The sequence below is a fragment of the Streptomyces sp. NPDC057854 genome (genome assembly GCF_042797055.1).
Lineage (GTDB): Bacteria > Actinomycetota > Actinomycetes > Streptomycetales > Streptomycetaceae > Streptomyces.
Genome location: NZ_JBHVMF010000008.1, coordinates 227503 through 284010, shown reverse-complemented (window position 1 = coordinate 284010; position 56508 = coordinate 227503). Strand labels below are relative to the sequence as shown.

Sequence of the window (56508 nt, the reverse complement as noted above, 5' to 3'; positions counted from 1 at the left end):
GTGCTGCTGGCCGGCATCCCGCTGCTGCTGTCCGGCGGCGTCGCCCTGGGCGGCGCCGAGCGGGCGCGGCTGCGGCTCGTCGACGGACGGCCCGCCCCCGACCCGCACCGGACGCCCGGCGCGCCCGGACTGGGGGCGTGGGTGCGGACGCGGGCGGGGGAGCGGGCGACATGGCGGGAGCTGGCGTACGGGCTGCTGTTCGCGACCGTCCTGTGGCCGCTCGACGCCCTCGTGCTCGCCGTCGCCGTCGCCGCGCCCGGCACCCTGCTGGCCGCGCCGCTGCTGCTGGCCGCCGACGGGGAGGAGGTGAAGCTGCTGAAGAGCGTGCTGGTGACCTCGTACCCCGGCGCCTTCGCCGGCGCCGCCGCCGGCGCGCTGCTCCTCGTCGCGCTGGCCTACCCCCTCGGCCTGTACGCCGCCGGGCGCGCCGCGCTGGCCCGGGCGCTGCTCACGGGCGAGCCGGACGGGCTCGGCGAGGTGATCGCGTCGCGGGCGCGGCTGGTGGACGCCTTCGAGGCCGAGCGGCGCCGGATCGAGCGGGACCTGCACGACGGCGCCCAGCACCGGCTCGTCGCGCTCACCATGACGCTGGGCCTGGCGCGGCTCGACGCCCCGCCGGACGGGCCGCTGGCCGCGAGGCTCGCGCAGGCGCAGGAGGAGGCGGGGCAGGTGCTGGCGGAGCTGCGGGAGCTGATCCACGGCATCCATCCGCAGGTCCTCGCCGACTACGGCCTCGGCCCGGCGCTCGCCGACGCCGCCGACCGCACCGCCGTCCTGGTCGACACCGACCTGGACGGGCTGCCGCGGCTGCCGGCCGCCGTCGAGAGCGCCGCGTACTTCACCGGCCGGGAGGCGCTGGCCAACGTGGACCGGCACAGCGGTGCCTCGCGCGCCCGCCTCACCGCCCGGCACGACGGCCGGACGCTGCTCCTCGCCGTCGAGGACGACGGGCGCGGTGGCGCGGACCCGGCCGGGGGTTCCGGACTGACCGGACTGGCCGACCGGCTGGCGGTCCTCGGTGGCACACTGACGATCACCAGCCCGCCGGGCGGTCCGACGGTCCTACGAGTGGAGATCCCGTGCCGCGTTCGCTCCGAGTCGTCCTCGCCGAGGACGGCGTCCTCCTCCGCGAGGGACTGATCGGGCTGCTGGCCCGTTTCGGCCACGAGGTGGTGGCCGCCGTCGGCGACGCGGAGGCGCTGCGGGCGGCGGTCGCCGCCCACGGCCCGGACGTCGTCGTCACCGACGTGCGGATGCCGCCCGGTTTCCAGGACGAGGGGCTGCGGGCCGCCGTCGCGCTGCGCGCCGAGCGGCCCGGCCTGCCGGTCCTCGTCCTCAGCCAGTATGTGCAGCGGGACTACGCCTCCGACCTGCTGGACTCGGGCGACGGCTCCGGCGTCGGCTATCTGCTGAAGGACCGGGTGGGGCAGGTGGAGGAGTTCGTGGAGGCCCTGGACCGGGTCGCCTCGGGCGGCACGGTCGTCGACCCGGAGGTCGTCCGGCAGCTGCTGCGGCGCCGCCGGGACCCGCTGGCGGCGCTGACCCCGCGCGAGCGGGAGGTGCTGGCGCTGGTCGCGGAGGGGCACTCGAACGGCGCGGTGGCCCGCCGGCTCGTCGTCACCGAGGCCGCCGTCGGCAAGCACATCGGCAACATCCTCGCCAAGCTGGACCTGCCGCCGGCCGAGGACACCCACCGGCGGGTCCTCGCCGTCCTCGCCTACCTCCAGGCGTGACGGCCCCGGCCCGTCCGGGTGCACGAAAGAGGCCCCTCGCTTCCGCGAGGGGCCTCTTTCCGTCGGTGCGCCGCCAGGGACTCGAACCCCGGACCCGCTGATTAAGAGTCAGCTGCTCTAACCAACTGAGCTAGCGGCGCCTGCTGACAGAGAAAATACTACCTGGTCCCGACGGGTGCTCGTGACCACCCCGCCGGGGCCACCCCGCCGGGACCTGCGGTGCGGGTCTCCGGGCGCCTCAGATCGCCAGCGACAGCACCACCGGGGCCGCCCGGCGGTTCAGCGTGTCGGCGGCCGACCGCAGCCGGTGCGCGTGCTCGATCGGGAGGGAGAGCGCCAGGCAGCCGACGGAGGCGCCGGCGGTCAGCGGGACCGCGGCGCAGACCGTGCCGACGGCGTACTCCTGGAGGTCGAGGACCGGGACGGTGGGCGGCTGGCTGTCCAGCTTGGAGAAGAGCACCTTCTCGTTGGTGATCGTCCGGGAGGTGAGCCGGGCGATCTTGTGCCGGGCGAGGTGGTCGCGCCGCCCGTCGAGGTCGAGCTGGGTGAGCAGGCACTTGCCGACGGCGCTGGCGTGGGCCGCCGAGCGGAAGTCGACCCACTCGTGCACCTTCGGGGTGCGCGGGCCGTCGGCGAACTGGGTGATCTTCACCTCGCCGTCGATGTACCGGCTGATGTAGACCGCGGCGCCGACGGAGTCGCGCAGCTCGGTGAGGGTCTCCTGGAGCTTGGCCTCCAGGGCCTCCCGGCGGGTGGAGCCGGAGCCGAGGAGGACGAGCGAGTCGCCGATGACGTACGCGCCGTCGGAGACCTGCTCGACGTACCCCTCGCGGCGCAGCATGAGGAGCAGCGGCGACAGGTGGGCGACGGGCAGTCCGGCCTCCCGCGCGATCTGGGCGTCCGACACCCCGCCGCCGTGGCGCGAGACCGTCTCGAGGACGCGCAGGGCGTACTGCACCGAGTGGAACGGCGCGGTGGGCTCGGGCTTCAGCGCCACGGTTTCCCCCTACCCGGTTGTGACCGCAAGCTTCCGTACCACGATAGCCGCCAAGGGCCGTCCACGGGGCGGCTGTTGGCGAGAATCATGCGGGGGATCCGGGCCCTGTACTGGGACGCACCACTCTGGCATATGCCAGAGGCAGCGCCCACCGTAAGACCCTCAGGTCAGGCGCGTGCGGACAGGTGCTCGCGCGCGCGTTCGGCGCGCACGGAGTCGCGGATTCCCCGCGCCGGAACGGACCCGGAACCAGGCGGTCCGCTGGCCGGAATGTGACCCCGGTCACCCGGATCGCCCCGAACGCCCCGGAATAAGGACCCAGGCGGCCCTGTTGGGCACCCCTTGGACGTACCCGCGGAGGAAGGAACCGGACGGTGAGCGAGACCGGCCCCCAGGAAGAAGCCGCCACGGCGGACCACGGCATCCGCGGAGAGGCCCTGGGCACCGCCCCTGTGCCGCTCTCCGTGCTCGACCTGGTGACCGTCGGCAGCGGCTCCACCGCGAGCGGGGCGCTCGCCACCAGCGTGGAGCTGAGCCGGCTCGCCGAGCGGCGCGGCTACCACCGGCACTGGGTCGCCGAGCACCACTCGATGCCCGGCGTCGCCTCGTCCTCCCCGGCCGTGATCCTCGCCCACCTCGCCGCCCACACCCGCCGCATCCGCCTCGGCTCCGGCGGCGTGATGCTCCCCAACCACGCCCCGCTGGTGATCGCCGAGCAGTTCGGCACCCTGGAGGCGCTCGCCCCCGGCCGGATCGACCTCGGCCTCGGCCGCGCCCCCGGCACCGACGGCGCCACCGCCGCCGCCCTGCGCCGCACCGACACCCTGAACGAGGGCGCCGACGACTTCCCGGAGCAGCTGTCGGAGCTGACCCGGTTCCTGGACGACGACTTCCCGGACGCCCACCCGTACTCCCGGATCCACGCCGTGCCCGGGCCGGTGCAGGGCCCGAAGGGCCGGCCGCCGGTCTGGCTGCTCGGCTCCTCCGGCTTCAGCGCCCGGCTCGCCGGCCTCCTCGGCCTGCCCTTCGCCTTCGCCCACCACTTCTCGGCCCGCAACACGATCCCCGCGCTCGACCTCTACCGGGACTCCTTCCGCCCCTCCGCGGTGCTGGACGCGCCCTACGCCCTGATCGGCGTGGCCGCGCTCGCCGCCGACGACGAGAAGGAGGCGCACCGCCAGGTCCTCACCGGCGCGCTGTCGATGCTGCGGCTGCGCACCGGCCGGCCCGGGCTCATCCCGTCGCCGGAGGAGGCGGAGGCGTACGGATTCGCCCCGGCGGAGCGGGAGTTCGTGGACGGCTGGCTGGCGAACGTCGTGTACGGCACCCCGGACGCGGTCCGGTCGGGCCTGGACGAGCTGCGGAAGCGGACCGGCGCGGACGAGCTGATGCTGACGGCCAACGTGCACGGCGGGGCGGCGCGGCTGCGGAGCTACGAACTGATCGCGGACGCCTACGGGTTGCCCGACCTCGGCTGAATCCCGGATTCCGGTGGAGGAGTGGTTTCTTCCGCAACCACTCCGCCGGCTTCCCTAAGCGAACCTTAAACCGCTCGTCACGCGTGGTGGCGGGCGGTCGTGTTTTGTGCTGCACGCCTCTGACAAGGGCTTTCATCGGTGAATTGGTCTAGTCCTCATTTTGGTTCAGACCATTGACGCGCTGTTCACGGCGGGGCTATCACTGCTCCAACTCCTGTACGGCACCACCAGTACCCCCCATCGGAGGACGCTCGTGCACCCCCGTAAGTCCTTGATCGCCGCGCTGCTCAGCTCGGCCCTCGCGGCCGGCGCCCTCGCCGCCACCGCGGGCCTCGGCTCCGCCCAGGCCGCCGACGCCTCGACGACCGCCTCCGCCGGCGGCGTCCGCATCGCGTACTACGACCAGTGGAGCGTGTACGGCAACGCGTTCTACCCGAAGCACCTCGACACGCGGGGCATCGCGAGCCAGCTCGACGTCATCAACTACTCGTTCGGCAACATCCACCCGACGAACCTCACGTGTTTCATGGCCAACAAGGCCGCGGGTGACGACAACAACCCGAACGCGGGCGACGGCGCGGGCGACTCCTACGCCGACTACCAGAAGTCCTTCTCCGCGGCCGACTCCGTCGACGGCGTCGCCGACAAGTGGGACCAGCCGATCGTGGGCGTCTTCAACCAGTTCAAGGAGCTGAAGGCGAAGTACCCCCACCTGAAGATCAACATCTCGCTGGGCGGCTGGACCTACTCCAAGTACTTCCACGACGCGGCCAAGACGGACGCGAGCCGCAAGAAGCTCGTCTCCTCCTGCATCGACCAGTACCTCAAGGGCAACCTCCCGGTCGAGGGCGGCTTCGGCGGCCCCGGCACCGCGGCCGGCATCTTCGACGGCATCGACATCGACTGGGAGTACCCGGGCTCCTCCGGCGGCCACCTGGGCAACCACTACGGCCCCGAGGACAAGCAGAACTTCACCCTGCTCCTCGCCGAGTTCCGCAAGCAGCTCGACGCGTACGGCGCGGCCAACGGCGGCAAGAAGTACCTGCTGACCGCGGCCCTCCCGGCCGGCCAGGACAAGATCAAGCACATCGAGACGGACAAGATCGGCGCGTACCTCGACTACGCGAACATCATGACGTACGACATGCACGGCGCCTGGGACGGCGACGGGCCGACGTACCACCAGTCCCCGCTGTACTCCGGCTCCAACGACCCGACCGACGTCATCGCGCCGGGCCAGGAGAAGTACTCGATCGACGCGGCCATCGACTCCTGGATCGACGGCAACCCCGCCTACGGCATCGCCGGCGGCTTCCCCGCGAACAAGCTGACGCTGGGCTACGAGTTCTACTACCGCGGCTGGAAGGGCGTGCCCGCCGGCACCACCAACGGCCTCGCGCAGACCGCCACCGGCGGCTCCAACGCCCGCCCGCTCTCCCAGCAGGCCGGCATCGCGCACTACAAGGAGCTCGGCGGCGTCGTCGACAACGCGGCGACCACCTTCTGGGACGACCAGGCCAAGTCCTCGTACTTCTACAAGGACGGCGAGTTCTTCACCGGCCTGAACCAGAAGTCCATCCAGGAGCGCGTGAACTACGGCAAGCAGCGCGGCCTGGCCGGCGCGATGATGTACTCGCTCCTCGGCCTGGACGAGAACGCCACCCTGCTGAAGCAGATCAACACCGCGCTCGGCGGCACCACCGTCCCGCCGACCACCCCGCCCACCACGCCTCCGACGACCCCGCCCACGACCCCGCCGACCACTCCGCCGACGACGCCTCCGGCCGGCTGCGGCTCGCTCCCGGCGTACGTCGCCGGCACGGTCTACAACGCGGGCAACGAGGTCTCCCACAACGGCCGCAAGTGGAAGGCCAAGTGGTGGACCCAGAACGAGGCCCCCGGCACCACCGGCGAGTGGGGCGTGTGGCAGGACCTCGGCGCCTGCTGAGGCCCGTCCGCACCGCCTGACCCCCGCATGAACCACTGCCCCCGCCCGGAATGTCCCTCCGGCCGGGGGCAGTCCCATGCCGGGAGGCCCCCGGGATCAGACCCGCGGCCGGGCGGTGCCCTCCAGCATCGCGGCGATCCGGTCCGGGGCCACGGCCCGCGAGTACAGCCAGCCCTGCCCGGTGTCGCAGCCGATCCGCCGCAGCCGCGCCGCCTGCCCGGCCGTCTCCACGCACTCGGCGGTGACGGTGAGACCGAGCCGGTGGGCCAGCTGCACCAGCGCCTCCACGATCAGCTCGTCCGCCGGGTTGGCGTGCTCCTCGTCCTGGAAACCGCGCACGAAGGAGCCGTCCAGCTTGAGGACGGAGACCGGCAGCCGGCTCAGATAGGCGAGGTTCGAGTAGCCGGTGCCGAAGTCGTCGATGGCGATCCGCACCCCCATGTCGCTGAGCGCCTGGAGCGCCTGGAGCGGCCGGCCGGCCGAACCCATCACCGCGGACTCGGTCAGCTCCAGCTGGAGCAGGTGCGGGGCGAGCCCCGTCTCGGCGAGGATCCCCGCCACGTCCGCCACCAGGTCGGAGTCCCACACCTGACGGACCGCCACGTTCACGCTGACGAACAGCGGGCGCTCCCGCGGATGGTCCTTCTGCCACCGCCGGGCCTGCTCGCAGGCGGTCCGCAGCACCCACCGGCCGAGCTCGACGATCGAACCGTCCTCCTCGGCGATCCCGACGAACCGATTCGGCGGCAGCGTGCCGAACTGCGGATGGTTCCAGCGCACCAGCGCCTCCACCCCGCGCACCGCACCGCCCGCCAGGTCGACCAGCGGCTGGTACTCCAGCGCGAACTCGCCGCGCTCGACCGCCGGCCGCAGCGTCGAGGAGAGCGCCTGCCGGGTCATCCGGTGGGCGTTGCGCTCCGGGTCGAAGAGCGTCCACCGGGCCTTGCCGTCGGCCTTCGCCCAGTACAGCGTGGTGTCGGCGGCCTGCATCAGACAGGTCGCGGTGGCACCGGCGGCGGCCCGCTCGACCACCCCGATCGACGCGGACACCGACAGCCGCTGCCCGCCGAGGTCGAAGGGCCGCTCCAGCGCCCGCAGCACCGAGCCGGCCAGATCGGCGAGCTGCTCCGTGCCGGTGGAGTCCTCGACCAGGACGGCGAACTCGTCGCCGCCGAGCCGGGCCACCAGATGGCCCCCGCCGCGGGTGTAGCCGGCGCTGTCCGCGCACTCGGTCAGCCGCCCGGCGACGGCGGCGAGCAGCCGGTCGCCGACCCGGTGCCCGAGCGTGTCGTTGACCGCCTTGAAGCCGTCCAGGTCCAGGTAGCAGAGACCGATCCGCCCCGTCCCGCCCTGCCCGCGCGACGGGTACGGCCGGGCGGGGCCGTGGGCGCGGTACGGCTCCGGTGCGGCGGCCGGTCCGAGCGGTCCGCCCGCCCCGCCGGACGGGTCGGCGCCCTCGGCCGCCGCCGTCTCCAGCGCGGCGGAGAGGCGCTCGAAGAAGAGCGCCCGGTTGGGCAGCCGGGTCACCGGGTCGTGCATCTGGAGGTGGCGCAGCCGGGCCTGGAGCTCGCGCCGGTCGGTGATGTCCGCGACGGAGAGCAGCACCCGGCCGGTGTCCGGGACCGGGGCGACGGTCACCTCGGCCCACAGCCTGCGCCCGTCCGGGTGCTTGAGCCGGCGGGTGCAGCGGAAGCGGGAGCGCCGGCCGCGCAGCACCTCGCGGTAGGCGTGCCAGGTGCGTCCGTCGGCGGCGAGGTCGACGAGGTCGGCGGCGGCCTGCTCGCGCAGAGCGGCGCTCTCGGTCCCGAGGAGCGCGCCGAGCGAGTCGTTGGCGGCGACCACCAGGCCGTCGCGGTCCACGAGGGCCATGGCGAGCCGGGAGGCGCGGAAGGCGGCCCGGTAGTCGCGGAGTTCACGCTCCGTGAGTGCCGGGCGGGCCGGCGGGATGCCGGGCGGCTCTGGGTGGACCGGTCCTTCGGGGGTTCCGCTCACCGCTCGCTCCCGTGGTGCAGGGGGGCCGTTCACATGTGGTCGGGATGGTCGGCCTGGGACAAGTGTGCCGATCATAGAGCCAGCTCCGGGGGCCGTACCAGCGACGGAGCGGCCCGGCGGGGCCCCGGCCGGTGTGAGGCCGGCCACCGGACGCCGGCCCGCGACCGTTCCCGTACGAGTCTGTCGGGCGACGACATCAGGATGACCGAAGGTGACTGTCCGTGAGTCGTAGTCCGCCCGTCTCGCGTCCACTCCGGACCCGCCCCCTCACCCGACCGGGGCAGCGGAAACATGCGAAACGCCGCGAACCATCACAAGGTGGTGGAGGTGTCCCGCACTCGCGAACCGGAGGTCCACGTGGAGGGTCAGCAGCCACCCGGGGGAGTGGAGCGCTCCCGGCTGCGCGCCGGAGCCGCCTCGTTCACCGCGCTCGCCGCGCTGGCGGCCACCGGCCTGGTCGCCGGGCCCGCGGCGGCCGCGCCCTCGCCCGGACCCTGCGCCCTGCCCCGTACCGCCGCGCACCACTCGCTCGGCCTGTCCAGCTGGAACGGCTCCTATCCGCGCCCCGAGCGCTCCCTCGACGCGGTGATGATCTTCCTGTCGTTCCCGGACGCGACCCCGCTGACCACCCCGGAGGAGCTGACCGCCGACCACTTCCCGGCCACCACCGAGTTCTTCCAGCGGGCCTCCTACGGGCGGTTCACGCTGCGCCCGCACCCCCGGACGACGTGGACGGAGATGCCCCGCCCGTCCACCGGCTACGACATACGGCGTGACTGGGACGCCGGGAACCGGGCCGCGTACCTGCGGGACGCGATCGCCGCCGTCGACGACTCCGTCGACTTCTCCCGGTACGACATCGTCTACCTGGTCGCCGACCCGGACGCGCCCGGCGTCGACTCGGACGCCACCAAGGTCGTCAACCTGGAGCGCCCGCTGGAGGCCGACGGCACGCGGATCCGGCGGGTCGTCACGGTCTTCGAGCGGCACCCGCCGGACCGGAACGTCCTCGCCCACGAGACCGGCCACGTCTTCGACCTGCCCGACCTCTACCGGCGGCCCGCCGACGGCAAGGGCGACTGGGACACCCACGTGGGGGACTGGGACGTCATGGGCAGCCAGTTCGGCCTCGCCCCCGACCCCTTCGGCTGGCACAAGTGGAAGCTGGGGTGGCTCGACCGCTCCCAGGTGACCTGCGTCCAGGGCGGCGAGCCGCGCGTGGTCGGCCTGGAGCCGGTCTCCGCCGCGCCCGCGACCCCCACCACGCGCTCCACCCGGCTGGCCGTCGTCCGCACCGGCCGGGACAGCGTCCTCGCGATCGAGGCCCGCGCCGCCACCGGCAACGACGCCGACACCTGCACGGAGGGCGTCCTCGTCTACCGGGTGCGGGCCGGCGCGTCCTCCGGCGACGGCCCGGTCGAGGTCGTCGACGCCCACCCGGAGACGGAGGCCTGCTGGGAGCGCTCGGTGTACCCGCCGCTCGCGGACGCGCCGCTGGAGGTCGGGGAGACGCTGACCGTGCCCGGCACGGACGTGCGCGTCGAGGTCGCCGACCGCAGCGAGGCCGGCGTGTGGACGGTGAAGATCACCCCGCCGCTCACCGAGTGAGCCGTCCGGAGACGCAAGAAGGCCCCGGGACACAAGAAGGCCCCTCGCTTGCGCGAGGGGCCTTCTCCGTCGGTGCGCCGCCAGGGACTCGAACCCCGGACCCGCTGATTAAGAGTCAGCTGCTCTAACCAACTGAGCTAGCGGCGCCTGCTGACGTCGTAGACATTAGCACCCTGAGCGGCGGGAGCAAAAATCGATACCCGCACGTCGGCCGCCGAAACCGTCCGGGCCGCCCGCACACAGGCCCACAGCACCACCTCGGGCCCCGGCAGCCACGGGCTGCGGGTGTCCGGGGCGACCAGCCAGCGCGGCCCGGACCCCGTCCCGGCCGGCACCAGCGGCGGCACGGTCACCGCGTCGCCGGTGCCGTGGCAGAGCGGCCGGGGCACCGCGTCGCCCCACTCCTCCCAGTCCAGCAGCGCGGGCAGCCGCTGGGCCGTGCCGGGCGCGGCGAAGAGCAGCGTCCGGCCCCGGTGCGCGGCCACCGGCCCCGAACCCGGCCCCTCCTCCCACAGCCGGTCCAGCATCCGCCGCCCGAAGACCGGGTCCACGCTGACCACGTCGAAGGCGGTCCCGCAGGGCAGCACCGCCGGCGACTCCGGCCGCGCCCGCCACCGCGCGAGCGACGCCTGGGGGTCCCCGCCGGCCGCCGAGGCCAGCCAGGCGGCGCCGTCCGCCGTCACCCGGGCGGTCTGGTGCCGGTCCTCGTCCCCGGTCCGCAGGAAGCGGTAGACGTCGGAGGGGGACGGGGTCTCGTCGCGCAGCCAGGTCGTCGTCGTCATGCGCACAGGTCTACCGCCGGTGACGGAACGGTCGCCGAAAGTTCCGCGAAACCCTGCGGGGGCCGTCGCCGGGGGAGTATCGTGCGCCCCGCATATGCCGAACGCGTGTTCCGGCCCGCGGGGACACCGCCCGCGTCAGTCCTCGGCGGGCCGCCCGTTCGTACGGATCAGGTCCCGCCCGAACTCGATCATCTTCCGCGCGTAGTCCTCGGTCCACGCGGCCCGCTCGGCCACGTCCGCCGCCGACAGCCGGTCGAACCGCTTCGGGTCGGCGAGCTGCGCCGCCGCCACCGCCTGGAACTCGATCGCCCGGTCCGTCGCCGCCCGGAACGCCAGCGTCAGCTCGGTCGCCCGGGACAGCAGCTCCTTCGGGTCCTCGATGGACTCCAGGTCGAAGAAGTGCTCCGGATCGGCGGTCGCCTCGGCAGGCTCGAAGACCAGGGGCGCCGGCCGCAGCCGCCGCTGTCCGCTCCGCTCGGCGGGTTCCGCCATCGTTCCGTTCCTCCTCGCACGCGCACGGCCCGGACCTCCGGGCCACCCCCCATTGTCCCGCCCCGCGCAAGACCGCCCCGGCAGGCCGGTCCCCGCCCCGGTCACGGCGTCCACGCCACCCGGTGCTCGGCCAGGTGGGAGAGGACCGCGTGGTTGGCCTCCCAGCCGTCCGGGAACTTCACGGTGACGCCCAGCTGGACCGGTTCCGTGGAGGGGTGCTCGTCGAGGAGGTCGGTGACGCCGGCCCGGCAGACGACGACGCACGCGTGCCGGTGCCGGGACGCGAGGACGCAGAGGCGGCCGGTCTCCAGGTGGAAGGCGGTCGCGTCGGGACGGCCCGACAGCGGGTGCAGGACGACCGTGACGTCGTACTCGCGGCCCTGGAGCCGGTTGGCCGTGTCGACCGTCACGCCCGACATGCCGAGCCCCGCCAGGGCCGCGCGGACCGCCGCCGCCTGGTCGCGGTGGGCGGTGCCGACCGCGATCCGGTCGGCGGTCAGCGGCACCGGCGCGTCGGAGCGCTCACTGACCGCCGCGCCGCCCCGGTCCAGCAGCCGGCGGACCACCAGGGCGACCGCGTGCACGGCCTCCGGGTCGGTGCGCGGCGTGTGCCGGGCGGGCAGTTCGAGCAGGCCCCAGCCGGACTCGGCCGCCTCGTCCAGCACCCGGTCGGCGGCCGAGCCGTCCGAGGCCACGCCGAAGGCGAGCCGGCGGTCCCCGGGACCGGTGCCCGCCCGGAAGGGCGTGTACGGGTAGAAGGCGGCCGACACCAGCGGCGCCGCCGACGCCGGCAGCCGCCACGACACCGGCAGCCGGTGCTGCGGCAGCTCCGGGTTGTGCGCGAGCAGCGTCGACACGGCGCTCGCCGACGGGTCGTAGGACAGCCCCGCCCACTGGTCGGCCCCCACCACCGAGAACGGGTCCAGCTGCCCCGGATCGCCCACGAACAGGGCCCGCTCGAAGAGCCCCGCCACGGCCAGCAGCGCGTCCGAGCGCATCTGGTACGCCTCGTCGACGATCGCGTGCGCCCACGGCTCCACGTTCTTCACGTGCGCCCACTTGGCCGCCGTCGAGATCACCACCGGCAGCCCCGCCAGGTCCCCGGCCTTCGCCGACTTCCGCACCTGGTCCAGCGCGTCGAGCGCCTTGTCGTACGGGTCGCCGTCGCTGGAGTGCAGCCGGCCCACCTCCAGGTCCGGCTCCTTCTCGGCGAGCCGCAGCACCAGGTCGTCCACCTGCGCGTTGGTCTGCGCGACCACCATCAGCGGGCGGCCCGCGGCGGCCAGTTCCAGCGCGGCCCGCACCACCAGGGTGGACTTGCCGGCGCCGGGCGGGGAGTCGACGACGACGCCGCGGGCGGCGCCGTGCAGGGTGTCGGCCAGGATCGCGGCCGTCGCCTCACCGGCGGCGGCGGACGGGTCGAACGGGGTCACAGCAGGTCCTCGGGGGTCACGGCGTCGGGAAGCTCGGCGTCGGCGGAGCGCGGCGGGCCGCCGTGGGTCCACGGCGTCTCCTCCGGGTCGGGCAGTCTCGGCCCCACCCGCTGGTCGTGCTCGAAGAGCGTCCAGGCGATCCGCTCGCCCTTCTCCGGCACCGTGCCCTCCGCGGGCTCCTTCGACCGGCCCATCTTGTCCAGCAGCCGCAGCACCAGGGAGCCGTCCTCCTCGCGGCGCACGAACTCCGCCGACTGCGGCTTGCCGCCCAGCGAGCGCCACACCTTCACGCCCTCGTCCAGATGCGGCCGGTCGTCCGTGCGGACCGCCAGCAGCGGGCGCGGCGCGGGCCGCTTCGTCTCGGTCCACGCCATGGTCACCTCGGTGACCTCGCCGGTGAACGCCTCCCCGGACAGCCGCCGTCCGGCCATCACCAGCGGATCGTCCAGCGCCTCCTGGGCGTCGAGCTGCCCCTGCGCCTGCTCACGCGCGGCGAGCTTGGCGGCGGCGGTCACGGCGTCGTCGCGGCGCGGCTGCGGCGGCTCCCCGGCGGCGATCCGGTCCCGGTGCGCGGTGAACGACCAGCGGTCCCGGGTCCACCGGTCGGCGACCCGCGCCCCCTCGGGCAGCGCCCGCAGCAGGCCGAGCGCCCGCCAGGTCGCGTCCCACGTCGGCCGCAACTGCGAGGCCACCAGCCGCCGGACCTCCCGCTCGGCGCGGTGCAGCCCGGCGAGGGCAGCCTCGGCCGTCTCGCCGTCCTCGGCGGCACCGACCGCCTGCCGGGCCCGGTCGTACGCCTCGATCGCCGGCGCCAGCAGCCGGTTGTCGAAGGCCGGGTCGGTCGCGGGCCCGGCCGGCGGGCACAGCAGCTGCCCGTCGGCGTCCCGCCCCAGCTCCGCCCGGTACGCCGCCACGGCGCCCGGCTCGTCGCCCTCCGGGTCGATCCAGGCGAGCAGCGCCCCCAGGTGCTGGTCCTCCAGCGACGACTGCCCGGTCGCCCAGTGCCGGTTGAGCAGGTCGGTCGCCGCGAGCAGCAGCGAGGACCCCGGCACCCGCGCCCGCTCCCCGTAGTGCGTCAGCCAGCGCCCGAGCAGCGGGACGCGCGGCGGCGCGGGGTACGGCGTGTCCGGGTCCTGCTCGGCGGTGCGCCGGAACCGCGTGGACCGCCCCAGGAGCCGTACGTACTCGATCCCGGCGCGGCTGGGCACGATCAGCTGCGGCGCGTCGGCGCACAGCTCGACCTCGACCCTCGTCCGCTTCCCGGTCTCCGCGTCCGTCTCGTTGCGCTCCACCAGCTCCACGGCGTCCGCGAACCCGTCGACGTACGGCAGCACCTCCTCCGCCAACTCGGCGAGGAACGCGAACCGCAGCTCCCGGTCCCGCGGCTGCGGCACCACCAGCAGCCGGGGCTCCTCCGGGTCGGTGCCGACCAGCGCGCCCAGCGGGGCACCGGCCTCGCCGGCGGTGGTCAGCGGCACGAAAACCAGCGGCCGCTCGCCGAGGTGCCGGTGCCGGACGGTCGCCAGGGGCTGCGCCCGGCCCGCCTCCACGGCCTCCATCCGGGCCAGGTGCGCGATCAGCGACATGCGGCGGCCTCCGTCAGCGCTTCCTGCCGCAGCGCCCGCGCCCGGCGCAGCGCCGCCACCGCAGGGTCGTCCGGGTCGCCGGCCTCCCCGCGCGCGGCGGCCAGCACCGCGCCGACCGTCGTCAGCCCGCCCAGCTCGCCGCGCACCGCCCGCCCCAGGGTCTGCACCGCGTCCGCCGCCCGGGCCCGCGACCGGCAGTGGAAGCCCAGCTCGCAGGCGGCCAGGCACTCCGGCGCGTACGCGTGCGGGACCGCCTCCACGGCGGCGGCCAGCTCCTCGGCCGAACAGCCCCGCACGTCGAAGCTCAGCCCCTCCGGCAGCGCGTCGGCGATCTCCTCGATCCGGGTCAGCCGCTCCAGCTGCCGCCGGGTGACCGCCCGCTGCCTGCGCACGTCCACCACGGACGCCGTCGGCAGGTTCGAGAAGTCCTTCGGGCAGACCAGCAGCACCGCGTGCCCGACCTCGGCGCCCTCGGTGAGCGCGGCGACCCGCTCCAGCGCCAGCACGTACACCGCCGCCTGCCGGGCCGCGGCCCCCACCTTCGCCGCGTCCGCGGCGCCGTCCACCATCGGGAACGACTTGATCTCCACGACCGTCCACCGCCCGGCCGGGTCCACCACCACCGCGTCCGGCTCCAGGTGCACGGGCGAGCCCGCCACCTCCAGCGTCAGCAGCGGATGGTCGAGCAGCGTCCACCCGCCGGCCGCGGTCGCCTCGCGCAGCGCGAGCGCCGTCCGCGCGGTCCGCCCCTCGGGCCCGGACGCCGACAGGTCGGGTACGGCGACGGTCCCCGGGTCCTCGACGCCGAAGAGCCGCAGCAGCTCCCGGCCGCCGTCCGCCTTCACCTTCGCCTCGAAGCTGTTGCCGCGCACGATCGCGAACTGCGACTGGCCGAACGGCGCCGGCGACCCCAGCCGGGACGCGAGCGCCCCCTTGTCCACCCCGGCGCCGTCGAGCAGCGCCCGCCGCCGGCACCCCGGATTCGCGGCCAGCGCGGCCAGCGCCCGCGCGTCCAGCGGGCGCGGCGGAACCGCCGGCCCGCGCAGCTCGGCCAGTCTCTCCCGCGTCCTGCGCCGGCTCGCCGGGGTCGGCACGGGGTCCGTCGTCTGCGGCGGCCGTGACCCGCCGTCGTCCAGGGATGCGCTCACCCGCGGAAGTCTCGCATCCGCCACTGACAACGCGGGCGCGTTCCGGCCCAGGACACCGGGAGTTCGCGCCCGGGCCGCCTGCGCGATGATGAGAGGACCCGCCGAATCCGCGTATCCGCGCCGCACCCCACTGGAGAGCACCACCCATGGCACCGCGCATCCTGCTCGCCCGTCACGGCCAGACCGAGTGGTCGCTCCTCGGACGCCACACCGGCAGGACCGACATCCCGCTGCTCGACGAGGGCCGGCGCGGCGCCAAGCTGCTCGGCGAGCGGCTGCACCGGGGCCCCTGGCAGGGGCTGCCCGGCGTCGAGGTGCGCACCAGCCCGCTGGTCCGCGCCCGCGAGACCTGCGACCTGGCCGGCTTCGGCGACCGCGCGGAGCCCTGGGACGCCCTGATGGAGTGGGACTACGGCGCCTACGAGGGCCTGACCCCCGCCCAGATCCAGGAGCGGCGCCCGGGCTGGCTGATCTGGCGCGACGCCGTCCCGGACGGCGAGTCGCTGGCCGAGCTGTCCGCCCGCGCCGACCAGGTCGTCGAGTGGGCCCGCTCGGCCGACCGGGACGTCCTGGTCTTCGCCCACGGGCACATCCTCCGGTCCATCGGCGCCCGCTGGCTCGGCGAGGACGTCTCCTTCGCCGCCCGGATCCGCCTCGACCCGACGAGCCTGTCGGTGCTGGGCTGGGCGTACGGCGCGCCGGCGGTCGAGCGCTGGAACGACACGGGCCACCTGGAGGGCTGACCCGGGCGGTCCTCAGCCGCCGCTGAGGAGGAGCCGGGTCTCGGCCAGCAGCCCGCGGATCCGCGCCGACGCGATCCCGTCCAGCGACCGCGCCACCCGGCGCGCCTCCGCCTCGGCCTCGTCGCGGCGGCCGGCGCGGACGAGGTGGCCGGCGAGCTGGGCGCGGTAGAGCGCGAGGTTGCGGGCGAAGCGGGGGTGCTGGAGGACGGTGGCCCGGTGGGAGTGGCGGGCGGCGCGGCTCCAGTCGCCGAGGGCGGCCCAGGTGTGGGCCTCCAGGGCCTCCAGTTCGGGTTCGCCGAAGAAGGACATCCACTCGGGGTCCTGGTCGGCGTGGCCGCGGCCGAAGTGGTCGTGGGCGCGGCCGAGGCACGCCTCGGCCGCGGAGCGGTCGCCGAGTCCGGCCCAGGCGGCGGCCTCGCGCAGCGAGAGCAGGGCGAGCAGCCGGGGCGAGTCGAGCGGCGCGGCGGCCCGGAGCCCGGCCTGGGCGGCGCGGACGGCCTCGCGGTAGCGGCCGGTGTCGCGGGCGAGGAAGGACGTGTTGCAGAAGGCGTGCGCCTCCAGGGCCGCGTTGCCGGAGACCCGGGCGGTGGCCAGGGCCTCGGCGTAGTGGGACCGGGCGTCCTCGTGGCGGCCGGAGTCGTGGGCCAGCCAGCCCACCGAGAGGGACAGTTCGCCGGCGCCGGCGAGCAGCCGGTCCTCGGTGGAGCGGCGGGCCGCGGTCCCCTGGTCGAGCAGCGCGTAGGCGGTGCGGAGCGGCTGGGCGGCGGACGCGTACAGGCCGTCGGCGCCGTGCCGGTCGTCGAGCAGGCGGATGCGGCGGACGGCCTCCTCGACGGCGAGGACCTCGGCCTCGCCGACGCGGTGGGTGCCGCGGGGGCTGGGGATCGCGGCGGCGGTGGAGCCGAGTCCCCAGGCGGCGGCCGCCACGGTGGCGGTGCCGCTGGTCATGAATGCGCGACGCAGCACGTCGCTCTCCTCATCGTTCCGGGTCGGGAGGGCGGGGGGCCCGGAGGCCCCGGCCGGTGCGGCCTGCCGTCGGCCGCGTACCGCCTCCCGGGCAGAGAAGCCCAGGTCGGCGAGGGTCAGCCCAGGGAACATGTGCAGGAAGACCCGCTCGTACGCGTAGTTCGGGCAGCGGATCTCGCCCGCCTCCACGCGCCCGATGTAGCGGGCGTCGCACGCGACCTGTTCGCCGATCTCCCGTGCCGCCCGGCGGACCGAGGCGGCGAACTCCGCCGGCGACTGCTGACCGCGGAGCCGTCGGAAGGCGAGATTGGGAACTGCCCGTGACATGGCCATGGCCGAGCCCTCTCCTGGTGCTGCCGGTGTTCCGGCGGCATGAACGTACCTGCTGTGACCGGATGGCTACGCTGAGTTTGGCTACAAATCGGATATCTCGCCTGCGATCTGCCATGAACTGCCATCCTTTGCGGCGGCGTGCCGCCGTAGCCGTTGACGCGCACGGGCGTTGAACCGTATGGGAGAGACGGAACGTGTCTCCTCTGGGAAAGCGAGGAGGGGTCCATGTCAGAGAACGCCGCGCCTTTCGAGCCCTGCGACCTGGTGACCGTGCCCGCCCGGCAGGGCCTGGAGGCCGTCGACATCCTGCGCCGCAGCGGCGCCCCCGCCGTCGGGCCCGTCCTCCACGACGGCGCCTGCGACACGCTCGGCTTCCTCGTCCCGCCCGGCACCGCCGCCGCCTGGGACCTCCCCGGCAGCGCCTGCACCCGCACCTCCGGCCGCGGCCTGCGCCTCCCCGAACTCCCCGAACTGCCCGAGCCGGCGGGTGACGCCCCCCGCCCGGCCGGCTGGCTGCTGCCGCCCGGCGACACCGGCCCGGTCACCGACCCGGCCGTGCTGCGGCACGCGCTCGGCGAGGCCGCCCGGCTCATCGAGGCGGCCGACGGCTGTCACTGACGCCCCCGCCCCGGTCCGTCCGATAATGGACGGATGGCCAGGAACAAGCAGCGCGAGCGGGCGGCGGCCGCCGCCGTCTCCGAGACCGTCGACGGCGGACTCGCCGAACTCCTCCCCGACCGCGACCGCCCCCGTGCCTGGACGCTGCTCCTCGACGGCGCCCCCCAGTCCCACGTGGACCTCGACGACCCCGCCGCGCTGACCTTCGAGTACCAGCGGCGGCTCGGCCACGTCGCCGACCTCGCCGCCCCGCCCGGCCGCCCCCTCCAGGCCGTGCACCTCGGCGGCGGCGCCTTCACCCTCGCCCGGTACGTCGCCGCGACCCGGCCCCGTTCCACCCAGCAGGTCGCCGAGATCGACGAGCCCCTGGTCCGCCTCGTCCGCCGGGAACTGCCGCTGGACCCCGGCGCCCGGATCCGGGTCCGCGCCACCGACGCCCGCGCCGGGCTCGCCAAGGTCCCCGACGGCTGGGCCGACCTGATCATCGCGGATGTCTTCCGCGGCGCCCGCACCCCCGCCCACCTGACCAGCACCGAGTTCCTGTCCGAGGTGCGGCGCGCGCTGCGGCCCGGCGGCACGTACGCCGCCAACCTCGCCGACGGGCCGCCGCTCGCCCACCTCCGCGGCCAGATCGCCACCGCCGCCGCCGTCTTCCCCGAGCTGGCCCTGATCGCCGACCCGACGGTGCTGCGCGGACGCCGCTTCGGCAACGCGGTCCTCGTCGCCTCCGACCGGGAACTCCCGGTCGCCGACCTGACCCGCCGGGTCGCCGGCGACCCGCACCCCGGCCGGGTCGAACACGGCCGCCCGCTCGCCGACTTCACCGGCGGCGCCGCCCCGGTCACCGACGCCACCGCGAAGGCGTCGCCCGCCCCGCCGCCCTCCGTCTTCCGCTGAACGCACGCACGCACGGCCGGGCCGCGGGGAGGGTCAGGCGGCGCGCTCCTCGATCTGCACGCGGGGCGCCGAGTCGTGCCACAGGGCGAACACCGAGATCTCCCGCCCGCCCCCGGTGAACGTCACCCGGATCCACGACGGCTGCTTCCACACCTGCATCCGCCAGCCCGCCGCCGGGGTCGCCGACACCAGTTCGGCGGAGCTCTCGCCGAGGTCGAAGGTCACCCGGCCGCCGTCCGTCGGATAGGACCTCACCCCCGAGGACGCGCCCGAGGACGCGCCCGGGGAGGAGCCGGACGGCGCCCCCGGCGACGGGTCCGCGGACGGGTCCGCCGGGACCGTCGACGGCGCCGGCGTGGTCGGCGGCGGGGCCGCCGGGCGGGTGGGATCCGGGGAGGCGTCCGCCGGGGACGACGGGGGAGCGGTGGCCGGCGGGGTCGCCGCCGGACGGCTCGTCGAGGACGTCACCGGGTCGCCGATCGCGGTCTCCGCCGGCACGATCGCGGCCGGCGTGCCGACCGGCAGCGGCAGCGCGCGCGGCGGGTCGTAGACGGTGCCGGACAGCACCGTGTGCACTCCCCACCAGGAGAGCGTGACCGCCGCGCCGGTGGCGAGCGACCAGGCCAGGGCGTGAACGAGTCCTCTTCGCATCGGGGCCATAGTGCACCACGCCCGGCCGGCCCCGGCGGGGAAGGTGCGGATGACCGGGGCGTCGCCCGAATGGCGTACGGTGCGGGCCATGGCAAGTGTGCTCGTGGTCGAGGACGACCAGTTCGTGCGCTCCGCCCTCATCCGCCAGCTGACGGAAGCCTCCTACACGGTACGGAGCGTCGGCACGGCCCTGGAGGCGCTGCGCGAGGTCGCCCATTTCCGCTTCGACGTCGTCGTGCTGGACCTCGGACTGCCCGACCTGGACGGGTCCGAGGCGCTGAAGATGCTGCGCGGCATCACCGACGTACCGGTGATCATCGCGACCGCCCGGGACGACGAGGCCGAGATCGTGCGACTGCTGCACGCCGGCGCCGACGACTACCTCGTCAAGCCGTTCTCCGTCGACCACCTCACCGCCCGGATGGCCGCCGTGCTCCGCCGCGCCCGGGCCGTCTCCGGGGAGCCCGCGCCGCCGACCGAACTCCGCGTCGGCGGACTCGCCATCGACCCGCTGCGCCGCCGGGCCGCGCTCGACGGCGTCCCGCTCGACCTGACCCGGCGCGAGTTCGACCTGCTCGCCTTCCTCGCCGGCCGGCCCGGCGTGGTCGTCCCCCGCAAGGAACTGCTCGCCGAGGTCTGGCAGCAGGCGTACGGCGACGACCAGACCATCGACGTCCACCTGTCCTGGCTGCGCCGGAAGCTCGGCGAGACGGCCGCCCGGCCCCGCTACCTGCACACCCTGCGCGGCGTCGGCGTGAAGCTGGAACCGCCCCGCGAACCCGCCGCCGAACCCGCTTCCGGACCCGCGCCGGAGCGGCAGCCGTGAGAACCGGAGCGGCAGCCGCGGGACGGGAGCACCGGCCGTGAGATGGGCGCTCGTCAAGGTGGCGCTGGCCGTCACCGCCATGGTCGTCATCGCCTTCGCCGTCCCCCTCGGCCTCGTCGTCAAGGAGATGGCCCGCGACCGGGCCTTCTCCAACGCCGAGCGGCGGGCGGCCGGGCTCGCCCCGGTCCTCGCCATCACCACCGACCGGGCCGAGCTGGAGAAGGCCGTCGCCACCACCGAGGACGGCGCCGCCGGCCGGCTCGCCGTGCACGTCCCGCCCGCCGGGCCGGACGGCCGCGCCCTGGAGATCGGCACCCGCCGCGCCGACGCCGGCGAACTGACCGCGACCCGCACCCTCGGCCGGGCGTCCATCGCCGAGGTCCCCGGCGGCTACGCCCTGCTCCAGCCGACCGCGCTCAGCTCCGGCGAGGTCGCCGTCGTCGAACTCTTCGTCCCCGAGGCCGAGGTGACCAACGGCGTCGCCACCGCCTGGCTGGTCCTCGCCGGCGTCGGCGTCGCCCTGATCGCCGGCTCCCTCGCCGTCGCCGACCGGCTCGGCGTCCGCATGGTCCGCCCGGCCCAGCGGCTCGCCGGCGCCGCCCACGAACTCGGCGAGGGCCGGCTCGGCGTCCGGGTCGCCGAGGAGGGCCCGCCCGAACTGAAGTCGGCCGCCGTCGCGTTCAACTCCATGGCCGACCAGGTCGTGCAGCTCCTCGCCAACGAGCGGGAGCTCGCCGCCGACCTCTCCCACCGGCTGCGCACCCCGCTCACCGTGCTCCGCCTCAACGCCGCCTCGCTGGGCTCCGGCCCCGCCGCCGACCAGACCCGGGCCGCCGTCGAGCAGCTGGAGCGCGAGGTGGACACCATCATCCGCACCGCCCGCGAGGCGAAGCCGCAGACCACGGCGCCCACCGGCCCCGGCGCCGGCTGCGACGCCGCCGAAGTGGTCCGGGAGCGGATGGAGTTCTGGTCCGCGCTCGCCGAGGACGAGGGGCGGCTGGTCCGGCTCGCCGGGGTGGAGCGGCCGGTACGCATCCCGGTGGCGCGCCCCGAGCTCGTCGCCGCCCTCGACGCGCTGCTCGGCAACGTCTTCCGGCACACCCCCGAGGGCACCGCCTTCTCCGTCGACGTCCACAACGGCGAGGACGCGGTCATCGTCCTCGTCTCGGACGCGGGCCCCGGCATCGCCGACCCGGACGCGGCGCTCGCCCGCGGCAACAGCGGCACCCGGGCCGGCTCCACCGGCCTCGGCCTCGACATCGTGCGCCGCATGGCCGAAACCACCGGCGGCGACGTGCGGATCGGGCGCTCGGTGCTCGGCGGCACCGAGGTGCGGATCTGGATCGGGCTCGGCGGCCACCGCCCCGGCGGCGAGGGCCGCCGCGCCCGCCGGCCCGCCCGCCGCCGCAGGGCCGCGCGGCGCTGAACCTTTGCCGGTGCTGATGGCTCCCTTAAGCGGAGCCTAAGAATCCCAACCAGGCGCCCTCGTACGGCAATTGTCCGTTTCCCCGGCGCTAGCGTGCTGCCCGCACCCCACCCCCGCCCCACGGAGGCATCCCCAGCATGGGCAGCAGCGCGCACCGGCGCAGGACCAGCGGCCGTACGAAGGCCGTCGGCGCGATCGTCGCGGCGGCGATCGCCGGCGGGGCGGCCTTCGCCCTCGGCGGTACGGCACAGGCGGCGGGCGTCGGCGCCGCCTACACCCGGACCAGCTCCTGGACCGGCGGCTACACCGGCCAGTACGTGATCACCAACAAGAGCTCCGCCGAACGGTCCGGCTGGACCCTGGAGTTCGACCTGCCCGCCGGGACCGTGATCGGCTCCCTGTGGAACGGCGACCACACCGTCTCCGGCCGGCACGTCACCGTGAGGCCCGCGAGCTGGAACCGGACGCTCGCCCCCGGCCAGTCCGTCACCGTCGGCTTCGTGACCTCGGCGGCCGGAACGGCAGGGGACCCGTCCGGCTGCCTCATCGACCAGGCCGTCTGCTCGGCCGGCGGCCCCGCCCCCACCCCCAGCGGCCGTCCCACCGACCCGCCGACCGCCACCGCGTCCCCGAAGCCGACCCCCACGGCCACGGCCACCGCGAGCCCCAGGCCCACCGCCACCGTCACGGCCACGACGAGCCCGAAGCCGACCCCCACCACCCCGACGCCCACCGCGCCCCCCACCACCGCGCCCCCCACCACCCCGCCGGCCGCCGCCGCCCGCTTCGCCCCCTACGTCGACACCTCGCTGTACCCCGCGTACGACCTGCTCGCCACCGCCGACGCCACCGGCGTGAAGGAGTTCAACCTCGCCTTCATCACCTCCGGCGGCTCCTGCGCCCCCCTGTGGGGCGGGGTCACCGACCTCGCCTCCGACAAGGTCGCCGCCCAGATCGGCGCCCTGCGCGCCAGGGGCGGCGACGTGCTGGTCTCCTTCGGCGGCGCCGCCGGCCACGAGCTGGCGCTGAACTGCGCGACCGCCGCCGACCTGGCGAAGGCGTACGGCAAGGTCGTCGACCAGTACCGGCTGACCAAGGTCGACTTCGACGTGGAGGGCGCCGCCCTGCCCGACACGGCCGCCAACACCCGCCGCGCCCAGGCCATCGCCCAGCTCCAGAAGAGCCACCCCGGCCTGAATGTCTCCTTCACCCTGCCGGTGATGCCCGAGGGCCTGACCCAGCCCGGGGTGAGCCTCCTCGCCGACGCGAAGAGGAACGGCGTCCGGATCGACACGGTCAACATCATGGCGATGGACTACGGCCCCGCCTACAGCGGCGACATGGGCACGTACGCCGTCCAGGCCGCGACGGCGACCCAGGCCCAGCTCAAGGGCGTCCTCGGGCTCTCCGACGCGGCGGCCTGGAAGACCCTCGCGATCACCCCGATGATCGGCGTGAACGACGTCGTGTCCGAGGTCTTCCGGGTCGACGACGCCACCCAGCTCGTCGACTTCGCGAAGACCCGGGGCATCGGCTGGCTGTCGATGTGGTCCTCCACCCGGGACAAGCAGTGCGCGGCCGGCGCGGTGAACTACGCCGACGCCACCTGCTCCTCGATCCTCCAGCAGCCGCTGGCGTTCACGAAGGCGTTCGCCGCCTACCGCTGAGCCGCTCCCGTCCCCCCACAGCGCGTGCCCCGGCCGGTGCCACCCCACCCCCGGCCGGGGCACGCCCCTGTCCGCGCGCGGCGGGTCAGGCCCGGGAGCCCTTCCACTCGTCCGCGTAGTCGTCGAAGATCGCCCGCAGGTGGTGGCCGATCTTCAGGTAGTCGAGGTCGTCCAGGTTGGCCAGGGAGACCCGGACCGACCACTCGGGGCCGTCGAAGCCGCCGCCGTTGAGGAGGACGACGCCGGTCTGCTCGGCGAGCCGGAACAGCGGGTCGACGGGCTCGTAGTTCTTCTCCAGGAAGTCGGCGAAGTCCTTCCCGTGGACCCGCTCGGCCTCGGCGAGCAGGTCCAGCTCGATGTAGTAGCCGGCCCGCTTGTCGTCGTCGGCGATCTTCATCTGGGCGCCTTCGAGGAGCAGGTCGAGCCGCTGCCCCACGATCGCCCGCAGCCGCTCCTTGTACGCCTGGCCCTCCGGGAGCATGTCGAAGAGCGAGAAGAGCGTCATCATCACCTGCTGCGGCAGCGACAGGCCGGCGGTGTGGTTGAGGGCGACCTGCCGGGAGTCGGCGACCAGCCGGTCGATGAAGCGGATCTTCTCCGGCTCCAGGGTGAGCGTCCCGTACCGCTTGGCCAGGCGCTCCTTCTCGGCGGCCGGCAGCTCGGCGATCATCCGGTCGATGACGTTGTCGTCGTGGAGGCCGATGACGCCGAGGCGGTGGCCGGTGCAGCCGTAGTGCTTGGAGTACGAGTACACGAGCAGGGTGTTGTGCGGCAGGTCGGCGGCGACCGAGCGGAAGCCGGGGACGAAGGTGCCGTAGACGTCGTCGGTGACGATCACCAGGTCCGGGTTGGGCCCGGCGACGATCTCCTTGAGCTGGTTCGCGACCCGCTGACTGAGCGCGAGGGACGGCGGGTTGGAGGGGTTGACCAGGCAGACCATCTTGACCGAGGGGTCGGCCAGCTTGGCGACCTCCTCCTCCGGGTAGCGCCACTCGCGGACGCCGGTCTCGGCGAAGAGGGAGGCGTTGACGTGCACGACGTCGAACTCGTACGTGTCGAGCTCGGGGATCTCGATGTACGGGGTGAAGACCGGCACCATGAGGGCGATCCGGTCGCCCTTCTTCAGGATCCCGTTCTTCATCAGGGAGTCGAAGATGTAGCACATGGCGGCGGTGCCGCCCTCGGTGGCGAAGTACGAGACGTTCCCCTCCGGCGGGCGCTTGTCGAACATCTCGTCCTCGACGTAGCCGCGGACGATCTGCTCGGTGTGGGTGAGGATGCGGTCCGGCACCGGGTAGTTGTCGCCGATGGTGCTGTCGGTCAGCTCGTGGACGAAGGCGTCCTTGTCGAAGCCGAAGCGCTCGACGGCGTACTCGACCGACCTCTGGAGCAGTTCGACGCCGGGCAGCTCCGGGTGCTGCCGGACGAAGGCGTCGAACCGGGCGCCGCAGCCCTTGAGCTCCGGCATGCCGCCGAGGTCGTCGGCGGTCCACACCCGGCGGGACTCGGCGAGCGAGAAGTAGCCGAGCGCGTAGAACGCCTCGCGGGGGCTGGTGGCGATCCAGTTCGGGTTGCCGCGGCCCGCGTTGAGCATCTGGACCGACGACTTGTCCTTCTGGCCCGGCCGGTCGGCCTGGGCCGCCTGAGCGAGGGTGATGAACTTGTCCTTCAGCTCGAACGGCGAGAGCTGGGCGAAGGACTTGATCTCCTCGCGGGTGAAACTGGTCTTGGGCATGGCGGACGTCCTTCGCGGGTCAGTGGTGGAGGATGACGATCACGGCGCCCCAGATGGTCAGCAGCACGTTGCCGACCGCGTAGGGGATCGTGTAGCCGAGGGTGGGGATCTGCGACCTGGACTGTTCGTTGATGGCGCCGATCGCCGCGGTCGTGGTCTGGCCGCCGGCCAGCACGCCCATGAGGATCGGGAAGCGGATCTTCTGCACGTAGTGGCCGACGAGGAAGCCGACGACCAGCGGGATCAGGGTGGCGACCGCGCCCCACAGCAGCAGCCCCCAGCCGGCCGTGGACAGGCCGCTGGTGAAGCTGGGCCCGGCGTTGATGCCGACGACGGCGACGAAGGCGCACAGCCCGAAGGTGTCCATGAACCACTGGGCGCCCGGCGGCACGTTCCCGTACGTCGGGTACTTGCCGCGGATCCAGCCGAAGACCAGGCCCATGATGAGGGCGCCGCCGGACGTCGAGAGCGAGATCGGCACCCCGGAGACGGTCAGCGCCGGGATGCCGACGCAGCCGCCGAGGAAGACGCCGAGGCCGACCCAGAGCATGTCGGTGGCGAAGGAGGTCGGCACCGGCTTGCCGATGGCCCTGCCGGCCGGGTCCACGAGCCGCTTCGGGCCGGTGAGGACCACGGTGTCGCCGCGCTCGATCGTCGTCGACAGCCGGTAGGGGTACTCGGCGCCGGCGCGGTAGATCCTGTCGATGTAGACGCCGACCATGAAGGGCTCGCGGCGCAGCTCGGCGACGGTCTTCCCGAGCTGTTCCTTGTTCGAGGCGACGACGTGCAGCGACTCGGTCTCGTAGCCGAGCAGTTCGACGTCGTCGGTCTCGGGGCCGATGTGGGTGCGGGCGTCGAAGTCGACGAGGGAGCCGCGCAGGGCGGAGACGGCGACGGTGTCGCCCTCGCGGAGCACGGTCCGCTGGTCGTGGTCGAGGACCGTGCCGTCGCGCCGCACCCGGGTGATGTAGATGCGGTGGCCGAGCTCCTTCTGCTGGTTCTCGAAGTCGTCGATGGTGCGGCCGGCGAGGTCGGGGCGCCGGATCGTGTACGCGCGCAGGACGACCTCGTAGTAGCCCTCGGCCAGGTCGGGGTTGTCGCCGGGGGCGTCCAGCTCCTTGGCGAGGGCGGCGGACTCGGCGGCCAGGTCCCGCTTGTAGAGCCGGGGGAGGACGTTGGCGAGGAGGATGGCGCAGAGGATGGTGCCGAGCGGGTAGGTGACCGCGTACCCGATGGCGACCAGGTTCTCCTCGGTCTTCAGCTGGTCGGCGGAGAGGCCCGGCAGGTTGCCGATGGCGTCCTGGGCGACGCCGATGACGGCGGACTGGGTGAGCGCGCCGCCGAGCAGGCCGGCCGAGAGGCCGGGGCCGTACCCCAGCATCGCGGCGAAGCCCCAGGAGACCAGCAGGCCGGTGACGCAGACGACGAGCGCGTTGACGACCTGCGGCAGCCCGTCCTTCTTCAGGCCCCGGAAGAACTGGGGGCCGACCTTGTAGCCGAGGGCGAAGAGGAAGAGGGTGAAGAAGAGGTTCTTCACCGTCGCGTCGATGGTGATCTTGAACTGGGCGCCGAGCAGCAGCCCCGCGACCAGGCAGCCGGTCACGGCGCCGAGGGCGATCGCCTTGTAGCGGAGCTTCCCGAAGAGGAAGCCGAGGGCGACCGTGAGGAAGACGAGCAGTTCAGGGTGGGGCTGGAAGATGTTCCGGTTCAGGAAGTCGATCATGGAGGGGATGGCCGCCTCTCAGGCTCCGAGGAGGCCGACCAGCAGCGGGCCGGTCAGCGGGAGCAGGAAGTTGGAGAGGGTGTACGTGATCGTGTAGCCGAGCATCGGGACCGAGCTCTGCGCGACCTGGGTGATCGAGGTGATGGCCGGCGTCGAGCACTGCTGGCCCGCGATGGCGCCGATCAGCAGCGGTTTCTCGATCTTCAGCAGCTTCCGGCCGACGACCAGCGAGATCGTGGCCGGTACGAGGACCATGGCGATGCCCGCGAACGGCAGCAGCGCCCCGTACTCCTTGAGCAGCGGCCCTGCCTGCGGGCCCGAGACCAGGCCGGTGCAGGCGATGAAGATGGCCAGGCCCATGTCCTTCAGGGTGGTCGCGGCCTGCGGCGGGAAGGCGCCGAAGGTCTGGGTGCGGGAGCGGAACCAGCCGAAGAGCAGCCCGGAGATCAGGCAGCCGCCGCCGGTGCCCAGCGACATCGGCACGTCGCCGAACTCCACCACCACCTGGCCGAGCAGGGAGCCGGCGGCGATGCCGAGGCCCAGGTAGATGAAGTCGGTGGCGTCGTTCTTCACGATCGAGCCGACCTTGGAGGCCAGTCTGCCGAGCGAGGAGCGGGCGCCGACCAGGGTGAGCACGTCGCCGCGGTGGACGACGGTCTCGGGGGTGGCGGGCAGGTGCGCCTCGTTGCGGAGCACGTCGGTCACGTACACGCCGCCGGAGGCGATCTCCGGGTGCTCGGTGGTCAGCTCGTCCAGGGATTTGCCGTCCGCCGCCTTGTCGGTGAGCGAGACCTGGGTGGTGGCGAGCGGGGTGTCCAGGCCGGGGACGGCCGGGGTCTCGGGGCCGATCAGCCGGCCGGCCTCGATGATGTTGGCCCGCCGGCCGACGGTGAGGACGAGGTCGGACAGGGTCAGCGTGAAGTCGGGCGGGGGAGGGGTGAGCACCTTGCTGCCCCGCTTCACCGCCTCCACGGTGACCCGGTTGCCGAACTGCCGCTCCAGGTCCGCGACCCGGGCGCCGTCCGCCAGGGTGACGAGGAAGGTGCGGCCGACCATGCCGGGCAGCGCCACCCGCTCGTCGGCCTCCAGGCCGCCGCCGGAGCCGCGCATCCGCTCCCACAGCGCGCGGGAGGCGTCGCGGAGGTTGATCCGCAGCAGCATCGGCATGATCTGACTGGTGTAGATCACGATGGTGACGAGCCCGAAGAGGTAGCAGACCGTGTACGCGGTGGCCACGTGGCCCTGGTACTGGGTGATCTGCTCCTGCGTCAGGTCGGACAGCTTGCCGATGGCCTCGGTGGCGGTGCCGACGACCGCGGACTCGGTGGCCGCGCCGGCCAGGATGCCGGAGGCGGTGCCGACGTCCAGGTCGAACGCCTTGGCGAGGCCGAGGGCGATGCCGACGACGCAGACGACCTCGATGAGGCAGAGCGCGAAGAAGCGCAGGCTCTTGCGGTTGAGGTTGGCGAAGAACTGGGGGCCGGCGAGATAGCCGAGCGAGAAGATGAAGAGCGCGAAGAAGATCGTCTTGACGTCGTCGGAGACGGTGACCTTCGCCCAGGCGCCCATGAGCAGCGAGACGATCAGCGTCCCGCAGATGCCGCCGAGCGTGATCGGCCCGACCCGCAGCTTGCCGACGAGGTAGCCGGCGGCGAGGCAGACGAACAGGGCGAGTTCGGGATGGTCGCGCAGGACTCCCATCCGGCCTCACCCCACCCACATGGGGGAATAACCATTCAATGCGGACATAAGGGGACGCTAACAGTGGTGGATCGGCGAAGGACCGCCGCCACGCCCGTCCGGGTGAACACCCCCTCCCGGCCGGGCTCACCCCTTCACCGCCCCCCGCATCACCCCGCCCACGATCTGCCGCCCGAACACCGCCAGCACCACCAGCAGCGGCAGCGTCCCCAGCAGCGCCCCCGCCATCACCACCGACGTGTCCGGCACATAGCCCCGCCCCAGCCCCGTCAGCGCCACCTGCACCGTCGGGTTCCCCGTCTGGGTCAGCGCCAGCACCGGCCAGAAGAAGTCGTTCCACGCCGCCACGAACGACAGCATCCCCAGCACCGCCATCGCCGGCCGCGCCGCCGGCAGCACCAGGTGCCACACCACCCGCAGCGTCCCCGCCCCGTCCACCCGCGCCGCCTCCAGCAGCTCCGGCGGCAGCGCCCGCAGCAGGTGCTGGCGCAGGTAGAAGACCCCGAAGGCGGACACCAGCGAGGGCAGCACCACCGCCTGCAGCCGGTCCGTCCACCCGAGCCGGGCGATCAGCAGATAGAGCGGCACCACCCCGAGCTGCGGCGGGATCAGCATCGTCGCCCCCACCAGGAGCAGCAGCGGCCCCCGGAAGCGGAACCGCAGCCGGGCGAACGCGAACCCGGCCAGCGTCGAGAACAGCACCGTCCCCGCCGCCACCGCCCCCGCCACCAGCGCCGTGTTCGCCAGCGCCTCGCCCATCCCGCCCTCGTGCCAGGCCACCGACAGGTTCCGCCCCAGGTTCCGCCCGAACCAGAACGGCGGCGGGCTCTCCGCGAGCCGCCCGCTCGTCCGCGAGGCCGCCACCGCCGTCCACAGCAGCGGGAAGACCGACACCCCCGTGAACAGGACCAGGAGCAGGTACGTCCCCCAGCCCGCCCGCTCGTACGACTCCCCGTCCGCGTCCCGCCCGCTCACCGCGCCCCCCGCCCGCGGCGGACCCCGGCCAGCCGCACCACCGCGAACAGCACCACCAGGAGCAGCAGCATCGCCCAGGCGATCGCCGCCGCCCGCCCCAGATGGAGGTTCACCCAGCCCTGCTCGTACAGATAGAGACCCAGCGTCTGGTACTGGTGGTCGGCGCCGCCCGAGGCACCCGCCCCGCTGCTGAACAGCAGCGGCTCGCCGAACAGCTGCACCGCCCCGATCGCCGACACCAGCCCCGTGAACGCCAGCGCCGGCCGCAGCCCCGGCAGCGTGACGTGCCAGAACCGCCGCCACCGCCCCGCCCCGTCGAGCGCCGCCGCCTCGTACAGCTCCCGCGGGACCGTCTGCATCGCCGCCAGGTAGATCAGCGCGTTGTAGCCGGTCCAGCGCCAGATCACGATCGACGCGACCGCCAGCCGCGACGCCCACGGCCCGTTCTGCCAGTCCACCGGATCCAGCCCGACCAGCCCGGCCGCCCAGTTCACCAGCCCCTGGTCGCGCCCGTAGAACAGCGCGAACACCAGCGTCGCCGCCGCCACCGACGTCGCGTACGGGGCGAGCGCCGCCACCCGGAAGAACAGCCGCCCGCGCAGCCGGGAGTCCAGCAGGTGCGCCACGCCGAGCGCGAGCAGCAGCTGCGGCACGGTCGCGAGCACCCCGATCACCACCGTGTTCGCCAGCGCGTTCCAGAAGAAGTCGTCGGTGAGCAGCCGGGCGTAGTTGTGCGCCCCCACCCACTCCCGGGCCTCCGGCGCCGTCAGCTCCACCCGGAACAGCGAGGTCCAGGCCGTCGCCGCCAGCGGGAACAGCCCGAACGCCCCGAACAGCAGGAAGAACGGCGCGATCAGCACGTACGGCGCGGCCCGCGACCGCAGCCGCCCCGACCGCTCCCGCCGCCGGGCCCGCCCGGACCGCGCCGGCACCGCCGGGGCGGCCGGCGCGAGCACCCGTTCCCTCACGTCCTCGGTCATCTCCCTCACCGGTCGAGCGCGTTGTCGATGGCCTTCATCGCCGCCCGCCACGCCGACTCCGGCGACCGGCCCGTCTGGTCGACCTGGAGCATCCCGGTGTCGGAGAGGATCTGGTTCACCAGCCCGTCCTTCGGCCCGACCGGCGCCACCGGCACCCCCCTGGCCGCCGCCGAGTAGATCCGGCCCACCGGCGCACCGCCGAAGTACGGGTGCCGGGCCTCCCGCACCTGCGGCAGGCCGAACGCCGCCTGGGCACTGGGGAAGCTGCCGCGCCGCTCGAAGAGGACCGCCTGCTGCTCGGGCGCGGTCAGCCAGGCCGCCAGCTCCGCCGCCTCCGCCACGTGCTTCCCGGCCGCCGGGACGACCAGGAAGGAACCGCCCCAGTTCCCCGGCCGGGGCGCCTCGGCGACGTCCCACTTCCCCTCGCCGTCCGGGCCGCCCTTGTCCTGGATGTAGCCGAGCATCCACGCCGGGCAGGCGATCGAGGCGAACCGGCCGTGCGCGAAGCCCTGGTCCCAGTCGGGGGTGAACTGCTGGAGCCGGGCGGTCAGTCCGTGCGCGGCGAACTCCGCGCCGAGCTCCCACGCGGCCCGTACGGCGGGGTTGGACGCCACCACGAGCCGGCCGTCCGCGTCGTAGTACCGCAGCCGCGCCCCGGAGATCACCGCGGCCATCACCCCGGACGCCGAGTCGGTGAACGCCACGCCCTCGGGCGCCCGCTCGGCGAACCGCCGTCCCGTCTCCAGGTACTTCCGCCAGTCCCCGGCCCACAGCCGCCCGACCTGCTCCCGGTCGGTGGGCAGTCCGGCGGCGGCGAAGTGGTCCTTGCGGTAGCAGACGGCCAGCGGCCCGATGTCGGTGCCGAGCCCCAGCACCCGCCCGTCGCCGGTCCGCGCCTGCGCCCACTTCCACGGCAGGAAGGCGTCCTCGTCCGCGCCCGGCGCGTGCGCCAGGTCCGCCAGCCGGCCCGCCTGGGTGTCGACGACCTCCGCGATGTTGCCGACCTCGACGGCCTGGAGGTCGGCGAGCCCGGCGCCGGCCGTGAGGTGGGTGAGCAGCTGCGGGTAGTAGACGTCGGCGCGGGTGAGGGAGGTCTGCCGGATCGCGACGTCCGGGTGGAGCCGCATGTACGCGTCGTAGAGCCCGGCCTCCTTCAGTCCGAAGGTGCCGTAGACCCCGACGGTGAGGGTCACCGGGCGGCCCGAGCCGTCGACGGTCCCGCCGGTGCCGGCGGCCGGCGGGACGGGCGGGTCGGTGGAGCAGGCGACGGGCAGCGGCAGCGCGGCGGCGAGCAGCAGGGCGAGGGCCCGCAGGCGCTGCCCTCGTGGTCGTGTCGCGGTCCTCCACCCCATGGCTCCCGACCGTAGGCGGCGGGGGCGGGGCGGTCCGCGGGGCGGCGCCGGGGCCCGCGCCCGGCTCACCCGTCCGGCCCATCGGCCGGCGGCGCCGCGCGCTCTCCGCGGCGCTCCGTGCTCCCCGCGGCGCTCGGGAGGACGCGGAAACGACCGAGGCCCCGGTTCTTCCGAACCGGGGCCTCGGCCCTCAGGGTGAGTAACGGGACTCGAACCCGCGACATCCTGGACCACAACCAGGTGCTCTACCAGCTGAGCTATACCCACCACGACCGGCGGTTTTTCCGAAGGTTTCCCCGACCGGCCGAGAAGAAGTCTACAGGGTTCCGAGGGGTGCTCGCGCACACGTTTTCCCCGGGTGCGCGAGCGGGCCCTTCCGGACGGTCCTACTCCGCCGGGACGACGTGCCGGGCCGCGATCTCCTTCGCGGTCTCCGAGTCCGGACCGGGCTGTGGCACGAAGACCGCCTCCCGGTAGTAGCGCAGCTCGGCGATGGACTCCCGGATGTCGGCGAGCGCCCGGTGGTTGCCGTTCTTCTCCGGACTGTTGAAGTACGCCCTCGGGTACCAGCGGCGCGCCAGCTCCTTGACCGAGGACACATCGACGATCCGGTAGTGCAGGTGACTCTCCAGGGCGGGCATGTCCCGGGCGAGGAAGCCGCGGTCGGTGGAGACCGAGTTCCCGCACAGCGGCGCCTTGCCGGGCTCCTTCACGTGCTCGCGGATGTACGCGAGGACCTGCGCCTCCGCGTCGGCCAGCGTGGTGCCGCCGGGCAGCGCGTCCAGGAGTCCGGAGGCGGTGTGCATCTGGCGCACGATCTCCGGCATGGTCTCCAGGGCGCGGTCCGGCGGGCGGATCACGATGTCCACGCCTTCGCCGAGCACGTTCAGTTCCGAGTCGGTGACCAGCGCGGCCACCTCGATGAGTGCGTCGTCCGTCAGCGAGAGCCCGGTCATCTCGCAGTCGATCCACACCATGCGATCGTTCATGCGTCCTACCTTAGGCGGCGACGGCGCCCCGGCGACGCCCCCGGGCGCGCACCGGACAGGCCGACGGGCGCCCGGGGAAGGTGTCCCCGGACGCCCGTCGGTCCCGCGTCACGCCGCTTGTGGCGGCGCAGTCCTCGGCGCCGCTACTGCGCGCTCCGCTGGCCCGGCAGCGCGGCCCGGCCCGGCGTGTAGGCGTCGCCCTGCGGCTTGCCCGGCTCCAGCGGCCCCCCGGGGCGGCGGATTCCGGCCGCCACCTGCGCGGGCACCACGGGGTCCAGGACCGCCGTCGCCGGCTCGCTCTGCGGCCGGCGGGCCCGGTACGCCGCCCGGTAGGCCGCCGGCGAGGAGCCGAGCTGCCGCCGGAAGTGGCCGCGCAGCGCCACCGGCGAGCGGAAGCCGCAGCGCCCCGCGACCTCGTCCACCGAGTAGTCCGACGTCTCCAGCAGCCGCTGCGCCTGGAGCACCCGCTGGGTGATCAGCCACTGGAGCGGCGCGGAGCCGGTCAGCGAGCGGAAGCGGCGGTCGAAGGTCCGCCGTGACATGTACGCACGGGCCGCCAGGGTCTCCACGTCGAACTGCTCGTGGAGGTGCTCCAGCGCCCAGGCCACGACCTCGGCGAGCGGGTCGGAGCCGATCTCCTCGGGTAAAGACCTGTCGAGGTAGCGCTCCTGACCGCCGCTGCGCCGCGGCGGGACGACCAGCCGGCGCGCCAGCGCGCCCGCGGCCTCGGTGCCGTGGTCGGTCCGCACGATGTGCAGACACAGATCGATTCCGGCCGCGGTGCCGGCGGAGGTGAGCACGTCCCCGTCGTCGACGAAGAGCTCCCGCGGGTCCACGTGGACCGACGGGTAGCGCTTGGCGAGCGTCGGCGCGTACATCCAGTGCGTGGTCGCCGGGCGGCCGTCGAGCAGGCCGGCCGCGGCGAGGACGAACGCCCCGGTGCACAGGCCGACGATCCTCGCGCCCTCCTCGTGCGCCCTGCGGAGCGCCTCCAGCGCCTCCGGCGGCGGCGGCGAGGTGATCGAACGCCAGGCGGGGACGACGACCGTCCCGGCGCGGCCGATCGCCTCCAGGCCGTACGGCGCGGTGAGCTCGAGCCCGCCCGTGGTCCGCAGGGGGCCCTCCTCACCGGCGCAGACCAGCAGCCGGTAGCGCGGCACGCCGGCGTCCTGCCGGTCGATGCCGAACACGGAGAGCGGGATGGAGCTCTCGAAGATGGGGCCGCCGCTGAACAGCAGCACCGCGACGACTTCGCGACGGCGGCGCCCGGACAGCTTCCGTGCGACCTCCGGTGCGGCGGAGTCCTGGCTCATGGTGCTAAGCCCCCCTCGGTGTTCGCGTCTCCCTGGTCGTGTCGCTGTGCCACGTTTCCCCTCGGTTTTGCACGAGACCCCAGTCTTCGGTACCCATGATCGAATCTACTGCGTCCCGTGGCGCCGGCGTGACAACTTCTCCATCCGGCACATTGTCGACAAGGCCACTTGGCGTGAAGCGATCGATCGCCGGGTGATCGGCCGGAGGGACCCCCGAAGGGGCTCCCGGGCGGCGAAGTGGCCGTACGCGACGGGTGCGGCCCCCGGGGTCAGGGCTTTTCCCGGGGAGCGGGGACAGGCTGCCGTACCGTTTCGGCAAGGACGCGCCGAGAACTTCAAGTTGGCTGAAAACGTATGGGATCGGCTGTGCGAACCTGTCAACTCGGCGGGGGCCGGAGGGCCCCGTTCAGCCCCGGCGGCGCCCCCGGGCGCCCGTTCCGCCCGCCGCGCCCTCCGCCCGCAGCCCCCGCTCGGCCCGGCGCAGCAGCAGCCGGCACGCGGCCGTCACCGACGCCAGCCCTAGCGCGGCCCCGCCGGCCCCGCCCAGCGAGGTCCCGAAGGCGACGAGCACCAGCGGGACGAGGGCGCAGCAGAAGACGGCCCAGCGGACCACGTCGCCGGCCGGGTCCCCGAACCCGCCGCCGGCCGCGTCCGGAGCCGCCCCGCCGCCGGCCGCCGCACCCGCGCCCGGCCCGGCCGGTCCGCCCGTCTCCGGGGCGGCGGGCGCCGCGGGGCCCGGCACCCGGGCGCGCCTGCGGGAGCGGACGGCGGGAGCGGAAGGAGCGGAGGCGGGGGTGGACGGGACGGGCACGGGCGGTCTCCCTGCGGCGGCGATCCGGACGGGAGGGGAACGAGGAACGGAACGCTCCGGTCACTCTGAGCGACGCCCGTTCGGCCCTGGCGGGGGCGGTCGGAGGACACCTGTAGGGCACATCCGGCATTGCCAGATGGTGAACCCTTCGTGCATCCTCCGGGGGACACCGCGCGCGCCGACCCGCGCACGGGCGGTCAGCACAGCGGGTGGGGCACGGCGGACCCTGGGCAGGAGAGGAGTGTCGCCGTACCCTTGGGGGTATGGGCTTGGGAAGATGATTCCCGGACACAGCTCCGCCGCCACCCGTCGCGCTCCCCTCCACCGTCCCTTCCCACGAGGACTTCCCTAGCCGAGACACCGATGGCCGGTCACGAATTCCCCGAACCCGCGGACCGCAAGCGCGTCGCCGACTCCACGGTCGACCCCCTCGCGGTCGAACAGCCACGCCACGCCTGCGACCCGGCCTTCCGGCACGGAGTGGTCGTCGGCTTCGACGGCTCCATGTCCAGCGAGCGCGCCCTCGCGTACGCCATCGGCATGGCCCGGCGCTCCGGCTCCGGCCTGATCATCGTGCACGTCGCGAACCGGCTCCCCACCACCGTGTGGGCCGGCTGCGAGCCGCCCGTCTTCGTCGACGTCCCGGACCACCGCACCGAGGTGCTGGGCCTGGAGCTGGCCTGCGCCGACCACCTCTCCGAGGTGCCGTGGATCCTGGTGGAGCGCGGCGGGGACATCTGCCACGAGCTGGAGGAGGTCGGCCGCGAGTACTCGGCCGACGCGATCGTGGTCGGCTCGACGCACGGCATCGTCGGACGGATCTTCGGCTCGGTGGCCGGCCGCCTCGCCCGCCGCGCCCAGCGCCCCGTGATCGTCATCCCCTGACACCGCCGGATCGCCTGACGCCCGCCGGTCCCCTGGCGCTCGCCGGCCCCTTGGCGCCCCCGGATCCCCTGGCGCCTGCCGGACTCCCTGGCGCCCTGGCCCCCCTCGAAGCCCCGGCGGCGGCTCGGCCGCATCACCTGACCCTCCCTCAACTCCCTTGGCGCGCCGATAAATTCTGCCCGCCTCAGGTGATTTGTGCGCTTGTGAAGGGTAGTTAAAGAGCACCGGAAACAGCAGCTCACGCGGCATCACCGCTCGTTCGAAGGGAGCCCCACGTGAACAAGGACGTCGCGTCGGGGAACGGCACCTCCACCCTCGGAAACCTCGCACTCGGACTGACCCTCCTGGCCTTCGGCCTGGGCGGCACCGGTGTGATCGACAACGTCGCGGCAGCCGATGCCGCGGGCCTCGCCACCTGGGTCGGCGGCGTGGCGCTCTTCCTGGTCGGCCTGCTCGCCCTGCGGGCGGGCGACACCGGCGACGGCACGGCCTTCACGGCGCTCGGCGCCTTCTGGTTCACCTGGGGGACCGGAGTGGGCGGCGGCGCCTCGGCGGACGCGGCCGGGCTCTTCCTGCTCCTGTGGGCGCTCCTGGCCCTCACGCTGACGCTGGCCGCGAAGGGCGCCGGCGCCCTCGGCCAGGGTGTGTACGGCCTGCTGTTCCTGGCCCTGCTGCTCTCCGGCGTCGCCGCGCTGGCGGGCAACGAGGGCCTCGGCAAGGCGGGCGGCTGGGTGGCCGCGCTGGCGGGCCTCGCGGCCTGGTACGGCGCCACGGCGGCGGTCGCCGGCTGGCCGGCCCTGAGCCGCGCGCGCGGCGGCAGCACGGCGGCGGCGGCCTAGCCGACCGAGCCCGAAATAAGCACAGCAGAACGGCCCCCCGCGCTCCTGGGAAGCGCGGGGGGCCGTTCCTCGTGTCCGGTCGGTTCCGCCGGGGGACAGGCCCGGCGTACGGCTCCGGGGGACAGGCCCGGGGCCGTGGCGTGCTCGGCGGGTGACAGGTCCCGCCGGGCGACTACTCGACCGTGACGGACTTGGCCAGGTTCCGCGGCTTGTCGATGTCGCGGCCCATGGCGAGGGCGGTGTGGTACGCGAAGAGCTGGAGCGGGATGCCCATGAGGATCGGGTCGAGCTCGTCCTCGTTCTTGGGGACCACGATGGTGTGGTCGGCCTTCTCCTGGTGCTGGTGCGCGACCGCGAGGATGCGGCCGGAGCGGGCCTTGATCTCCTCCAGGGCGGCGCGGTTCTTCTCCAGCAGGTCGTCGTCGGGGACGATCGCGACCGTCGGCAGGGCCGGCTCGATGAGGGCGAGCGGGCCGTGCTTCAGCTCGGAGGCCGGGTACGCCTCGGCGTGGATGTAGGAGATCTCCTTCAGCTTGAGGGAGGCCTCCAGGGCGACCGGGTAGCCCCGGACGCGGCCGATGAACATCATCGACTGGGCGCCGGCGTACTCCTTGGCCAGCTCCTTGATCTCGTCCTCGCTCTTGAGGATCTCCTCGATCTGCGCGGGCAGCTTGCGCAGGCCCTCGATGATCCGCTTGCCGTCGGTGACGGACAGGTCGCGGATGCGGCCGAGGTGGAGGGCGAGGAGCGCGAAGGCGACGACCGTGTTGGTGAAGCACTTGGTGGAGACGACGCAGACCTCGGGGCCGGCGTGGACGTAGACGCCGCCGTCGGCCTCGCGGGCGATGGCGGAGCCGACCACGTTGACCACGCCGAGGACGCGGGCGCCCTTGCGCTTGAGCTCCTGGACGGCGGCGAGCACGTCGTACGTCTCACCGGACTGGGAGACGGCGATGTACAGGGTGTCGGGGTCCACGACCGGGTTGCGGTAGCGGAACTCGGAGGCCGGCTCGGCGTCGGCCGGGATGCGGGCCATGCCCTCGATGAGGGAGGCGCCGATCAGACCGGCGTGGTACGAGGTGCCGCAGCCGAGGATCTTGATGCGGCGGATGGTGCGGGCCTCGCGCGGGTCGAGGTTGAGGCCGCCGAGGTGCACGGTGGAGAAGCGGTCGTCGATCCGGCCGCGCAGCACGCGGTCGACCGCGTCGGGCTGCTCGGAGATCTCCTTGTGCATGTACGTGTCGTGGCCGCCCATGTCGTAGGAGGCGGCCTCCCACTCGACGGTCTCGGGGGTCGCCGTGGTGGAGGCGCCCGCGACCGTGTAGGTGCGGAAGTCGTCGGCCTTCAGGGTGGCCATCTCGCCGTCGTCGAGGGTGACGACCTGGCGGGTGTGGGCGATGAGCGCGGCCACGTCGGAGGCGACCAGCATCTCCTTCTCGCCGATGCCGAGGATGACCGGGGAGCCGTTGCGGGCGACGACGATGCGGTCGGCGAAGTCGGCGTGCATGACGGCGATGCCGTAGGTGCCCTCGATGACCTTGAGCGCCTCGCGGACCTTGTCCTCGAGGGTCTCGGCCTGGGAGCGGGCGATGAGGTGGGTGATGACCTCGGTGTCGGTCTCGGAGGCGAAGACGACGCCGTCGGCCTCCAGCTTGGCGCGCAGCTCGGCGGCGTTGTCGACGATGCCGTTGTGGACGACCGCGACCTTGTTCTCGGGGTCCAGGTGCGGGTGCGAGTTGTGGTCGCTGGGGGCGCCGTGGGTGGCCCAGCGGGTGTGCGCGATGCCGGTGGTGCCGGAGAAGCGCTTGGGGACGCGGGCTTCCAGGTCGCGGACCCGGCCCTTGGCCTTGACCATCTTCAGCGCCGCGCTCTTCGGGCTGTTGACGACCATGCCGGCGGAGTCGTACCCGCGGTACTCCAGGCGGGCCAGGCCCTCCAGGAGCAGCGGCGCCACGTCGCGCTTACCGATGTAACCGACAATTCCGCACATAAAGGAAACCCCTCCGGTTGGTGATGATGGTGCCGCTCGTCCGGGACGAGAGGGCCGGGCTAGCCGTAGACGATCCGGCGCAGCTGCCGGAGCGAGAGCTCCGGCGGTGCGACGGCCCGGTGCGGCAGCTCGCCCGCGATCCGTTCGAAGATCTCGGCGTTCACCGCGCCGCCGGACTGCAGCTCGCGGTGGCGGCGGCGGACGAACTCCTCGGTCGTCTCGTCGAAGTACGCCAGCACGTCGAGCACCACCCGGGCGGCCTCACCACGCTGGAGCGCGGTGCTCCGGACCAGGTGGTCGATGAGGTCGTCATGGGACGGGCGGCGTTCGAGCACCCATGAATACTGAGGGGTACCCGGCGCTTCCCGCAAGAATCCTGCCCGAAATCGGGCAGAGACTGCATGATCATCGGCCCTGGCACGCCACTTGGTCCAGACCTTGACCAGATGTGGCGGGGGCGGTACGCATGGTGACCCGCCCGCGACCGAAGGGGACCGCCCGTGAGACGGCGCCTGATCGCCCCCGCAGTCCTGCTCCTCGCCGCCGCCCTCGGCTGTACGGAGGCGGGCACCGCCGCTCCCGCCCCGGGCGCGGACGCCGTCCCGGCCGCCGAGCCCGAGGTCCGCCCGCTCGGCCGGATCATCCCGGCCCCCGCCTCCGTCGAGCCCGGCGGCGCCCCGTACGTCCTCACCGCCGCCACCCGCATCGGCGCCCCCGCCCATCCGGGCGCCCGGGCCGTCGCCGAACAGCTCGCCGCCGCCCTGCGCCCCGCCACCGGCTTCCGCCTCCCGGTCGTCACCGACGGCTCCGCCGACCTCCGCCTCCGCCTCGACCCGGCGGCCGGCCCCCTCGGCGAGGAGGGGTACGAGCTCCGCTCCGCCCCCGGCCGCCTCACCCTGACCGCCCGCACCCCCGCCGGCCTCTTCCGCGGCGTCCAGACCGTCCGCCAGCAGCTCCCCGCCGCCGTCGAGCGCGACACCGTCCAGCACCGCGCCTGGCGGATCGCCGGCGGCACCGTCACCGACGTCCCGCGCTTCCCCTACCGGGGCGCCATGCTCGACGTCGCCCGGCACTTCTTCACGCCCGGGGAGGTGAAGGCGTACATCGACCGGATCGCCCTGTACAAGTACAACGTCCTGCACCTCCATCTCACCGACGACCAGGGATGGCGGATCGCGATCGGCTCCCGGCCGGCGCTCACCGCCGCCGGAGCCGCCACCGAGGTCGGCGGCGGACCCGGCGGCTTCTACACCCAGGACGAGTACCGCGCGATCGTCCGGTACGCCGCCGCCCGCCACATCGAGGTGATCCCCGAGATCGACATGCCCGGCCACACCCACGCCGCCCTGGTCGCGTACCCGGAGCTGACCTGCGACGGAAAGCCCCGGCAGCCGTACACCGGCATCGAGGTCGGCTTCTCCACCCTCTGCGCCCGCAAGGAGGAGGTGTACGCCTTCGCCGACGACGTGCTGCGCGAGATCGCCGCCCTCACCCCCGGCCGGTACGTCCACATCGGCGGCGACGAGGCGACGTCCACCAGCCCCGCCGACTACCGCGCCTTCATGGACCGCGTCCAGCCGCTCGTCGCGAGGCACGGCAAGAAGGTGATGGCCTGGCACCAGCTCGCCGGCGGCGCCACGCCCGCGCCCGGAGCCCTGATCCAGTACTGGGGCCTGGACCGCACCGCGGCGGAGGAGAAGGAGACGGTCGCCGCGGCCGCCCGCGCCGGCGCCGGCGTCGTCCTCTCGCCCGCCGACCGCGCGTACCTCGACATGAAGGAGGAGGCGGGCACCCCGCTCGGCCTGACGTGGGCCGGCACGGTCTCCGTCCGCCGGGCGTACGAATGGGATCCGGGCACCCACCTCCCCGGCGTCCCCGAGGCCGCGGTCCGGGGCGTCGAGGCCCCGCTCTGGACCGAGACCCTCGCCACCCCCGCCCACCTCGACCGGATGGCCTTCCCCCGCCTCCCCGGCCTCGCCGAACTCGGCTGGTCCCCGGCCGAAGCCCGCGACTGGGACGCGTACCGCCTCCGCCTGGCCGAACAGGCCCCGCGCTTCGAGGCCTTGGGCATCGACTGGTACCGCTCCCCGGACGTCCCCTGGCCGGCCGGGAGCTGAGGCGGCGTCGGGGGCGGCGGGCGGGCGTCCGGGCCCGGGCGCGGTGTGATCCAGCACTCGGGGGCCCGGCTCTGTTGATCGGTGTGAGGTTAGGCTAACCTACCCTCGACTTGCCCAGGCCGACCCCGGCACGTACCGAAAGCGACCTCGCCATGCCCAGCAACGCCCGAGCCACTTCCCTCACCCGCCGCGGCATCCTCGCCGCGGGCGGCGCCCTCGGGCTCGGCGCCGTGCTCGCCGCCTGCGGTGACGGTGAGAAGACCAAGGGCGGCGGCGCCTCCGCCTCCGCCTCCGCCAAGTCCGGTTCCTGGGAGTTCAAGGACGACCGCGGCCAGACCGTGAAGGCGAAGTCGGTGCCGAAGAACATCGTCGCCTTCACCGGCACGGCCGCCGCCCTCAAGGACTTCGGCGTCGAGGTCACCGGCGTCTTCGGCCCGACCTACGTCGAGGACCCGAAGACCAAGGAGAAGAAGCCGGACGTGCAGGCCGGCGACCTCGACATCACCAAGGTCAAGGTCATCGGCAACGTCTGGGGCGAGTTCAACATCGAGGAGTACCTCAAGCTCCAGCCCGAGGTGCTCATCACCGACATGTGGGAGAAGGACGCCCTCTGGTACGTGCCGGAGGAGCAGAAGGCGAAGATCCTGAAGATCGCGCCGAGCGTCGCCCTGTGGGCCGCCGGCAAGTCGATGCCGTCCGTCCTCCAGCGCCACGCCGACCTGGCCGCCTCGCTCGGCGCCGACGTCAACAGCGAGCGCGTGAAGAAGGACAAGGCCCGCTTCGAGGCCGCCGCCGAGCGCCTGCGCAAGGTCGCCCAGGGCAAGAAGGACATCAAGGTCCTCATCGGCTCCGGCTCCCCGGACACCTTCTACGTCTCGACCCCGGTCCGCCCGACCGACACGCTCTTCTTCCAGGAGCTGGGCCTCAACATCGTCGTCCCGAAGAAGCTGGACCCGTCCGGCTGGTTCGAGCTCCTCAGCTGGGAGAACGTCGACGCCTACAAGGCCGACGTCATCCTGCTCGACAACCGCACCGGCACCCTCCAGCCCGAGCAGCTGAAGGCCAAGCCGACCTGGGCCGCCCTGCCCGCCGTCAAGGCCGGCCAGGTCTTCCCGCGCGTGACCGAGCCCGTCTACTCCTACGCCAAGTGCGCCCCGCTGCTGGAGGACCTGGCGACCGCCCTGGAGAACGCGAAGAAGGTGGCCTGACCCCATGACGAACGCCGAGACCGCCCCGTTCCAGTTCTTCTCCCTCCAGGTCGACCGGACGCGGCGGCTCGGCCCGTCACTGGTCCGCGTCACCTTCACCGGGGAGGACCTGCAGCGCTTCGCCGCCGGCGGGCGCGACCAGTCGCTCTCGCTCTTCCTGCCGCACCCCGGCCAGGACGCCCCCGTCCTGCCTCCGCTGGACGACCCGGACATGTACGCGATCCTCGGCGCCTGGCGGGCCATGCCGGACGACGTCCGGGCCGTGATGCGCTCGTACACCGTCCGCGCCCAGCGCACCGAGCCCGTGCACGAGGTCGACATCGACTTCGCCGTCCACGAGGACGGCGGCCCGGCCTGCCGCTGGGCGCAGCACGCCGCGCCCGGTGACCGGGTGGTCGTCCTCGGCCCGGCGGTCGCCGACAACACCGGCGTCCGCTTCCGGCTGCCGGACGGCGCCGACTCGGTGCTGATCTGGGCGGACGAGACGGCGCTGCCCGCCGCCTCCGCGATCCTGGAGTGGCTGCCGGCCGAGACCCGCGCCCAGGTCTACCTCGAAGTGCCGTACTCCGGCGACCGGATGGAGCTGGCGACAGAGGCGGACGCCACCGTCACCTGGCTGGTCCGGGAGGAGGGCGCGCCCTCCGGCCTGGAGGCGGTCGCGGGCGCGGAGCTGCCCGGGGAGTCGCCGTACGTGTGGATCGCGGGCGAGTCCGGCGCGGTGAAGGCGCTGCGGCGGCACTTCGTGCGCGAGCGCGGGCTGGACCGGCGCCGGGTGACGTTCGTGGGCTACTGGCGCAAGGGTCTGTCCGAGGACGCCCTGCGCGAGGTGCCGGACGAGACGGCGCAGGACGCGGAGCGCGACGAGGCGGCGCCGGCTTCGGCGTAGCGCCCCTTCCGTCACGTCGCGGCCCCTCAACCTTCACCGGTCGGGGGGCCGTTGTCGTATCAAATTAGGTTAGGCTAACCTTACTTCGACATCGCCGGTTGGAGACCGCGTCCCCTCGTCCCGGAAGGGCCCCCACATGCGCTCGCACCTGCTCAACGACACCACGGCGGAGAGCTACCGACGCTCCGTCACCGAAGGAGTCGAGCGGGTGGCGAGGAAACTCGCCACGACGCGCGGCCCGTTCACCGGCGTCACCCCGGCCGAACTCGCCCCCGTCATCGACGCCGTGGACCTCGACCGGCCCCTCGGCGACGCCTCCGCCGCCCTCGACGAGCTGGAGGACGTCTACCTCCGCGACGCGGTCTACTTCCACCACCCGCGCTACCTCGGCCACCTCAACTGCCCGGTCGTCATCCCCGCCGTCCTCGGCGAGGCCGTCCTCTCGGCCGTCAACTCCTCCCTCGACACCTGGGACCAGTCCGCCGGCGGCACCCTCATCGAGCGCAAGCTCATCGCCTGGACCACCGCCCGCATCGGCCTCGGCCCGCTCGCCGACGGCGTCTTCACCAGCGGCGGCACCCAGTCCAACCTCCAGGCCCTGCTGCTCGCCCGCGAGGAGGCCGGCACCACCGACCTCGCCAAGCTCCGCATCTTCTCCTCCGAGTGCAGCCACTTCTCCGTCCAGAAGTCGGCCACCCTCCTCGGCCTCGGCCGCGACGCCGTCGTCTCGATCCCCGTCGACAAGAACCGGCGCATGCAGTCCGTCGTCCTCGCCGCCGAACTGGAGGCGTGCCGCGCCGAGGGCCTCGTCCCCATGGCCATCGTCGCCACCGCCGGCACCACCGACTTCGGCTCCATCGACCCGCTGCCCGAGATCGCCGCCCTCGCCGAGGAGTACGGCGCCTGGATGCACGTCGACGCCGCCTACGGCTGCGGCCTGCTCGCCTCCCTCAAGCGCCGCCACCTCCTCGACGGCATCGAGCGCGCCGACTCGGTCACCGTCGACTACCACAAGTCCTTCTTCCAGCCGGTCAGTTCCTCCGCCGTGCTGGTCCGCGACGGGGCCACCCTGCGCCACGCCACCTACCACGCCGACTACCTCAACCCCCGGCGCACCGTGGCCGAGCAGATCCCCAACCAGGTCGACAAGTCGCTCCAGACCACCCGCCGCTTCGACGCCCTCAAACTGTGGATGACCCTCCGCGTCATGGGCGCCGACGGCGTCGGCGAACTCTTCGACGAGGTCTGCGACCTGGCCGCCGCCGGCTACGACCTGCTCGCCGCCGACCCCCGCTACGACGTGGTCGTCGAGCCGCAGCTGTCCACCCTCGTCTACCGCTACGTCCCCGAGGACGTGACCTCGCCCGCCGAGATCGACCGCGCCAACCTCTACGCCCGCAAGGCGCTCTTCGCGTCGGGCGAGGCCGTCGTCGCCGGCACCAAGGTCGACGGCCGCCAGTACCTCAAGTTCACCTTGCTCAACCCCGAGACCACGGTGTCCGACATCGCCGCCGTCCTCGATCTGATCGCCGGCCACGCCGAGCAGTACCTGGGAGAGAACCTTGTCCACGCCTGAGATCGCTGAGATCCACGACTTCATCGGGATCGGGCTCGGTCCGTTCAACCTCGGACTCGCCTGCCTGACCGAACCCATCGACGAGCTGAACGGCCTCTTCCTGGAGACCAAGCCCGACTTCGAGTGGCACTCCGGGATGTTCCTCGACGGCGCCCACCTCCAGACGCCGTTCATGTCGGACCTGGTCACTCTCGCCGACCCGACCTCCCCGTACTCCTTCCTCAACTACCTGAAGGAGAAGGGCCGGCTGTACTCGTTCTACATCCGCGAGAACTTCTACCCGCTGCGCGCCGAGTACAACGACTACTGCCGCTGGGCCGCGAACCGCCTCACGTCGATCCGCTTCTCCACCACCGTCACCTCCGTCGCGTACGACGAGGCCTCCGAGGTGTACGCGGTCACCACCGACGCCGGCGACACCTACCGGACCCGCCGGATCGTCCTCGGCACCGGCACCCCGCCCTACCTCCCGGAGTCCTGCCGCGACCTCGGCGGCGACCTCCTCCACAACTCGGCGTACGTGCCGAACAAGGCCGCCCTCCAGCGCAAGAAGTCGATCACGATCGTCGGCAGCGGCCAGTCCGCCGCCGAGATCTACTACGACCTCCTGTCCGAGATCGACGTCCACGGCTACAAGCTCAACTGGGTGACCCGCTCCCCGCGCTTCTTCCCGCTGGAGTACACCAAGCTCACCCTCGAGATGACCTCCCCCGAGTACGTGGACTACTTCCACGCGCTCCCCGAGGAGACCCGCTACCGCCTGGAGACCCAGCAGAAGGGCCTCTTCAAGGGCATCAACGGCGACCTCATCGACGGCATCTTCGACCTGCTCTACCAGAAGAACTTCGCCGGCCCGGTCCCCACCCGCCTGCTCACCAACTCCGCGCTGCACACCGCCTCGTACGACGAGACCAGCGGCACGTACACCCTCGGCTTCCGCCAGGAGGAGCAGGAGAAGGACTACGAGATCGAGACCGAGGGCCTCGTCCTCGCCACCGGCTACAAGTACACCGTCCCGGCCTTCCTGGAGCCCGTCCGCGACCGCCTCCGGTTCGACGGACAGGGCCGCTTCGACCTCGCCCGCAACTACGCGATCGACACCACCGGCCGCCAGGTCTTCCTCCAGAACGCCGGCGTCCACACCCACTCGATCACCTCGCCGGACCTGGGCATGGGCCCGTACCGCAACGCGTACATCATCCGGGAGATGCTGGGCTCCGAGTACTACCCCGTCGAGAAGACCATCGCGTTCCAGGAGTTCACCGTATGACCGTCCAGATCCGTCCCCTCGATCCGCTGACGGACGCGGAACTGATCCACCCGTGGGTCACCCACCCCAAGGCCGCCTTCTGGATGATGCAGGACGCGCAGGTCCAGGACGTCGAGCGCGCCTACATGGAGATCGCCGCCCACCCGCACCACGACGCCTTCATCGGCCTCGTCGACGGCGAGCCCGCCTTCCTCATGGAGCGGTACGACCCCTCGCGGGTGGAGCTCGTCGGGCTCTACGAGGCGCAGCCCGGCGACGTCGGCATGCACTTCCTGGTGGCGCCCACGGACACCCCCGTGCACGGCTTCACCCGCAAGGTGATCACCGCCGTGATGGCCGAGCTGTTCGCAGACCCGGCGACCGCCCGCGTGGTCGTCGAGCCCGACGTGCGCAACAAGGCCGTCCACGCGCTCAACGAGGCCGTCGGCTTCGTGCCCGAGCGCGAGATCCAGAAGCCGGAGAAGAAGGCCCTGCTGAGCTTCTGCACCCGCGCCCAGTTCGAGACCGCCGTCGGAGCCCTGATATGAACCCCGTCGCGCACCTCACCCCCGAGCGCTGGGCCGCCGCCAACCGCGCCCTGATCCGCAAGGGCCTCGCCGAGTTCGCCCACGAGCGGCTGCTGAACCCGCAGGAGCTGGGCGAGTCCCGCTACCGCGTCCTCAGCGACGACGGCGCCACCGAGTACCGCTTCACCGCGGACCGCTTCGCCCTCGACCACTGGCAGGTCTACGCCGACTCGATCAGCCGCCACCGCGGCGACGAGCAACTGCCTCTGGACGCCCTCCAGTTCGTCACCGAACTGCGCGGCTCCCTCGGCCTCAGCGACGAGATCCTGCCGGTCTACCTGGAGGAGATCTCCTCCACCCTCTCCGGCACCGCCTACAAGTCGGCCAAGCCGCAGGTGCCCGCCGCCGAGCTGGCCCGGGCCGGCTTCCAGGACATCGAGACGGGGATGACCGAGGGCCACCCCTGCTTCGTCGCCAACAACGGCCGCCTCGGCTTCGGCGTCGACGAGTACCACGCCTACGCCCCCGAGGCCGCCAGCCCCCTCCACCTCGTGTGGCTGGCCGCCCGCCGCGACCGGGCCGCCTTCACCGCCGGCGCCGGCATCGAGTACGACGCCTTCATCCGCGCCGAGCTCGGCGACGCCGCCGTCGACCGCTACGCCGGGATCCTCACCGAGCGCGGCCTCGACCCCGCCGACTACCTCCTGATGCCGGTCCACCCCTGGCAGTGGTGGAACAAGCTGTCGGTGACCTTCGCCGCCGAGGTGGCCCAGCAGCGCCTGGTCTACCTGGGCGAGGGCGACGACGCCTACCTGGCGCAGCAGTCCATCCGCACCTTCTTCAACACCACCGACCCGGCCAAGCACTACGTGAAGACCGCCCTGTCGGTCCTCAACATGGGCTTCATGCGCGGCCTGTCCGCCGCCTACATGGAGGCCACCCCGGCCATCAACGACTGGCTGGCGCAGCTCATCGAGTCGGACCCCGTCCTCACGGAGGCCCGGTTCTCGATCATCCGCGAGCGGGCGGCGGCCGGCTACCGGCACCTGGAGTACGAGGCCGCCACCGACCGCTACTCGCCGTACCGCAAGATGCTCGCGGCGCTGTGGCGCGAGTCGCCGGTCGAGCGGCTGGCCGACGGCGAGCGGCTGGCGACCATGGCCTCGCTGCTCCATGTCGACCACGCGGGCGCGTCCTTCGCCGGCGCGCTGATCAAGGAGTCGGGCCTGGCGCCGGAGGAGTGGCTGCGGAAGTACCTCGACGCCTACCTGCTGCCGATCCTGCACTGCTTCTACGCCTACGACCTGGTCTACATGCCGCACGGCGAGAACGTGATCCTGGTGCTGGACGAGCGGGGCGCCGTCGACCGGGCGGTCTTCAAGGACATCGCCGAGGAGATCTGCGTCATGGACCCGGACGCGGTCCTGCCGCCGGCGGTGGAGCGGATCCGCGCCGAGGTCCCTGAGGACATGAAGCTGCTGTCCGTCTTCACGGACGTCTTCGACTGCTTCTTCCGCTTCCTCGGCGCGACCCTGGCCGCCGAGGGCACGGTCGCCGAGGACGTGTTCTGGCGGACGGTCGCCGAGTGCGTCAAGGGCTACCAGGAGTCCAAGCCCGAGCTGGCGGACCGCTTCGCGCAGTACGACATGTTCGCGGAGACGTTCGCGCTGTCCGCGCTCAACCGCCTCCAGCTGCGCAACAACAAGCAGATGGTCGACCTGGCGGACCCGTCGGCGGCCCTCCAGCTCGTCGGCGACCTCGTCAACCCGATCGCCCGGTTCGCCTGACGGACCAGGAGGCCCCGTGACCGGCGTGGGCCCCGGCGGAGTACGGTCCTCCGCCGGGGCCCGCGTTGCCGTCCCCGGGCGCCGCGTCCCGCCGCTGCTCCTGTCGGGGTGCCCGGGGCGCGGCGTGCGGCGCGCCGCCGGGCACGGCTCCGAGGGCGCGGCAGGGTGGTCGGGATGACGACCCCCGAAGCGAGCGCCCGCCCGCGGTCCCCGAGCGGCCCCCGGCATCCCGGCGCACCCCGGCCCGCGCGCACCGCCCGGCCCCTGGTCGCCGTCGCCGGGGCCTTCGTCCTCGCCCAGCTCGCCCTCGCCGTCCCCGGGACCGGGCTCGGCTGGGACGAGGCCGTGTACGTCAGCCAGGTCGGCGGCAACGCCCCGCCGGCCTACTTCAGCGCGCCCCGCGCCCGGGGCGTCAGCTACCTCGTCGCGCCCGTCGCCGCGTTCACCGCCTCCACCGGTGTCCTGCGGGTCTACCTCGCCGTGCTGTCCGGCGCCGCGCTCCTCGGTGCGCTGTGCGTGTGGCGGCCGGTGCTGCCGGTGCGGGTCCTCGCCGTCGGCGGGGGGCTGTTCGCCGGGCTGTGGGTGACCCTCTTCTACGGGCCGCGCGTGATGCCCAATCTGTGGTGCGCCTTCGGGGCGCTGGCCGCCGCCGGCTTCCTGCTGCGCGCGGTCGCCCCGTCCGGCCGGGGGCGGCGGGACCGGTGGGCGGTGCCCGGGCTCGGCGCCGCCGTCGCCGCCGTCACGCTGCTGCGCCCGGCGGACGGGCTGTGGCTGGCGCTGCCGCTGGCCGCCGCCGCGCTGGTGGTCCCGGGGTGGCGGCGGCGCCGCGCCGTGCCGGCCGTCGTCGCCGCCGGGCTGGGCCTGGGCGCGGTGCCGTGGCTGGTGGAGGCGTACACCTCGTACGGGGGTCTCGCGGCCCGGCTGCACCGCGCCGGGGAGATCCAGGGCAGTCTGGGCTGGTACTTCTCCGTCGACGACCACGTGCGGGCGCTCGCCGGCCGGACGCTGTGCCGGCCGTGCGACGTGCCGTGGGAGCACCCGTGGACGGCGCTGTGGTGGCTGGTGCTGCCGGTGCTGGTCGCCGGCGGTGTCGCCGCCGCGGTCCGGGCGGGGCGGGGGGCCGCCGCGGTGCTCGCGGCCGTCACCGCGGCCTCGCTGGCGTTCCCGTACCTCTTCACGGTGGGGTACGCGGCTCCGCGTTTCCTGCTGCCCGCGTACGCGCTGCTGGCGCTGCCCGCCGCCGAGGGGGTGCTCGCGCTGGTGGGCGCGGTGCGTCCGGGCCGGCGGCGGGTCGTCGCGGGGCTGCTGGCGGTCGCGCTCGCCGGGCATCTCGCCGTGCAGTACGCGGTCCTGCACCGGACGGTCGGCTACAGCCGGTCGGTGCGGGCGCAGTTCACCGGGATCGCCGCCGCGCTGCACGGGCTGGGGGTCCGTCCGCCGTGCACGGTGACCGGCCGCGAGTACGTGCCGATCGGCTACTACACGGGGTGTGCGTCGCGGCAGCCGCGCGGCCACGACGGCAGCATCACGGAGGCGGGTCTCGCCGAACTGGCCCGGCGGGGGCCGCTCGCCGTCGTCGTCCACGCGGGGAAGGCGCCGCCCGGTTACGCCGCCGGCTGGCGCGTCACCCGGCTGCCGTCCGCGCCCGGCTGGCGGGCCTTCGACGCGTACGTGTCGCCGTCGGCGCGGTGAACGGGCGCGCCCGCCGCACCGGTGCGGGTGCGGCGGGCGCGGGGGCGTCCCGGTGCGGCGGTCAGCCGGTGAGGCCCAGTTCGCGGGCGATCAGCATCCGCTGGACCTCGCTGGTGCCCTCGCCGATCTCCAGGATCTTCGAGTCGCGCCACATGCGGGCCACCGGGTACTCGTTCATGAAGCCGTAGCCGCCGTGGATCTGGGTGGCGTCGCGGGCGTTGTCCACGGCCACCGTGGAGGAGTACAGCTTCGCGATCGCCGCCTCCTTCTTGAACGGCTCGCCGGCGACGAGCCGCGAGGCCGCGTCCCGCCAGCCGATCCGGGCCATGTGGGCGCGGGTCTCCATGTCGGCGATCTTGAACTGGATGGCCTGGTTGTCGCCGATGGGCCGGCCGAAGGCGTGGCGTTCCTTCGCGTACTTCACCGACTCGTCGACGCAGCCCTGGGCGAGGCCGGTGGCGAGCGCCGCGATGGCTACCCGGCCCTCGTCGAGGATCCGCAGGAACTGCGCGTAGCCGCGGCCCTCCTCGCCGAGCAGGTTCTCCACCGGGACGCGGACGTCGTCGAAGGACAGCTCGCGGGTGTCGGAGGCGTTCCAGCCGACCTTGGAGTAGGGGGCGGCGACGGTGAAGCCGGGGGTGCCGGACGGGACGATGATCGAGGAGATCAGCGGGCGTCCGTCGGGCTTGCGGCCGGTGACGGCGGTGACCGTGACCAGGCCGGTGATGTCCGTGCCGGAGTTGGTGATGAAGCACTTCGAGCCGTTGATGACCCAGTGGTCGCCGTCCCGGACGGCCGTCGTCCGGGTGCCGCCGGCGTCCGAGCCCGCGCCGGGTTCGGTGAGCCCGAAGGCGCCCAGCATCTCGCCGGCGCACAGCTTCGGCAGCCAGGCCCGCTTCTGCTCCTCGGTGCCGAAGAGGTGCAGCGGCATGGCGCCGAGGGAGACGCCCGCCTCCAGGGTGATGGCCACGGAGGAGTCCACCCGGGCCAGTTCCTCCAGGGCGATGCCGAGGGCCAGGTAGTCGCCGCCCATGCCGCCGTACTCCTCCGGGAACGGCAGTCCGAAGAGGCCCATGCGGCCCATCTCGGCGACGATCTCGTAGGGGAACTCGTGCCGCTCGTAGTAGTCGCCGATCTTCGGCGCCACCACGTCGTGGGCGAACTGCTCGACGGTGCGGCGCAGTTCCTCGTGCTCGTCGGAGAGCCGGTGGTCGAGGGACATGGTGATCGTCACTCCTTGTGGGAGAGGGCGCGGACGGTGCGGGACGGGCTCGGGCGGCCCAGCTGTTCGGCCATCCACACGCTCGTGGCGGTGAGGGCGGCCAGGTCGACCCCGGTCTCGATGCCGAGGCCGTCGAGCATCCACACCAGGTCCTCGGTGGCGAGGTTGCCGGTGGCGGACTTGGCGTAGGGGCAGCCGCCGAGGCCTCCCGCGGAGGCGTCGACGGTGGTCACGCCGTGCCGGAGCGCGGCCAGGGTGTTGGCGAGCGCCTGCCCGTAGGTGTCGTGGAAGTGCACGGCGAGCCGGGTGGTGGGGACCCCGGCGTCGTTCAGGGCGGTCAGGAGCGCCCGGACGTGGCCGGGGGTGGCGACGCCGATGGTGTCGCCGAGGCTCAGCTCGTCGCAGCCGAGGTCGGCGAGGGCCTTGGTGACGCGGACGGTCTGCTCGACGGGGACGGCGCCCTCCCAGGGGTCGCCGAAGCACATCGACAGATAGCCGCGGACCTTCAGGCCGGCCTCGACGGCGCGGAGGACGACGGGCTCGAACATGGCGAGGGCCTCGTCGACGGTCCGGTTGAGGTTGGCCTTCGCGAAGGACTCGGTGGCGGAGGCGAAGACGGCGACCTCGCGGGCGCCGAGGGCGAGCGCCCGGTCGAGGCCGCGCTCGTTCGGCACCAGCACCGGCAGGCGTACGGGCAGGTCCCGGACGAGCGGGAACAGGTCCTCGGCGTCGGCCAGCTGGGGCACCCACTTCGGGTGCACGAAGCTGGTCGCCTCGACGGTGGAGAGGCCGGCGGCGGCGAGCCGGCGGACGAACTCGGCCTTCACCGCGGTCGGGACGGCCGTCTTCTCGTTCTGCAGCCCGTCGCGGGGGCCGACCTCGTGGATCCGGACCCGGGCGGGCAGCGACGGGTCGGGGACGGTCATCGGCAGGGCGGTGCTCATGCGTCCTCCTCCTCGCGGGGGGTGACGACGGCCAGCACCTGGTCCATGGCGACGGTCGTGCCGGGCGTGACGTCCAGCTCGGTGACGGTGCCGGCGTGCGGGGCGGAGATGACGTGCTCCATCTTCATCGCCTCCACCACCAGCAGGCTCTGTCCGGCCTCCACCTCGTCCCCGACGGCCACCTTCACGACGGTGACGGTGCCCGGCATGGGCGCGGCGAGGGTGTCGGCGCCGCCGTGCCGGGCGCCGGAGAGCGCGGCGGCGACCGGGTCGTGGTCCTGGACGTGCCAGGAGTCGCCGTCGCGGCCGAGCCAGGCGCCGGCCCGGTGGAAGGCGTGGACGACCCCGTCGACGGTGACGGTGACGGCGTCGGCGGTGACGCGGGCGCCGTCGGGGGCCGCGGCGGTGACGGGTTCGAGTCCCGCGACCCGTACGGGGAAGGCGAGGGGCTTCGGGGTGCCGCCGAGACGCCAGCCGCTCGGTACGTCGAACGGGTCGGTCCAGCCGTCCCGCGGGCGCGGCGCCAGCTCCGCCCCGCGTACGGCGGCGGCCGCCGCGTACACCTCGTCGGGGACGTCCCGCGGCACCAGCGACTCGGCCTCCCGCTCGACGAGGCCCGTGTCCATGGCGCCGGACACCACGTCGGGGTGGGCGAGGAGGCGTCGCAGGAAGCCCGCGTTGGTGGGGACGCCGAGGGTGACCAGTCCGGCGAGGGCCGCGCGGAGCTTCCGCAGCGCGGTGGGGCGGTCGGCGGCGTGCACGATGACCTTCGACAGCATCGGGTCGTACAGCGAGGACACCTCGGTGCCCTCCAGGATTCCGGAGTCGGTGCGCACGCCGTCGCCGGCGGGCTCGCGCAGCGCCAGGACCGTGCCGCCGGACGGCAGGAAGCCGCGGGCCGGGTCCTCGGCGCAGATCCGCGCCTCGACCGCCCAGCCGTCGAGCCGCACGTCGTCCTGGGCGAAGCCGAGCGGTTCGCCGGCGGCGACCCGGAGCTGCCACTCCACCAGGTCCAGGCCGGTGATCAGTTCGGTCACCGGGTGTTCGACCTGGAGGCGGGTGTTCATCTCCATGAAGTAGTACTGGGACGGGTCGCCGCCCGGCACGATGAACTCGACCGTGCCCGCGCCGACGTAGCCGCAGGACCGGGCCGCCTCGACGGCCGCCGCGCCCATCGCCGCGCGGGTCGCCTCGTCCAGGAGGACGCTCGGCGCCTCCTCGATGATCTTCTGGTGGCGGCGCTGGAGGGAGCACTCGCGCTCGCCGAGGTGCACCACGTTCCCGTGCGCGTCGGCGAGGACCTGGATCTCGATGTGCCGGGGCCGGTCGATCCACCGCTCCACCAGGAGCGTGTCGTCGCCGAAGGAGGCCCGGGCCTCCCGGCGGGCCGCCGCGATCTCGTCGTCCAGGACCGCCAGGTCCCGCACCAGGCGCATGCCCTTGCCGCCGCCGCCCGCGCTGGGCTTCAGCAGCACCGGCGCGCCCATCGCGCGGGCGGCCTCGGCGACCCGCGGGTCGGCGTCGCCCGGGACGACGGGCACGCCCGCCGCCTTCACGGTCTCCTTGGCGCGGATCTTGTCGCCCATCAGGGCGATCGCGTCGGCGGACGGGCCGATGAAGACGAGCCCCGCCTCCGCGCAGGCGCGGGCGAAGGCCGCGTTCTCCGCGAGGAAGCCGTAGCCGGGGTGGACGGCCTGCGCGCCGGTGCGGCGGGCCGCCTCCAGCAGGGCCGGGACGGAGAGGTACGACTCCGAGGCCGGCGCCGGTCCGATCCGTACCGCCGTGTCCGCCTCCCGCACGTGCCGGGCGTCGGCGTCGGCGTCGCTGTACACCGCGACCGAGCGGACGCCGAGGGCGCGCAGGGTGCGGATGACGCGGACCGCGATCTCGCCCCGGTTGGCGACCAGGACGGTGTCGAAGAGCTGCTGCATCGTCAGGGTCCTCACATCCGGAAGACGCCGAACTGGGGGTCGCCCAGCGGCGCGTTGGCACAGGCGGTCAGCGCGAGACCCAGCACCTGGCGGGTCTCCAGCGGGTCGATGACCCCGTCGTCCCAGAGGCGGGCGGTGGCGTAGTAGGCGCTGCCCTGGGTCTCGTACTGCTCGCGGATCGGCGCCTTGAAGGACTCCTCCTCCTCGGCGCTCCAGGCGTCGCCGAGCTGGTCGCGCTTGACCGTGGCGAGCACGGAGGCGGCCTGCTCGCCGCCCATGACGGAGATCTTGGCGTTGGGCCACATCCACAGGAAACGGGGGGAGTAGGCCCGGCCGCACATCGAGTAGTTGCCCGCGCCGAAGGAGCCGCCGACGACGACCGTCAGCTTCGGCACGCGCGTGGTGGCGACGGCCGTGACCATCTTCGCGCCGTGCTTGGCGATGCCGCCGTGCTCGTACGCCTTGCCGACCATGAAGCCGGTGATGTTCTGGAGGAACACCAGCGGGATGCCGCGCTGGTCGCACAGCTCGATGAAGTGCGCGCCCTTCTGGGCGGACTCGGCGAACAGGATGCCGTTGTTGGCGACGATCCCGACCGGGTGGCCGTGGATCCGGGCGAAGCCGGTGACCAGCGTCTGCCCGTACTCCGCCTTGAACTCCTGGAAGCGGGAGCCGTCCACCACGCGGGCGATCACCTCGCGCACGTCGTACGGGGTGCGGGAGTCCACCGGCACCGCGCCGTACAGCCCGTACGGGTCGACCTTCGGCTCCTCGGCCGGCTCGACCTTCCACGGCAGCGGGCCCCGCTCGGGGAGGGTCGCCACGATGTTCCGGACGATCCGCAGCGCGTGCGCGTCGTCCTCCGCGAGGTGGTCGGTGACGCCCGAGATCCGCGAGTGGACCTCGCCGCCGCCCAGCTCCTCCGCGGTGACGACCTCGCCGGTCGCGGCCTTCACCAGCGGCGGGCCGCCGAGGAAGATCGTGCCCTGGTTCCGGACGATCACGGCCTCGTCGCTCATCGCCGGCACGTACGCGCCGCCGGCCGTGCAGGAGCCCATGACGGCCGCGATCTGCGGGATGCCGGCCCCCGACATGCGGGCCTGGTTGTAGAAGATCCGGCCGAAGTGCTCGCGGTCCGGGAAGACCTCGTCCTGCATCGGCAGGAACGCGCCGCCGGAGTCCACCAGGTAGAGGCAGGGGAGACGGTTCTCCAGCGCCACCTCCTGGGCCCGCAGGTGCTTCTTCACGGTCATCGGGTAGTAGGTGCCGCCCTTGACGGTCGCGTCGTTCGCGACGATCACGCACTCCCGGCCGCTGACCCGCCCGACGCCCGCGATGACACCGGCCGCCGGGGCCTGGTCGCCGTACATGCCGTGCGCCGCCAGCGGCGCCAGCTCCAGGAACGGCGAGCCCGGGTCCAGGAGGCCGTCCACCCGGTCGCGCGGCAGCAGCTTCCCGCGCGCGGTGTGCCGGGCCCGGGACTTCTCCCCGCCCCCGAGCGCGGCCTCGGCGAGCTTGGCGCGCAGGGTCGCGGCCAGCTCCTGGTGCGCCGCCTCGTTGGCCCGCCAGGCCGGCGAGGCGGGATCCGCCGCACTCGACAGCACAGGTGCCTGCTGCATCGACCGATCTCCCTTGTCCGGTTAATGAGCGTTAACGTACGCGTCTCAGGTTAACGACCGCTAACCGGGTTGTCTAGAATCGAATCCATGACCACGAGCCCGACCCGGACGGACGCGCCGACCCGCCGCGAGCAGATCCTCAAGGAGGCCGCGCGCCTCTTCGCCGAGCGCGGCTTCCACGGCGTCGGCGTCGACGAGATAGGGGCCGCCGTCGGCATCAGCGGCCCCGGCCTCTACCGCCACTTCCCCGGCAAGGACGCGATGCTCGCGGAGCTCCTGGTCGGCATCAGCGAGCGGCTCCTCGACGGCGGCCGGCTGCGCGCCGCCGCCGCGGACGGCGACCCGGCGGCGCTCCTCGCCTCCCTCATCGACGGGCACATCGACTTCGCCCTCGACGACCGGCCGCTCATCACCCTCCACGACCGGGAGCTCGACCGGCTCAAGGACGAGGACCGCAAGCGGGTCCGCCAGCTCCAGCGGCAGTACGTGGAGCTGTGGGTCTCGGTGGTGCGGCAGCTGCACCCGGCGGCGGGCGAACCGGAGGTCCGCGCCGCCGTCCACGCCGTCTTCGGCCTCCTCAACTCCACCCCCCACCTGCGCACGCCCCTGCCGCGCGCCGCCCTGGAACACCTCCTCCGGGACCTGGCGCACGGGGCACTGGGAGCCCTGACGGCCTGAACGGCCTGACGGCCCGAACCGCCTGCGGCCGCACGGTCCGGCAGGTCGGAGGTCAGCGGGTCAGCGGGTCTGCGGAGCCGCCGGGCCCAGGCGGCGCAGCACCAGGGCGACGACCAGCCCGGCGGCCGCGCAGCCCGCGAGGACGAGGTGGGCGGCGGCGATCCCGGAGGCGGTGGCGTCCACGGCCGGGGCACCCGCCGCCAGACGTCCGTCCGTCCGGGCCGCGAGGACGGTGCCGACGACGGCGATGCCGAGGGCGGCGCCGCTCTCGTTGAAGGTGTTCAGCAGTCCGGAGCCGACCCCGGACTCGGCCGCCCCGACGTACGACGTGCCGATCCCGAACAGCGGGACGAAGCAGGCCGGCAGGCCCGCGCCGATCAGCGCCGGCGCCGCGACCGCCGCCGCGAGGGACCCGCCGCCCGCGGCGAGGACCCCCGCGCCGGCGAGCTGGAGCG

47 protein-coding genes and 3 tRNA genes (2 of these 50 cut by a window edge) are annotated in these 56508 nt (G+C 73.7%); 22 read left to right on the top strand and 28 right to left on the bottom strand.

Translation table 11 applies throughout. The features are described 5' to 3' along the window. Both ACFVQZ_RS14715 and ACFVQZ_RS14710 read left to right on the top strand, forming a co-directional pair. Window positions 1-1140, top strand: partial view of a sensor histidine kinase gene (locus tag ACFVQZ_RS14715; protein WP_383622225.1) — the 3' portion only. It extends 153 nt beyond the left edge of the window; 1140 of the gene's 1293 nt are visible here — the last part of the coding sequence; the start codon falls outside the window, past its left edge; its stop codon occupies window positions 1138-1140. Continuing rightward, window positions 1080-1733, top strand: a complete 654-nt coding sequence (locus ACFVQZ_RS14710) for a response regulator transcription factor (RefSeq protein WP_030493896.1) — start codon at window positions 1080-1082, stop codon at window positions 1731-1733. Before ACFVQZ_RS14715 ends, ACFVQZ_RS14710 begins: the two co-directional genes overlap by 61 nt. Window positions 1734-1799: 66 nt before the next feature. Here the strand turns inward: ACFVQZ_RS14710 and ACFVQZ_RS14705 are convergent. Together ACFVQZ_RS14705 and ACFVQZ_RS14700 are read right to left on the bottom strand one after the other, a co-directional pair. Continuing rightward, a tRNA-Lys gene (locus ACFVQZ_RS14705) sits at window positions 1800-1873 on the bottom strand. A gap of 98 nt (window positions 1874-1971) precedes the next feature. Then, entirely contained in the window at window positions 1972-2730 is a 759-nt protein-coding gene (locus tag ACFVQZ_RS14700; RefSeq protein WP_030493897.1) for an IclR family transcriptional regulator C-terminal domain-containing protein, read from the bottom strand. A gap of 374 nt (window positions 2731-3104) precedes the next feature. Here ACFVQZ_RS14700 and ACFVQZ_RS14695 point away from each other — a divergent pair, with 374 nt between their 5' ends. Beyond that, complete coding sequence (locus ACFVQZ_RS14695) at window positions 3105-4208, top strand: LLM class flavin-dependent oxidoreductase (RefSeq protein ID WP_383622220.1); 1104 nt, start codon at window positions 3105-3107, stop codon at window positions 4206-4208. A gap of 253 nt (window positions 4209-4461) precedes the next feature. After that, a complete protein-coding gene (locus tag ACFVQZ_RS14690) occupies window positions 4462-6156 on the top strand; it encodes a glycosyl hydrolase family 18 protein (RefSeq protein ID WP_383622217.1) in 1695 nt (564 codons plus the stop codon). Window positions 6157-6252: 96 nt separating this feature from the next. On the opposite strand, the gene ACFVQZ_RS14685 is transcribed toward ACFVQZ_RS14690, so the two are convergent. Continuing rightward, window positions 6253-8148, bottom strand: a complete 1896-nt coding sequence (locus tag ACFVQZ_RS14685; protein ID WP_030493900.1) for an EAL domain-containing protein — start codon at window positions 8146-8148, stop codon at window positions 6253-6255. Between the two features lie 327 nt (window positions 8149-8475). On the opposite strand from ACFVQZ_RS14685, the gene ACFVQZ_RS14680 reads away from it, so the two are divergent. Further along, the gene (locus ACFVQZ_RS14680; protein WP_383622214.1) at window positions 8476-9756 is read left to right on the top strand and encodes a M6 family metalloprotease domain-containing protein; all 1281 of its coding nucleotides are present in this window, start codon (window positions 8476-8478) and stop codon (window positions 9754-9756) included. A 73-nt stretch (window positions 9757-9829) separates the two neighbouring features. Here the strand turns inward: ACFVQZ_RS14680 and ACFVQZ_RS14675 are convergent. From ACFVQZ_RS14675 to ACFVQZ_RS14650, 6 genes are all read right to left on the bottom strand, one after another. After that, window positions 9830-9903, bottom strand: a tRNA-Lys gene (locus ACFVQZ_RS14675). Continuing rightward, window positions 9894-10538 (bottom strand): hypothetical protein, encoded by a 645-nt coding sequence (locus ACFVQZ_RS14670; RefSeq protein ID WP_383622211.1) that lies wholly within the window; start codon window positions 10536-10538, stop codon window positions 9894-9896. Before ACFVQZ_RS14670 ends, ACFVQZ_RS14675 begins: the two co-directional genes overlap by 10 nt. A gap of 135 nt (window positions 10539-10673) precedes the next feature. After that, a complete protein-coding gene (locus ACFVQZ_RS14665) occupies window positions 10674-11030 on the bottom strand; it encodes a hypothetical protein (protein WP_030493903.1) in 357 nt (118 codons plus the stop codon). Between the two features lie 101 nt (window positions 11031-11131). Next, complete coding sequence (locus tag ACFVQZ_RS14660; RefSeq protein WP_383622208.1) at window positions 11132-12463, bottom strand: AAA domain-containing protein; 1332 nt, start codon at window positions 12461-12463, stop codon at window positions 11132-11134. Next, window positions 12460-14049 (bottom strand): hypothetical protein, encoded by a 1590-nt coding sequence (locus ACFVQZ_RS14655; protein WP_383622205.1) that lies wholly within the window; start codon window positions 14047-14049, stop codon window positions 12460-12462. Before ACFVQZ_RS14655 ends, ACFVQZ_RS14660 begins: the two co-directional genes overlap by 4 nt. Further along, window positions 14040-15197, bottom strand: coding sequence for a hypothetical protein (locus ACFVQZ_RS14650; protein ID WP_383622202.1), 1158 nt, complete (start codon window positions 15195-15197; stop codon window positions 14040-14042). Before ACFVQZ_RS14650 ends, ACFVQZ_RS14655 begins: the two co-directional genes overlap by 10 nt. A gap of 146 nt (window positions 15198-15343) precedes the next feature. Between ACFVQZ_RS14650 and ACFVQZ_RS14645 the strand changes: the two genes are divergently transcribed. Beyond that, on the top strand, window positions 15344-15940 hold the full coding sequence (locus ACFVQZ_RS14645) for a histidine phosphatase family protein (protein WP_383622199.1): 597 nt from the start codon (window positions 15344-15346) through the stop codon (window positions 15938-15940). Between the two features lie 12 nt (window positions 15941-15952). Here the strand turns inward: ACFVQZ_RS14645 and ACFVQZ_RS14640 are convergent, their stop codons facing one another. Further along, entirely contained in the window at window positions 15953-17239 is a 1287-nt protein-coding gene (locus tag ACFVQZ_RS14640; protein ID WP_030493908.1) for a hypothetical protein, read from the bottom strand. A 225-nt stretch (window positions 17240-17464) separates the two neighbouring features. Between ACFVQZ_RS14640 and ACFVQZ_RS14635 the strand changes: the two genes are divergently transcribed. Further along, window positions 17465-17857: a hypothetical protein gene (locus ACFVQZ_RS14635; RefSeq protein ID WP_030493909.1), complete on the top strand. Its 393-nt coding sequence runs from the start codon at window positions 17465-17467 to the stop codon at window positions 17855-17857. Between the two features lie 33 nt (window positions 17858-17890). Continuing rightward, window positions 17891-18754 carry a spermidine synthase gene (locus ACFVQZ_RS14630; RefSeq protein ID WP_383622196.1) on the top strand — a complete coding sequence of 288 codons (864 nt, stop codon included), beginning with the start codon at window positions 17891-17893 and terminating at the stop codon, window positions 18752-18754. A 33-nt stretch (window positions 18755-18787) separates the two neighbouring features. Here the strand turns inward: ACFVQZ_RS14630 and ACFVQZ_RS14625 are convergent, their stop codons facing one another. Then, window positions 18788-19405, bottom strand: a complete 618-nt coding sequence (locus ACFVQZ_RS14625; protein ID WP_383622193.1) for a hypothetical protein — start codon at window positions 19403-19405, stop codon at window positions 18788-18790. A gap of 88 nt (window positions 19406-19493) precedes the next feature. On the opposite strand from ACFVQZ_RS14625, the gene ACFVQZ_RS14620 reads away from it, so the two are divergent. The 3 genes from ACFVQZ_RS14620 to ACFVQZ_RS14610 all read left to right on the top strand — a co-directional run bounded on the left by ACFVQZ_RS14620 (window position 19494) and on the right by ACFVQZ_RS14610 (window position 23324). After that, complete coding sequence (locus ACFVQZ_RS14620) at window positions 19494-20231, top strand: response regulator transcription factor (protein WP_383622190.1); 738 nt, start codon at window positions 19494-19496, stop codon at window positions 20229-20231. 37 nt (window positions 20232-20268) lie between these two features. Then, entirely contained in the window at window positions 20269-21657 is a 1389-nt protein-coding gene (locus tag ACFVQZ_RS14615) for an ATP-binding protein (protein ID WP_383622187.1), read from the top strand. 137 nt (window positions 21658-21794) lie between these two features. Next, the gene (locus ACFVQZ_RS14610) at window positions 21795-23324 is read left to right on the top strand and encodes a cellulose binding domain-containing protein (protein ID WP_383622185.1); all 1530 of its coding nucleotides are present in this window, start codon (window positions 21795-21797) and stop codon (window positions 23322-23324) included. A gap of 85 nt (window positions 23325-23409) precedes the next feature. On the opposite strand, the gene ACFVQZ_RS14605 is transcribed toward ACFVQZ_RS14610, so the two are convergent. The 10 genes from ACFVQZ_RS14605 to ACFVQZ_RS14560 all read right to left on the bottom strand — a co-directional run bounded on the left by ACFVQZ_RS14605 (window position 23410) and on the right by ACFVQZ_RS14560 (window position 34903). Continuing rightward, complete coding sequence (locus ACFVQZ_RS14605; RefSeq protein ID WP_030493915.1) at window positions 23410-25059, bottom strand: bifunctional aspartate transaminase/aspartate 4-decarboxylase; 1650 nt, start codon at window positions 25057-25059, stop codon at window positions 23410-23412. 19 nt (window positions 25060-25078) lie between these two features. After that, entirely contained in the window at window positions 25079-26782 is a 1704-nt protein-coding gene (gene aspT / locus ACFVQZ_RS14600) for an aspartate-alanine antiporter (RefSeq protein ID WP_030493916.1), read from the bottom strand. Between the two features lie 18 nt (window positions 26783-26800). Next, window positions 26801-28483 (bottom strand): aspartate-alanine antiporter, encoded by a 1683-nt coding sequence (aspT, locus tag ACFVQZ_RS14595; protein ID WP_383622182.1) that lies wholly within the window; start codon window positions 28481-28483, stop codon window positions 26801-26803. Window positions 28484-28609: 126 nt separating this feature from the next. Further along, complete coding sequence (locus tag ACFVQZ_RS14590) at window positions 28610-29536, bottom strand: carbohydrate ABC transporter permease (protein ID WP_030493918.1); 927 nt, start codon at window positions 29534-29536, stop codon at window positions 28610-28612. After that, entirely contained in the window at window positions 29455-30438 is a 984-nt protein-coding gene (locus tag ACFVQZ_RS14585; protein ID WP_030493919.1) for a carbohydrate ABC transporter permease, read from the bottom strand. The genes ACFVQZ_RS14590 and ACFVQZ_RS14585 overlap by 82 nt, the downstream gene beginning before the upstream one ends. Window positions 30439-30443: 5 nt before the next feature. Next, the gene (locus ACFVQZ_RS14580) at window positions 30444-31790 is read right to left on the bottom strand and encodes an ABC transporter substrate-binding protein (RefSeq protein ID WP_383622178.1); all 1347 of its coding nucleotides are present in this window, start codon (window positions 31788-31790) and stop codon (window positions 30444-30446) included. Window positions 31791-31984: 194 nt separating this feature from the next. Next, window positions 31985-32057: transfer RNA gene (locus ACFVQZ_RS14575), tRNA-His, on the bottom strand. A gap of 119 nt (window positions 32058-32176) precedes the next feature. Then, window positions 32177-32779, bottom strand: coding sequence for an oligoribonuclease (gene orn / locus ACFVQZ_RS14570; protein ID WP_030493921.1), 603 nt, complete (start codon window positions 32777-32779; stop codon window positions 32177-32179). 143 nt (window positions 32780-32922) lie between these two features. Beyond that, window positions 32923-34092 carry a helix-turn-helix domain-containing protein gene (locus ACFVQZ_RS14565; protein WP_383622174.1) on the bottom strand — a complete coding sequence of 390 codons (1170 nt, stop codon included), beginning with the start codon at window positions 34090-34092 and terminating at the stop codon, window positions 32923-32925. Window positions 34093-34498: 406 nt separating this feature from the next. Beyond that, entirely contained in the window at window positions 34499-34903 is a 405-nt protein-coding gene (locus ACFVQZ_RS14560) for a hypothetical protein (protein ID WP_321192624.1), read from the bottom strand. 363 nt (window positions 34904-35266) lie between these two features. On the opposite strand from ACFVQZ_RS14560, the gene ACFVQZ_RS14555 reads away from it, so the two are divergent. Together ACFVQZ_RS14555 and ACFVQZ_RS14550 are read left to right on the top strand one after the other, a co-directional pair. Then, window positions 35267-35788: a universal stress protein gene (locus tag ACFVQZ_RS14555; protein WP_030493924.1), complete on the top strand. Its 522-nt coding sequence runs from the start codon at window positions 35267-35269 to the stop codon at window positions 35786-35788. Window positions 35789-36063: 275 nt separating this feature from the next. Next, window positions 36064-36627 (top strand): GPR1/FUN34/YaaH family transporter, encoded by a 564-nt coding sequence (locus ACFVQZ_RS14550; protein ID WP_030493925.1) that lies wholly within the window; start codon window positions 36064-36066, stop codon window positions 36625-36627. 172 nt (window positions 36628-36799) lie between these two features. Here ACFVQZ_RS14550 and glmS read toward each other — a convergent pair whose 3' ends face one another. Together glmS and ACFVQZ_RS14540 are read right to left on the bottom strand one after the other, a co-directional pair. Further along, a complete protein-coding gene (glmS, locus tag ACFVQZ_RS14545; RefSeq protein ID WP_030493926.1) occupies window positions 36800-38617 on the bottom strand; it encodes a glutamine--fructose-6-phosphate transaminase (isomerizing) in 1818 nt (605 codons plus the stop codon). A gap of 59 nt (window positions 38618-38676) precedes the next feature. After that, complete coding sequence (locus tag ACFVQZ_RS14540) at window positions 38677-38952, bottom strand: hypothetical protein (RefSeq protein WP_030493927.1); 276 nt, start codon at window positions 38950-38952, stop codon at window positions 38677-38679. 165 nt (window positions 38953-39117) lie between these two features. Between ACFVQZ_RS14540 and ACFVQZ_RS14535 the strand changes: the two genes are divergently transcribed. From ACFVQZ_RS14535 to ACFVQZ_RS14500, 8 genes are all read left to right on the top strand, one after another. Next, window positions 39118-40734 carry a beta-N-acetylhexosaminidase gene (locus ACFVQZ_RS14535; RefSeq protein ID WP_383622167.1) on the top strand — a complete coding sequence of 539 codons (1617 nt, stop codon included), beginning with the start codon at window positions 39118-39120 and terminating at the stop codon, window positions 40732-40734. A 152-nt stretch (window positions 40735-40886) separates the two neighbouring features. Next, window positions 40887-41942, top strand: a complete 1056-nt coding sequence (locus tag ACFVQZ_RS14530) for an ABC transporter substrate-binding protein (RefSeq protein WP_030493929.1) — start codon at window positions 40887-40889, stop codon at window positions 41940-41942. Between the two features lie 4 nt (window positions 41943-41946). Beyond that, complete coding sequence (locus ACFVQZ_RS14525; protein ID WP_030493930.1) at window positions 41947-42828, top strand: siderophore-interacting protein; 882 nt, start codon at window positions 41947-41949, stop codon at window positions 42826-42828. Between the two features lie 136 nt (window positions 42829-42964). After that, entirely contained in the window at window positions 42965-44404 is a 1440-nt protein-coding gene (locus ACFVQZ_RS14520; protein WP_383622162.1) for a pyridoxal phosphate-dependent decarboxylase family protein, read from the top strand. Continuing rightward, window positions 44391-45674 carry a lysine N(6)-hydroxylase/L-ornithine N(5)-oxygenase family protein gene (locus ACFVQZ_RS14515; protein ID WP_383622158.1) on the top strand — a complete coding sequence of 428 codons (1284 nt, stop codon included), beginning with the start codon at window positions 44391-44393 and terminating at the stop codon, window positions 45672-45674. Before ACFVQZ_RS14520 ends, ACFVQZ_RS14515 begins: the two co-directional genes overlap by 14 nt. Further along, window positions 45671-46201: a GNAT family N-acetyltransferase gene (locus ACFVQZ_RS14510; protein ID WP_383622155.1), complete on the top strand. Its 531-nt coding sequence runs from the start codon at window positions 45671-45673 to the stop codon at window positions 46199-46201. Before ACFVQZ_RS14515 ends, ACFVQZ_RS14510 begins: the two co-directional genes overlap by 4 nt. Beyond that, window positions 46198-47967 (top strand): IucA/IucC family siderophore biosynthesis protein, encoded by a 1770-nt coding sequence (locus ACFVQZ_RS14505; RefSeq protein ID WP_030493934.1) that lies wholly within the window; start codon window positions 46198-46200, stop codon window positions 47965-47967. Before ACFVQZ_RS14510 ends, ACFVQZ_RS14505 begins: the two co-directional genes overlap by 4 nt. 174 nt (window positions 47968-48141) lie before the next feature. Further along, window positions 48142-49659, top strand: a complete 1518-nt coding sequence (locus ACFVQZ_RS14500) for a hypothetical protein (RefSeq protein ID WP_383622152.1) — start codon at window positions 48142-48144, stop codon at window positions 49657-49659. Between the two features lie 61 nt (window positions 49660-49720). Here the strand turns inward: ACFVQZ_RS14500 and ACFVQZ_RS14495 are convergent, their stop codons facing one another. From ACFVQZ_RS14495 to ACFVQZ_RS14480, 4 genes are read right to left on the bottom strand one after another with little or no spacing between them, the layout of a single operon-like run. Beyond that, complete coding sequence (locus tag ACFVQZ_RS14495; protein ID WP_030493936.1) at window positions 49721-50881, bottom strand: acyl-CoA dehydrogenase family protein; 1161 nt, start codon at window positions 50879-50881, stop codon at window positions 49721-49723. Window positions 50882-50889: 8 nt separating this feature from the next. Next, window positions 50890-51825: a hydroxymethylglutaryl-CoA lyase gene (locus ACFVQZ_RS14490; RefSeq protein ID WP_030493937.1), complete on the bottom strand. Its 936-nt coding sequence runs from the start codon at window positions 51823-51825 to the stop codon at window positions 50890-50892. After that, entirely contained in the window at window positions 51822-53756 is a 1935-nt protein-coding gene (locus ACFVQZ_RS14485) for a biotin carboxylase N-terminal domain-containing protein (RefSeq protein ID WP_383622147.1), read from the bottom strand. The genes ACFVQZ_RS14490 and ACFVQZ_RS14485 overlap by 4 nt, the downstream gene beginning before the upstream one ends. A gap of 11 nt (window positions 53757-53767) precedes the next feature. Then, window positions 53768-55375, bottom strand: coding sequence for a carboxyl transferase domain-containing protein (locus ACFVQZ_RS14480; RefSeq protein WP_383622144.1), 1608 nt, complete (start codon window positions 55373-55375; stop codon window positions 53768-53770). An 87-nt stretch (window positions 55376-55462) separates the two neighbouring features. Here ACFVQZ_RS14480 and ACFVQZ_RS14475 point away from each other — a divergent pair, with 87 nt between their 5' ends. Further along, window positions 55463-56053 carry a TetR/AcrR family transcriptional regulator gene (locus ACFVQZ_RS14475; protein WP_030493940.1) on the top strand — a complete coding sequence of 197 codons (591 nt, stop codon included), beginning with the start codon at window positions 55463-55465 and terminating at the stop codon, window positions 56051-56053. Window positions 56054-56113: 60 nt separating this feature from the next. Here the strand turns inward: ACFVQZ_RS14475 and ACFVQZ_RS14470 are convergent, their stop codons facing one another. Beyond that, window positions 56114-56508, bottom strand: partial view of an MFS transporter gene (locus ACFVQZ_RS14470; RefSeq protein WP_383622140.1) — the end only. 1051 nt of this gene lie beyond the right edge of the window; 395 of the gene's 1446 nt are visible here — the last part of the coding sequence; its start codon lies off the right edge, out of view; it ends in the stop codon at window positions 56114-56116.

Coding starts and splice junctions, on each gene's coding strand:
- ACFVQZ_RS14670 (WP_383622211.1), bottom strand. CDS start 10,538: ATGACGACGACGACCTGGCTGCGCGACGAGACCCCGTCCCCCTCCGAC.
- ACFVQZ_RS14665 (WP_030493903.1), bottom strand. CDS start 11,030: ATGGCGGAACCCGCCGAGCGGAGCGGACAGCGGCGGCTGCGGCCGGCG.
- ACFVQZ_RS14655 (WP_383622205.1), bottom strand. CDS start 14,049: ATGTCGCTGATCGCGCACCTGGCCCGGATGGAGGCCGTGGAGGCGGGC.
- ACFVQZ_RS14645 (WP_383622199.1), top strand. CDS start 15,344: ATGGCACCGCGCATCCTGCTCGCCCGTCACGGCCAGACCGAGTGGTCG.
- ACFVQZ_RS14640 (WP_030493908.1), bottom strand. CDS start 17,239: ATGGCCATGTCACGGGCAGTTCCCAATCTCGCCTTCCGACGGCTCCGC.
- ACFVQZ_RS14635 (WP_030493909.1), top strand. CDS start 17,465: ATGTCAGAGAACGCCGCGCCTTTCGAGCCCTGCGACCTGGTGACCGTG.
- ACFVQZ_RS14630 (WP_383622196.1), top strand. CDS start 17,891: ATGGCCAGGAACAAGCAGCGCGAGCGGGCGGCGGCCGCCGCCGTCTCC.
- ACFVQZ_RS14625 (WP_383622193.1), bottom strand. CDS start 19,405: ATGCGAAGAGGACTCGTTCACGCCCTGGCCTGGTCGCTCGCCACCGGC.
- ACFVQZ_RS14620 (WP_383622190.1), top strand. CDS start 19,494: ATGGCAAGTGTGCTCGTGGTCGAGGACGACCAGTTCGTGCGCTCCGCC.
- ACFVQZ_RS14610 (WP_383622185.1), top strand. CDS start 21,795: ATGGGCAGCAGCGCGCACCGGCGCAGGACCAGCGGCCGTACGAAGGCC.
- ACFVQZ_RS14605 (WP_030493915.1), bottom strand. CDS start 25,059: ATGCCCAAGACCAGTTTCACCCGCGAGGAGATCAAGTCCTTCGCCCAG.
- aspT (WP_030493916.1), bottom strand. CDS start 26,782: ATGATCGACTTCCTGAACCGGAACATCTTCCAGCCCCACCCTGAACTG.
- aspT (WP_383622182.1), bottom strand. CDS start 28,483: ATGGGAGTCCTGCGCGACCATCCCGAACTCGCCCTGTTCGTCTGCCTC.
- ACFVQZ_RS14585 (WP_030493919.1), bottom strand. CDS start 30,438: ATGACCGAGGACGTGAGGGAACGGGTGCTCGCGCCGGCCGCCCCGGCG.
- ACFVQZ_RS14580 (WP_383622178.1), bottom strand. CDS start 31,790: ATGGGGTGGAGGACCGCGACACGACCACGAGGGCAGCGCCTGCGGGCC.
- orn (WP_030493921.1), bottom strand. CDS start 32,779: ATGAACGATCGCATGGTGTGGATCGACTGCGAGATGACCGGGCTCTCG.
- ACFVQZ_RS14565 (WP_383622174.1), bottom strand. CDS start 34,092: ATGAGCCAGGACTCCGCCGCACCGGAGGTCGCACGGAAGCTGTCCGGG.
- ACFVQZ_RS14555 (WP_030493924.1), top strand. CDS start 35,267: ATGGCCGGTCACGAATTCCCCGAACCCGCGGACCGCAAGCGCGTCGCC.
- glmS (WP_030493926.1), bottom strand. CDS start 38,617: ATGTGCGGAATTGTCGGTTACATCGGTAAGCGCGACGTGGCGCCGCTG.
- ACFVQZ_RS14530 (WP_030493929.1), top strand. CDS start 40,887: ATGCCCAGCAACGCCCGAGCCACTTCCCTCACCCGCCGCGGCATCCTC.
- ACFVQZ_RS14525 (WP_030493930.1), top strand. CDS start 41,947: ATGACGAACGCCGAGACCGCCCCGTTCCAGTTCTTCTCCCTCCAGGTC.
- ACFVQZ_RS14520 (WP_383622162.1), top strand. CDS start 42,965: ATGCGCTCGCACCTGCTCAACGACACCACGGCGGAGAGCTACCGACGC.
- ACFVQZ_RS14510 (WP_383622155.1), top strand. CDS start 45,671: ATGACCGTCCAGATCCGTCCCCTCGATCCGCTGACGGACGCGGAACTG.
- ACFVQZ_RS14505 (WP_030493934.1), top strand. CDS start 46,198: ATGAACCCCGTCGCGCACCTCACCCCCGAGCGCTGGGCCGCCGCCAAC.
- ACFVQZ_RS14500 (WP_383622152.1), top strand. CDS start 48,142: ATGACGACCCCCGAAGCGAGCGCCCGCCCGCGGTCCCCGAGCGGCCCC.
- ACFVQZ_RS14495 (WP_030493936.1), bottom strand. CDS start 50,881: ATGTCCCTCGACCACCGGCTCTCCGACGAGCACGAGGAACTGCGCCGC.
- ACFVQZ_RS14490 (WP_030493937.1), bottom strand. CDS start 51,825: ATGAGCACCGCCCTGCCGATGACCGTCCCCGACCCGTCGCTGCCCGCC.
- ACFVQZ_RS14485 (WP_383622147.1), bottom strand. CDS start 53,756: ATGCAGCAGCTCTTCGACACCGTCCTGGTCGCCAACCGGGGCGAGATC.
- ACFVQZ_RS14480 (WP_383622144.1), bottom strand. CDS start 55,375: ATGCAGCAGGCACCTGTGCTGTCGAGTGCGGCGGATCCCGCCTCGCCG.
- ACFVQZ_RS14475 (WP_030493940.1), top strand. CDS start 55,463: ATGACCACGAGCCCGACCCGGACGGACGCGCCGACCCGCCGCGAGCAG.